General features: G+C 48.6%; 51 protein-coding genes and 1 tRNA gene (1 of these 52 only partly in view). 26 read left to right on the top strand and 26 right to left on the bottom strand.

The window, feature by feature from the left end; all coding sequences use genetic code 11:
• Together J1784_RS25440 and J1784_RS25435 are read right to left on the bottom strand one after the other, a co-directional pair.
• Nucleotides 1-370, bottom strand: partial view of a helix-turn-helix transcriptional regulator gene (locus J1784_RS25440; RefSeq protein WP_217151486.1) — the 5' portion only. 446 nt of this gene lie to the left of the window's left edge; 370 of the gene's 816 nt are visible here — the first part of the coding sequence; its start codon is at nucleotides 368-370; its stop codon lies off the left edge, out of view.
• Nucleotides 371-486: 116 nt separating this feature from the next.
• Nucleotides 487-1,455, bottom strand: a complete 969-nt coding sequence (locus tag J1784_RS25435) for a GGDEF domain-containing protein (RefSeq protein WP_217151485.1) — start codon at nucleotides 1,453-1,455, stop codon at nucleotides 487-489.
• Nucleotides 1,456-2,028: 573 nt separating this feature from the next.
• Here J1784_RS25435 and J1784_RS25430 point away from each other — a divergent pair.
• A complete protein-coding gene (locus J1784_RS25430) occupies nucleotides 2,029-3,390 on the top strand; it encodes an APC family permease (RefSeq protein ID WP_217151484.1) in 1,362 nt (453 codons plus the stop codon).
• A gap of 85 nt (nucleotides 3,391-3,475) precedes the next feature.
• Here J1784_RS25430 and J1784_RS25425 read toward each other — a convergent pair whose 3' ends face one another.
• Nucleotides 3,476-3,799 (bottom strand): AzlD domain-containing protein, encoded by a 324-nt coding sequence (locus tag J1784_RS25425; protein WP_217151483.1) that lies wholly within the window; start codon nucleotides 3,797-3,799, stop codon nucleotides 3,476-3,478.
• Nucleotides 3,796-4,464, bottom strand: a complete 669-nt coding sequence (locus J1784_RS25420; RefSeq protein ID WP_217151482.1) for an AzlC family ABC transporter permease — start codon at nucleotides 4,462-4,464, stop codon at nucleotides 3,796-3,798. Before J1784_RS25420 ends, J1784_RS25425 begins: the two co-directional genes overlap by 4 nt.
• 97 nt (nucleotides 4,465-4,561) lie before the next feature.
• On the opposite strand from J1784_RS25420, the gene J1784_RS25415 reads away from it, so the two are divergent.
• Entirely contained in the window at nucleotides 4,562-5,110 is a 549-nt protein-coding gene (locus J1784_RS25415) for a helix-turn-helix domain-containing protein (protein ID WP_217151481.1), read from the top strand.
• Here the strand turns inward: J1784_RS25415 and J1784_RS25410 are convergent.
• The 3 genes from J1784_RS25410 to J1784_RS25400 are packed head-to-tail and all read right to left on the bottom strand — an operon-like array spanning nucleotide 5,107 to nucleotide 10,219.
• Entirely contained in the window at nucleotides 5,107-6,072 is a 966-nt protein-coding gene (locus J1784_RS25410; RefSeq protein ID WP_217151480.1) for an acyltransferase, read from the bottom strand. The genes J1784_RS25415 and J1784_RS25410 overlap by 4 nt on opposite strands.
• A complete protein-coding gene (locus tag J1784_RS25405) occupies nucleotides 6,069-9,134 on the bottom strand; it encodes an efflux RND transporter permease subunit (protein ID WP_217151479.1) in 3,066 nt (1,021 codons plus the stop codon). The genes J1784_RS25410 and J1784_RS25405 overlap by 4 nt, the downstream gene beginning before the upstream one ends.
• Complete coding sequence (locus tag J1784_RS25400) at nucleotides 9,134-10,219, bottom strand: efflux RND transporter periplasmic adaptor subunit (RefSeq protein WP_420803998.1); 1,086 nt, start codon at nucleotides 10,217-10,219, stop codon at nucleotides 9,134-9,136. Before J1784_RS25400 ends, J1784_RS25405 begins: the two co-directional genes overlap by 1 nt.
• A gap of 293 nt (nucleotides 10,220-10,512) precedes the next feature.
• On the opposite strand from J1784_RS25400, the gene J1784_RS25395 reads away from it, so the two are divergent.
• From J1784_RS25395 to J1784_RS25315, 17 genes are all read left to right on the top strand, one after another.
• The gene (locus J1784_RS25395; RefSeq protein WP_217151477.1) at nucleotides 10,513-13,227 is read left to right on the top strand and encodes a cation-transporting P-type ATPase; all 2,715 of its coding nucleotides are present in this window, start codon (nucleotides 10,513-10,515) and stop codon (nucleotides 13,225-13,227) included.
• Between the two features lie 913 nt (nucleotides 13,228-14,140).
• Complete coding sequence (locus J1784_RS25390; RefSeq protein WP_217151476.1) at nucleotides 14,141-14,737, top strand: helix-turn-helix domain-containing protein; 597 nt, start codon at nucleotides 14,141-14,143, stop codon at nucleotides 14,735-14,737.
• A gap of 76 nt (nucleotides 14,738-14,813) precedes the next feature.
• On the top strand, nucleotides 14,814-15,494 hold the full coding sequence (locus J1784_RS25385) for an EAL domain-containing protein (RefSeq protein WP_217151475.1): 681 nt from the start codon (nucleotides 14,814-14,816) through the stop codon (nucleotides 15,492-15,494).
• Nucleotides 15,495-15,888: 394 nt separating this feature from the next.
• Entirely contained in the window at nucleotides 15,889-17,319 is a 1,431-nt protein-coding gene (wbaP, locus tag J1784_RS25380; protein WP_217151474.1) for an undecaprenyl-phosphate galactose phosphotransferase WbaP, read from the top strand.
• 257 nt (nucleotides 17,320-17,576) lie between these two features.
• Nucleotides 17,577-18,716: a polysaccharide export protein gene (locus tag J1784_RS25375; protein WP_217151640.1), complete on the top strand. Its 1,140-nt coding sequence runs from the start codon at nucleotides 17,577-17,579 to the stop codon at nucleotides 18,714-18,716.
• Nucleotides 18,716-19,150 carry an arsenate reductase/protein-tyrosine-phosphatase family protein gene (locus J1784_RS25370; RefSeq protein ID WP_274387351.1) on the top strand — a complete coding sequence of 145 codons (435 nt, stop codon included), beginning with the start codon at nucleotides 18,716-18,718 and terminating at the stop codon, nucleotides 19,148-19,150. The genes J1784_RS25375 and J1784_RS25370 overlap by 1 nt, the downstream gene beginning before the upstream one ends.
• Nucleotides 19,151-19,171: 21 nt before the next feature.
• Nucleotides 19,172-21,343 carry a polysaccharide biosynthesis tyrosine autokinase gene (locus tag J1784_RS25365; RefSeq protein WP_217151472.1) on the top strand — a complete coding sequence of 724 codons (2,172 nt, stop codon included), beginning with the start codon at nucleotides 19,172-19,174 and terminating at the stop codon, nucleotides 21,341-21,343.
• Between the two features lie 58 nt (nucleotides 21,344-21,401).
• Nucleotides 21,402-22,862, top strand: a complete 1,461-nt coding sequence (locus J1784_RS25360) for a lipopolysaccharide biosynthesis protein (protein WP_217151471.1) — start codon at nucleotides 21,402-21,404, stop codon at nucleotides 22,860-22,862.
• Nucleotides 22,862-24,001: a glycosyltransferase family 4 protein gene (locus J1784_RS25355; protein ID WP_217151470.1), complete on the top strand. Its 1,140-nt coding sequence runs from the start codon at nucleotides 22,862-22,864 to the stop codon at nucleotides 23,999-24,001. The genes J1784_RS25360 and J1784_RS25355 overlap by 1 nt, the downstream gene beginning before the upstream one ends.
• Nucleotides 23,998-25,098, top strand: coding sequence for a glycosyltransferase family 4 protein (locus J1784_RS25350; RefSeq protein ID WP_217151469.1), 1,101 nt, complete (start codon nucleotides 23,998-24,000; stop codon nucleotides 25,096-25,098). Before J1784_RS25355 ends, J1784_RS25350 begins: the two co-directional genes overlap by 4 nt.
• 15 nt (nucleotides 25,099-25,113) lie before the next feature.
• A complete protein-coding gene (locus J1784_RS25345) occupies nucleotides 25,114-26,295 on the top strand; it encodes an O-antigen ligase family protein (RefSeq protein WP_217151468.1) in 1,182 nt (393 codons plus the stop codon).
• A gap of 8 nt (nucleotides 26,296-26,303) precedes the next feature.
• Complete coding sequence (locus tag J1784_RS25340; RefSeq protein WP_217151467.1) at nucleotides 26,304-27,605, top strand: glycosyl hydrolase family 28-related protein; 1,302 nt, start codon at nucleotides 26,304-26,306, stop codon at nucleotides 27,603-27,605.
• 79 nt (nucleotides 27,606-27,684) lie between these two features.
• Nucleotides 27,685-28,635 (top strand): acyltransferase family protein, encoded by a 951-nt coding sequence (locus tag J1784_RS25335; RefSeq protein ID WP_217151466.1) that lies wholly within the window; start codon nucleotides 27,685-27,687, stop codon nucleotides 28,633-28,635.
• Between the two features lie 75 nt (nucleotides 28,636-28,710).
• Entirely contained in the window at nucleotides 28,711-30,132 is a 1,422-nt protein-coding gene (locus J1784_RS25330; RefSeq protein ID WP_217151465.1) for a mannose-1-phosphate guanylyltransferase/mannose-6-phosphate isomerase, read from the top strand.
• A 14-nt stretch (nucleotides 30,133-30,146) separates the two neighbouring features.
• Nucleotides 30,147-31,526, top strand: a complete 1,380-nt coding sequence (gene cpsG / locus J1784_RS25325) for a phosphomannomutase CpsG (protein WP_217151464.1) — start codon at nucleotides 30,147-30,149, stop codon at nucleotides 31,524-31,526.
• Nucleotides 31,527-31,609: 83 nt separating this feature from the next.
• Nucleotides 31,610-32,764, top strand: coding sequence for a glycosyltransferase family 4 protein (locus J1784_RS25320; RefSeq protein WP_217151463.1), 1,155 nt, complete (start codon nucleotides 31,610-31,612; stop codon nucleotides 32,762-32,764).
• 132 nt (nucleotides 32,765-32,896) lie between these two features.
• Nucleotides 32,897-33,967, top strand: coding sequence for a GDP-mannose 4,6-dehydratase (locus tag J1784_RS25315; protein WP_217151462.1), 1,071 nt, complete (start codon nucleotides 32,897-32,899; stop codon nucleotides 33,965-33,967).
• Between the two features lie 77 nt (nucleotides 33,968-34,044).
• On the opposite strand, the gene J1784_RS25310 is transcribed toward J1784_RS25315, so the two are convergent.
• The gene (locus tag J1784_RS25310; RefSeq protein ID WP_217151461.1) at nucleotides 34,045-34,377 is read right to left on the bottom strand and encodes a DUF1294 domain-containing protein; all 333 of its coding nucleotides are present in this window, start codon (nucleotides 34,375-34,377) and stop codon (nucleotides 34,045-34,047) included.
• A gap of 86 nt (nucleotides 34,378-34,463) precedes the next feature.
• Nucleotides 34,464-34,539: transfer RNA gene (locus J1784_RS25305), tRNA-Phe, on the bottom strand.
• Between the two features lie 684 nt (nucleotides 34,540-35,223).
• Here J1784_RS25305 and speF point away from each other — a divergent pair.
• The gene (gene speF / locus J1784_RS25300; RefSeq protein ID WP_217151460.1) at nucleotides 35,224-37,386 is read left to right on the top strand and encodes an ornithine decarboxylase SpeF; all 2,163 of its coding nucleotides are present in this window, start codon (nucleotides 35,224-35,226) and stop codon (nucleotides 37,384-37,386) included.
• A gap of 231 nt (nucleotides 37,387-37,617) precedes the next feature.
• Nucleotides 37,618-39,012, top strand: a complete 1,395-nt coding sequence (locus tag J1784_RS25295; protein WP_217151459.1) for a glycoside-pentoside-hexuronide (GPH):cation symporter — start codon at nucleotides 37,618-37,620, stop codon at nucleotides 39,010-39,012.
• Nucleotides 39,013-39,059: 47 nt separating this feature from the next.
• Here the strand turns inward: J1784_RS25295 and mltC are convergent, their stop codons facing one another.
• From mltC to mutY, 3 genes are all read right to left on the bottom strand, one after another.
• On the bottom strand, nucleotides 39,060-40,139 hold the full coding sequence (gene mltC, locus J1784_RS25290; RefSeq protein WP_217151458.1) for a membrane-bound lytic murein transglycosylase MltC: 1,080 nt from the start codon (nucleotides 40,137-40,139) through the stop codon (nucleotides 39,060-39,062).
• A 77-nt stretch (nucleotides 40,140-40,216) separates the two neighbouring features.
• A complete protein-coding gene (locus J1784_RS25285; RefSeq protein ID WP_104923222.1) occupies nucleotides 40,217-40,489 on the bottom strand; it encodes an oxidative damage protection protein in 273 nt (90 codons plus the stop codon).
• A gap of 9 nt (nucleotides 40,490-40,498) precedes the next feature.
• Entirely contained in the window at nucleotides 40,499-41,566 is a 1,068-nt protein-coding gene (gene mutY, locus J1784_RS25280; protein ID WP_217151457.1) for an A/G-specific adenine glycosylase, read from the bottom strand.
• A 223-nt stretch (nucleotides 41,567-41,789) separates the two neighbouring features.
• On the opposite strand from mutY, the gene trmB reads away from it, so the two are divergent.
• The 4 genes from trmB (at nucleotide 41,790) to J1784_RS25260 (ending at nucleotide 44,596) form a co-directional block, all read left to right on the top strand.
• Nucleotides 41,790-42,509, top strand: coding sequence for a tRNA (guanosine(46)-N7)-methyltransferase TrmB (trmB, locus tag J1784_RS25275; RefSeq protein ID WP_217151456.1), 720 nt, complete (start codon nucleotides 41,790-41,792; stop codon nucleotides 42,507-42,509).
• Nucleotides 42,509-42,835, top strand: a complete 327-nt coding sequence (locus J1784_RS25270) for a YggL family protein (RefSeq protein ID WP_217151455.1) — start codon at nucleotides 42,509-42,511, stop codon at nucleotides 42,833-42,835. Before trmB ends, J1784_RS25270 begins: the two co-directional genes overlap by 1 nt.
• Before the next feature lie 75 nt (nucleotides 42,836-42,910).
• Nucleotides 42,911-43,837: a glutaminase B gene (gene glsB, locus J1784_RS25265; protein ID WP_217151454.1), complete on the top strand. Its 927-nt coding sequence runs from the start codon at nucleotides 42,911-42,913 to the stop codon at nucleotides 43,835-43,837.
• A 24-nt stretch (nucleotides 43,838-43,861) separates the two neighbouring features.
• Nucleotides 43,862-44,596 (top strand): YggN family protein, encoded by a 735-nt coding sequence (locus tag J1784_RS25260; protein ID WP_217151453.1) that lies wholly within the window; start codon nucleotides 43,862-43,864, stop codon nucleotides 44,594-44,596.
• A gap of 59 nt (nucleotides 44,597-44,655) precedes the next feature.
• On the opposite strand, the gene hemW is transcribed toward J1784_RS25260, so the two are convergent.
• The 6 genes from hemW to J1784_RS25230 form a co-directional block, all read right to left on the bottom strand.
• A complete protein-coding gene (hemW, locus tag J1784_RS25255) occupies nucleotides 44,656-45,792 on the bottom strand; it encodes a radical SAM family heme chaperone HemW (RefSeq protein ID WP_217151452.1) in 1,137 nt (378 codons plus the stop codon).
• Nucleotides 45,785-46,393, bottom strand: a complete 609-nt coding sequence (locus J1784_RS25250) for an XTP/dITP diphosphatase (protein WP_217151451.1) — start codon at nucleotides 46,391-46,393, stop codon at nucleotides 45,785-45,787. The genes hemW and J1784_RS25250 overlap by 8 nt, the downstream gene beginning before the upstream one ends.
• Before the next feature lie 21 nt (nucleotides 46,394-46,414).
• Nucleotides 46,415-46,720, bottom strand: coding sequence for a DUF167 family protein YggU (yggU, locus tag J1784_RS25245; protein WP_217151450.1), 306 nt, complete (start codon nucleotides 46,718-46,720; stop codon nucleotides 46,415-46,417).
• Nucleotides 46,705-47,259 carry a YggT family protein gene (locus J1784_RS25240; RefSeq protein WP_013576832.1) on the bottom strand — a complete coding sequence of 185 codons (555 nt, stop codon included), beginning with the start codon at nucleotides 47,257-47,259 and terminating at the stop codon, nucleotides 46,705-46,707. Before J1784_RS25240 ends, yggU begins: the two co-directional genes overlap by 16 nt.
• Before the next feature lie 23 nt (nucleotides 47,260-47,282).
• Nucleotides 47,283-48,104, bottom strand: coding sequence for a pyrroline-5-carboxylate reductase (gene proC, locus J1784_RS25235; RefSeq protein WP_217151449.1), 822 nt, complete (start codon nucleotides 48,102-48,104; stop codon nucleotides 47,283-47,285).
• Between the two features lie 72 nt (nucleotides 48,105-48,176).
• Nucleotides 48,177-48,896 (bottom strand): YggS family pyridoxal phosphate-dependent enzyme, encoded by a 720-nt coding sequence (locus J1784_RS25230; RefSeq protein WP_217151448.1) that lies wholly within the window; start codon nucleotides 48,894-48,896, stop codon nucleotides 48,177-48,179.
• A 22-nt stretch (nucleotides 48,897-48,918) separates the two neighbouring features.
• Between J1784_RS25230 and J1784_RS25225 the strand changes: the two genes are divergently transcribed.
• Nucleotides 48,919-49,941, top strand: coding sequence for a type IV pilus twitching motility protein PilT (locus tag J1784_RS25225; RefSeq protein WP_217151447.1), 1,023 nt, complete (start codon nucleotides 48,919-48,921; stop codon nucleotides 49,939-49,941).
• On the opposite strand, the gene ruvX is transcribed toward J1784_RS25225, so the two are convergent.
• The 8 genes from ruvX to metK form a co-directional block, all read right to left on the bottom strand.
• Nucleotides 49,932-50,360 (bottom strand): Holliday junction resolvase RuvX, encoded by a 429-nt coding sequence (gene ruvX, locus J1784_RS25220; protein ID WP_013576828.1) that lies wholly within the window; start codon nucleotides 50,358-50,360, stop codon nucleotides 49,932-49,934. The two genes, J1784_RS25225 and ruvX, sit on opposite strands and share 10 nt — an antisense overlap.
• Complete coding sequence (locus tag J1784_RS25215; RefSeq protein ID WP_217151446.1) at nucleotides 50,360-50,923, bottom strand: YqgE/AlgH family protein; 564 nt, start codon at nucleotides 50,921-50,923, stop codon at nucleotides 50,360-50,362. The genes ruvX and J1784_RS25215 overlap by 1 nt, the downstream gene beginning before the upstream one ends.
• Before the next feature lie 129 nt (nucleotides 50,924-51,052).
• Nucleotides 51,053-52,003 (bottom strand): glutathione synthase, encoded by a 951-nt coding sequence (gshB, locus tag J1784_RS25210; RefSeq protein WP_152327742.1) that lies wholly within the window; start codon nucleotides 52,001-52,003, stop codon nucleotides 51,053-51,055.
• 11 nt (nucleotides 52,004-52,014) lie between these two features.
• Nucleotides 52,015-52,746, bottom strand: coding sequence for a 16S rRNA (uracil(1498)-N(3))-methyltransferase (gene rsmE, locus J1784_RS25205; protein ID WP_217151445.1), 732 nt, complete (start codon nucleotides 52,744-52,746; stop codon nucleotides 52,015-52,017).
• 101 nt (nucleotides 52,747-52,847) lie between these two features.
• Entirely contained in the window at nucleotides 52,848-53,561 is a 714-nt protein-coding gene (endA, locus tag J1784_RS25200) for a deoxyribonuclease I (protein WP_217151444.1), read from the bottom strand.
• A gap of 92 nt (nucleotides 53,562-53,653) precedes the next feature.
• Nucleotides 53,654-54,175 (bottom strand): SprT family zinc-dependent metalloprotease, encoded by a 522-nt coding sequence (locus J1784_RS25195; RefSeq protein WP_217151639.1) that lies wholly within the window; start codon nucleotides 54,173-54,175, stop codon nucleotides 53,654-53,656.
• Nucleotides 54,176-54,250: 75 nt separating this feature from the next.
• Nucleotides 54,251-55,645: a sugar porter family MFS transporter gene (locus J1784_RS25190; RefSeq protein ID WP_217151443.1), complete on the bottom strand. Its 1,395-nt coding sequence runs from the start codon at nucleotides 55,643-55,645 to the stop codon at nucleotides 54,251-54,253.
• Between the two features lie 403 nt (nucleotides 55,646-56,048).
• Nucleotides 56,049-57,203: a methionine adenosyltransferase gene (metK, locus tag J1784_RS25185; protein WP_217151442.1), complete on the bottom strand. Its 1,155-nt coding sequence runs from the start codon at nucleotides 57,201-57,203 to the stop codon at nucleotides 56,049-56,051.
• Between the last annotated feature and the right edge of the window lie 468 nt (nucleotides 57,204-57,671).

Genomic DNA, 57,671 nt, shown 5'->3' with positions numbered 1-57,671 from the left:
GACACAGCGCGGAAAACAGCGCCGGATTATTCAGCACGCCTTCTTTGAGCACCGGCGCGCAGTGGTCGGAACGCAGATTGTGATCGACCGAAACCTGACGCAGTAAAGATTGCGGAATATGCACGCTGAGGAATTCGACCTGATCGTCGCCAAACAGCGATGACTGAATCGTCGCCGGATTATAAATCGTGATTTCGCCGCCGCGCACAAGTTCGGTTTTGCCGTGCAGCCAGATTTCTTCCGTACCGGTCAGATTGGCACTGATGACATATTCGTCGTGAGTATGACGCGGAAATGAGGAATTACTCGCGGTCAAATGCGAGCACTCAATGTCGTTTGCCATCGTCCATTCAGAAATAGAAAGAGACACATTCCACCCCATAAATCATTGCTGCGCGAAAGAAAGCTCACATTACTTTTTTCTTATGCAAAATTTATAGCACAAACTTTAAACAATAAAAGCGAATGACTTTCATCATGGCGGGATCACGCCTGAAGACGAACGTCCTGAGTTCCCAGCATCACGCCATTTTTGCCATGATGTTTTATTGCATACATGGCGCGGTCGGCGAGCAGCAGCGCTTCGCTGAAATCATTGCCGCCGGTCACTTCGTCAATCCCGACAGACGCGCCGATTTGGGCGTTACCGTTATCGAGTTCAAACGGGATCATCGCGGCATTCAGACAGGCCTGTGCGACGCGTTTTACCAGCGGATGCATCAGCGGATACGGCATCAGCAAAACAAATTCATCACCGCCCAGTCGTCCGGGTATCACGCCCGGCGGGCAGGCTTCCTGAAAACGTCGGCTCAGGCGCATCAGTACTTCATCTCCGCTGCGGTGCCCGAGCGTGTCATTCACGTGCTTAAAATTATCCAGATCGATAAACGCGACGCATAAAGGTCCGGCATTTTTAAGCTGTGTGAACTGATGTTGCAGCGCATGGCGGTTAGCCAGACCTGTCAGCGGATCGTGATTCGCCAGCGTTGCCAGTTGCTGCTCGTAATTTTTTTCTTTGGTCATGTCGATGTGCGTACCGGTCACTTTCAGCGGGCGTCCGGCGTTGTCCCATTCAGTGACACGACCGCGATCGAGCACCCAGGTAATGGTGCCATTTTTCGCCTGCATCCGGTGCAAGGCCTCATAAAAGGGCGTTTTACCTTCCAGATGGTTGTAGAAAGCCGACAACACATCGTCTTTATCATCAGGATGTAAATGCTCACGCCAGACTTCAAAGCGCGCACTCAGCTCTTTCGGCTGATAGCCAAGCATCGATCCCCACCGGCGGTTAAATATCACCAGTTTTCCGCTCGGCACGTCGAGCTGCCACAGGCACAATCCGGTTCCATCCAGAGCGGCACTCAGCTTGTTTCGCGCATCATGTGCAATACGTTTCAGGCGGGCGTTATGCTTTTTCAGGTTCTGGAGTTGTTGTTTTAGTGAGGAATCAGACATTTCTTATTTTATGAGCAAATAATCTCCATTCTTCCCACTCAACCGGCGTTTGTAAACAGTCTGATCGAAAAAGGCTTCCGCGGGCGAATTTTTCGGATTTTGCCCATAAGTGTGATCGGCGGGAATTCTGCTGCATTTGAATCTATCGGGGAGAAGTCTGAATGTTACATAACAGGCCTTAAGGTTATATTTACGCGTCTGGTTTCGATTATTAATAACGGCAATTCATGTTTGTTTTACATGATGAAAACAATTTCTAACACTACCACGAACCCGCTTTGACAATACGTGCCAGTTTTTACTGGTTATTTTATTTAATCCCTGTGTTTATTCTTCCCCGCCTTGTCATTCCATTACTTAATAAGGCAAAATATGCGCCCCCGCAAATCGGGGAATAACCGCCATTTCTTCATTGGCGAAGGTACTCTTCGCACAAGAAAACATTCAAAACAGAGGCCGGGCTTAGTACCGGATAGATATTTACTTTCAGATACCGACAGTCTTGTCGCAAGGAAACATTAATGGTGCAGCACTCTCACTATGCCGCGTTTTCCAACATGGGAATAACACATCATGTCGGATAACGTCGTTACGGGTACCGCCTCCCGCGTGGAATTGCGTAAGAGTCTTACGCTGATTCCGGTTGTCATGATAGGCCTGGCCTATATGCAACCCATGACACTGTTCGATACGTTCGGTATTGTCTCCGGCCTGACTGACGGCCATGTGCCGACGGCATATGCGTTTGCGCTGATCGCCGTTCTGTTTACCGCGCTGAGCTACGGCAAGCTGGTGCGCCGCTATCCTTCTGCGGGCTCGGCTTATACTTACGCGCAAAAAGCGATTCATCCGGTAGTCGGCTTTATGGTCGGCTGGTCGTCGCTGCTCGATTACTTATTCGCGCCGATGATTAATATCCTGCTGGCCAAAATCTATTTTGAAGCGCTGGTGCCTTCGGTGCCCTCGTGGATATTTGTGGTGGTGCTGGTCGGATTTATGACGCTGTCGAATCTGCGCAGTATTAAAACCGTCGCCAACATTAATACGCTGGTGGTGGTCTTGCAGATTGTGCTGATTACGGTGATCACCGGCATGGTGATTTATGGTGTTGATCACGGCACCGGCTACGGTACGCTTGCCAGCACCAAACCTTTCTGGGGAGAGAATGCGCATACCGTGCCGATGATTACCGGCGCGACCATTCTGTGTTTCTCCTTTACCGGTTTTGACGGCATCAGCAATTTGTCGGAAGAAACAAAAAACGCAGAGCGCGTGATCCCGCGGGCGATATTCCTGACGGCTTTAATTGGCGGCGTGATATTCATTGCAGCGACGTATTTCCTGCAACTCTATTTCCCGGATATCTCCAGCTTTAAAGACCCCGATGCCTCACAGCCTGAAATCATGTTGCAGGTGGCGGGCAGGGCGTTCCAGTTTGGCGCGCTGATTTTCTCCAGTATCACGGTACTGGCATCCGGTATGGCGGCGCACGCTGGCGTTTCCCGTCTGATGTATGTGATGGGGCGCGACGGCGTATTCCCGAAACGCTTCTTCGGCTATATCCATCCGAAATGGCGTACACCGTCTTTCAACGTGCTGCTGGTTGGCGCTATTGCCCTGATGGCGATTAACTTCGACCTGGTCACCGCCACGGCGCTGATTAACTTCGGTGCGCTGGTGGCGTTTACGTTCGTGAACCTGTCGGTAATTTCGCAGTTCTGGATCCGCGAGAAGCGCAATAAAACCGTGCTGGATCACATCCAGTATCTGTTGCTGCCATTGTGCGGTGCGCTGACGGTCGGCGCGTTGTGGGTGAATCTGGAAGAAGGGTCGATGGTGCTGGGGCTTATCTGGGGCGCAATCGGCTTTATCTATCTGGCCTGCATGACCAAAAGTTTCCGCAATCCGGTACCGCAATACGAAGACGTGGCGTAAATGGCTCTGGCATTAAAAACGCGCCCGCTTTAAAAAACGCCCGCCTGAAAGAATGGCTCCTTCTCAGGAGCCATTTTTGTTTCTGCTAGTGAATACCCAGCCAGCGCATCAGCGCCGTAACGGCGGCCGCTGCGATAATAATCACAATCAGCGGCGCTTTACGCCACGCTAAGAACAGCGCTGCACCGACGCCAATAAGCCGCGCGTATCCGGCAAAATGCTGGCCTTCAAACAATGCTGATGTGGCTGCAACGGCCAGCAATAAGGTGGTGGCAGAATCGGAAAGCATCGTTTGTGTCGCCGGGGAGAAATTCAGGCGCGAACCCAGCCTGTAACCGGCTACGCGCATCAGGAATGTTCCGGCGGCCAGCACCGCAATACCGGCAATCATCAGGCTGTGTGAAGTCATTTACGGTTCCTCCATGCCAGCAAACCGAGCAGGGAAAACAGCACCGGCATTCCGGTCGGGACAAAAGGCACGGCGGCGACGGAGATCAGTGCGCCACAAGAGGCGGGAATGCGCGTCCGGCGGCTGCGCAGTGCCGGGAAAATCAGTGCCAGCAGAATGGCCGGAAACACTGCGTCGAGGCCAATGGCTTTGATATCCGGAATGAACTGACCGATGTATGCACCGACAATCACGCTGACCGGCCAGAACAGCGCGATGCCCGCGCCGCATAACCAGTAGGCAATTTTACGTTTTTCATGTGTGGGCTGAGAGATGCCAAACACCACGCTTTCGTCATTCATAATGTGGCAACCGAGCCAGCTCATGGCCTTGCTGCCGACCAGATCCTTCACCGCAATCCCGAACGGTAAATGACGCGCATTGACCAGTAAACCGGCGGCTGCCGCAGCAAAAGGGCTGCCTCCGCCACCGACGATGGCGATGAATAAAAACTCTGACGCACCGGCCAGAACCAGCACGGAAAGCATCAGCGGCACCCATAGCGGAAAGCCGCCCGCGACAGCCAGTGAACCATATGAAATGCCCACCAGACCGTCGGCCAGGCACACCAGGAAAATAGCTTTCACCACATCACTTCCCAGCGGTGAAAAGAAACGCGCAGACATAATTTAATCCCATAACGAACGAGTTCCCATTATAATGAACGTATCTGAATCGTTCTTCAAGTCGAACGATCGTTCGTTATATAAAACAGGCAGGAACATGTCGCAACCTATCAGCGTTATCTCTAAAGGTCTGGTTCGTGAACGTCAGCGGGCAGGGTTATCACTGGCAGAAGTGGCCCGCCGTGCGGGGATCGCTAAATCAACGCTGTCTCAGCTGGAAGCCGGAAATGGCAATCCGAGTCTGGAAACCCTGTGGGCGCTGTGCGTGGCGCTCAATATTCCTTTCGCGCGCCTGATGGAGCCGGAAGTAAACAAAATGCAGGTGATCCGCCGTGGCGAAGGGCCGACGGTCGTCGCTGAACTGGCGGATTATAAAGCTGTTTTACTGGCAACCTGTCCGCCAGCTTCCCGCCGTGATATTTATCTGCTGACCACACAACCGGGTGCGGATCGTGTATCCAGCCCGCATCCGCAGGGGTCGGTTGAGCACATTATTATCACGCAGGGGCGCGCGCTCGTCGGGCTGGTGGATTCGCCGGTCGAACTGAACGCCGGCGATTACATTTCCTATCCTGCGGATGTGGAACACATCTTCCGCGCGCTGGAACCGGACACCATGGCAGTGCTGGTGTCGGAGCAAAGCTAAAACGTAATCAGCTTTTTAGTGATGCTGTTTTTCAGCAGCAGCGTGGAAGAGAGCACCGAAAGCAGGAACGTCAGCAGGATGACGAACAGCTTGGCGGTCAGGGAATTGATCGGGATCCACTGGATTAATAAATTAAAAAAGGTGTAGTGGAGAATATAAACGCCGGTCATGGTTTTCCCCAGCGAACTGACCATTTCGCTGACCGGCAACCGTGTGGCATCCTGTTTGACGCCATTGGCTGCGATAATAATCAGTACCACCAGAATATAGACCTGCGATCCGGTCAGAATAAAGCTGTTGCGCTCAATGTTGAATATCGAGAAGAAAAAATGCTTTTCATAAAACCAGGTGAAAATATACACAAACGGAATGGCGATGGCGGCAATTTTAGCCACCCGCGGACGGCCATAGAGCGCAGAAACTACCGGATCATATAACAGCTGACCGGTCAGATAATAAAGTACCCAGGTCCAGATGCGAAACTGCGCAGGCGTGGAAAAGGTTTTATGTTCAGTGAAATAGATAGCCAGCAGGTCATAAGCAAACGAAAAAATCAGCAGGCCGGCAACCAGCGCTGCGAGAATGACCCGTCTTTTGGCCAGCCATTCCACTAACGGATGAAAGGTGTAAATAATGACCAGTGAAAAGATAAACCACGGCTGGATAAGATAACCTTTCTGGTAAGGCCCCCATAAATAATAAATCGAAAACCAGAAGATGAAAATGGTTAATATACTGCGAATTTTCTTCATCTGCCATTCTGTTGTGTGCTGGGAACCGGCATCCATATAACCGGTAACCACAAAAAACAGCGGCGTGGCAATGGCGGAAATAAAGGTCAGAAAAGCCAGAATACTGTCGTAGTTATAATTGTAATTGTCGTAAGTATTATAAACGGTAAAAAAAGTCACGGCGGTCAGGCAGCCGAGCGTTTTAATAATATTCAGTCCCGTGGTGTTCATTGTGTGCGTCGTTGTCCTTCACGATGGAAACAGTTGTAAATCACCGGCAGCGCGAGCAGCGTCAGCACGGTGGCAAATCCCAGGCCGAACATAATAACCACCGCCATGCTCTGGAAAAAGACATCCAGCAACAACGGCGCCAGCCCCAGCACGGTGGTGAATGCCGTCAGCAGGATAGGGCGCAGACGCGACGTGGCGGCGTAGATAATCGCCTCGGTCTGGTTTTTTTCTTTTTTCTGCTGACCGATTTCTTCGACCAGCACGATACCGTTTCGGATAAGCATCCCGCTCAGGCTGAGCAGGCCAATCAGCGCCATAAATCCAAACGGAATGCCGGTCAGCAGGAAGCCAAACGTCACGCCGATCAGCGCCAGTGGCACGGTAAGCCAGATGGCGATGGCGTTTTTCACCGAACTGAACATCAGTACCGTGATGATAAACATCATCAGGAAACCCATCGGCAACGTGGTGAATAAACCCTGTTGCGCTTCGGCGGAGTTTTCCGCGTCGCCGCCCCATTCTATGCTGTAGCCGTGCGGTACAGTCAGCGCCTCAACCTGCGGCCGGATGCGCGCTAACATGTCCCCGGAAGTTTCGCCGCTGGCCGGATCCGGATCGGTCTGCACGCTAAGCACCCGCGAGCGGTCGCGGCGCATGATCAGCGGATCTTCCCATTCGACTTTGAAATCACTGACCACATTACTCAGCGGAATAAATTGCTGGCGCGTCTGGCTCCAGACCATGATATTGGCCATATGATCGACATCCAGCCGTTCCGCGACAGGAGGGCGCAGAACCACCGGCATCAGCGTTGAACCGTCACGGAAAATACCGACGGTGCTGCCGCTGAAATTCATCTGCAAGGCGCTGTCGACGTCACCCCGGTCAACGCCCAGTTCGCGGCCAAGATAGGGTGAGAACACCGGGCGAACCATTTTGCTGCGATCCTGCCAGTCGTTGCGCACGCCATCGGACGCGCCATCATCAAGAATAATTTTATCGACCTGACTGGCGATCTGGCGAAGCGTATCGGGATCCGATCCTTTGATGCGCACTTCAATCGCGCTGCCGCCGGACGGACCAAACATGATGCGTTTCAGGCTGGCATTCACTTCAGGATAATGATCGCGAATATTCTGTTCGGTGCGGCGGGTCAGCGCGGCGATTTTCCGCTGATCGTCCATACGCACCATAATCTGCGCGTAGTTAGAATACTGTCGCTCGCCGTTGTAAGTCAGAATAAAGCGCATCCCGCCCTGACCGACGGTGGTCACGGTGTTTTCCACGCCTTCCTGATGATTGATCTCTTTTTCGATCTCTCCCGCAATTCGCGCGGTGTGATTGATGTCTGTGCCGTAAGGCATCCACAAATCGACGAAGAAAATTGGCGTATTAGACGACGGGAAAAAGTTCTGCCGGACATAACCGAATCCCCAGACTGACGCCACCAGCAACGTGGCCAGCACCCCCAGCGTGACGGTCTGGCGGACCAGCAGCGCCGACAGCACGCGCCGGTAAACGCGAAATATCCAGCCGCCGTAAGGATCCGCCTGTTCGTCCGGCTTTTTCTCTGCCACTTTCATGTTGGCAAAAGCCCATTTCACCAGCACCGGCGTCAGCGTCAGTGCGGTCACCCAGCTGAGCATCAGCGAAATCAGCAATACCTGGAACAGCGACTTACAGTATTCACCGGTCGAATCCTGCGAAAGGCCAATCGGCGCAAACGCCAGAATGGCAATCACCGTCGCACCCAGTAACGGCATGGCGGAGCGTTTAATGATATGCGAGATGGCGTTCATCAGCGGGTTTCCCTGCTGGCGGGAAATCAGCACGCCTTCCACAACCACAATTGCATTATCCACCAGCATACTGAGCGCAATAATCAGCGCGCCGAGCGAGATACGCTGCAGCTCGATGCCGAACAAATACATGATAAGCAGCGTACCGAGCACGTTCAGTGCCAGCGACACGGCAATAATAATCCCGCTGCGCAGCCCCATGAAAATCAGTAGAACGCCCACCACAATCGCCAGCGCCATCAGGAAGTTAATGATAAATCCGTCGACAGATTTCTTCACTTCAGCGGCCTGATCGTAAAACACTTTCAGCTGGATCCCGGCTGGTTTATCGGCGGACAGTTGCTGCATCCGGGCTTCAATCGCATGGCCGATGTTCATGACATTCACACCGGGAATATATGAGACACCGATAGTCAGCGCATCGCGGCCATTGGCGTGGTAGATATTGCCGGGGTGATCGCTCACCCCCTGCGACACCGTAGCGATATCACGCAGATAAATACTGTGCGTGGATCCGGCGGGGCTTATCAGCACATTATTCAGTTCATCAATATTCTGAAAGCCGCCGGTCGGATGCAGGCGGATAGACTCGCTGCCGACGGTCATGCTGCCCGCGTCGGACACCAGATTCTGCCGGTTCAGTACATCAGCCAGGCGCGGTAAGGTCACGCCATATGCCGCCATTTTGGCGCGGGAAATCTCGATATACACCTGTTCAGGCAGGACACCGCCGATAGCCACTTTGCCGACGCCGGGCACCAGTACCAGCTCCCTGCGTAACTGTTCAGCGTATTTACGCAGTTCCGGATTAGTAAAGTTGTCGCCATAAATCGAGAAAAAATAGCCGTAAACATCCCCGAAATCATCGTTTACAAACGGCGGGCTGACACCGGGGGGAAATTGCAGCGTGGCGTCGTTGACGCGACGACGCAGTTCATCCCAGATTTGCGGCAGTTCGGAGGAGTGATAGCGGGAATCGATATTGACGGTGATTTGCGATAAACCGACGGCAGAAATCGAGGAAATATTATCGACGTAAGGCAGGCGTTGCAGGGCATTTTCCAGCGGCAGCGTGACTTCCTCCTCAACCTGCTGGGAAGATGCGCCCGGATACTGCACTGACACCACGGCAGTTTTAATGGTAAACGCCGGATCTTCCAGTCGTCCGATATTGAACAACGCAATCAGGCCACCCACGCCGAGCAGCAGGATCACCAGCCAGACACGTGTCGGATTATTGATAAAGCTGTCGTTAATTCTCATCACAGACCCCGTTCCCGGACCCAGATGCGAACCGGCTGCTGAGCGTGCAATTCGCTCACGCCCGCCGCGACCACTCTGTCACCTTTTTGCAGACCAGCTTTAATTTCAATACCCTGCGAGGTCAGTTCGCCGACGGTCACTTTGCGGTCTTCGACATGTAATGAGTTGTCTTCTCCAACAATCACCCAGACATGTGCGTCATTACGCTGACTGCTGTCCGGGTTAAATACCGCTTCGACCGGAATCACCAGCGTATCCACGGGCGTTGCCGTCGCAAGATTGGCCGGATTGATGGTCACTGTGCCGCTCAAACCGGCGACGGCGGGTAAGTTTTCAGGACGCGGCATGGTCAGCGTGACCTGCCAGGTGAGCGAGTTGGCCTCGCTGCTGGCGGTATGTTCTTTATAGGTGGCGGTAAATTCCCGCTCAGGAAGATTATTGATGCGCACCCGCGGCTGATAGCTGGCATTACGCATATCAAGGCTGGTAAACAGGTTTTCCGGGACGCTGAAAATGACATCTAATAAGTCGGAACGGCTGATGGTTGCGACCGGCTGACCGGCGGCGACCACCTGATGATTACGCACGGAAAGTCTGGCGATCACCCCGCTGAACGGTGCTGTCAGGTTCAAATCATTCAGTTCTTCCTGTGCGATTTTCAGCGCAGCTCTGGCCGAATCCCGGCTGGCTTTATGCACTTCGAGTTCCGCCTGCGACACCACGTTACGCCGTGCCAGCGTCTGATAACGTTCGAACTGACGGTGAGCCAGCGTGGCTGCGCTCTGGCGATCGTTCAGGCGCTGACGCGCATCGTTATTAGTCAGACGGGCGAGGATTTGCCCCTGTTTGACCGCTTCGCCTTCACGCACTTCCAGAGTCTGCAACTGGCCTGCGCGTTTAAACGCAATCTCGGTATTATCGCCCGCCAGAATGCGTGCAGGAAAAACGCGGGTACTCAGCGGACTGGCCGCTTCAGCGGTGGCGATTTTAACCTGACGTGGCGGAACGGGGGCGTCTGCAGTTTTCTGATCACAGGCGCTTAAAAGGAACAGGAGGATCAGAGCGGGAGAAAAGCGGATATTCAAAATACTTCCCCTCATGCAAATCACATGCGAAAAATTAATTTCCGGCAGAATAGTGAGGCCTTTAAATACGCAGGCTCCGCTATTTTCTGCTATGACGTATTTTTAGTGAGACTATTAAGCTACTTATTGTTTTTGTTTATTTAATTGTTTTTTTAAAGCAAGGAATTAACACTATTTAAGTCGGTATATTATAGTTTTTACAGCTTTACGCATCTTGCCAGAAAACATCACGACAATTCATTCATTACCCGCTTCATTCATGAACCATTTCAGGGGTCAAGGAGTCAGGCATTATGAATAATCCAGCGCCACTTTCTGTGAATAAAACCACCACAGAAAAACTGTGGTATCAGCAAACAGTAGAAGAAAGTTTGGCAGGGTTGCAGTCAGGGCCAGCCGGGCTTTCCGCCGAAGACGCACAAAATAAATTAAAACATTACGGACCGAATGTACTTCCGCAAAAAGAAGGTAAGTCTTTATTTATTAAGTTTATCTCTCACTTCAAAGACATCCTTATCTATATATTACTCGCCGCCGCCGTCGTTACCGCAATAATGGGGCATTGGGTAGACACGCTGGTGATATTAGGCGTGGCGGTGATCAACGCTTTAATAGGTTTTATTCAGGAAAATAATGCCGAGAAATCATTGAAAAGTATCCAGAATATGCTTTCCAGTGAAGCGCTGGTATTACGCAGCGGACAACAGGTCACCGTAGCCACCGATGAAATCGTGCCGGGTGATATTGTGCTGCTGCGCCCCGGAGACAAAATCCCTGCCGATTTACGTCTGATAGACGTGCATAACCTGAGGGTTGAAGAAGCTATTCTGACCGGTGAATCCACCGTAGTATCAAAAAAAACCGATTCGCTGGAAGGTGAGAAGTCGATCGGCGACCGCAAAAATCTGGCGTTTTCAGGTACCACCGTCAGTTCCGGTACCGCCAGCGGCGTGGTGTTTGCCACCGGGGGTCAGACCGAACTTGGCCATATCAATGAGATGTTGTCCTCGATTGAAGACAACAAAACGCCGCTGCTGGTGCAGATAGATAAACTGGGTAAATCCATTTTCGTCATCATTCTGTTCATGATGGTGGCGCTGCTGATTTTCGGTTATCTGCTGCGCGATATCCCGTTTGGCGAACTGCTGCTGTCGGTGATAAGCCTGGCGGTGGCTGCGGTGCCGGAAGGCTTACCGGCCATCATCTCGATTATTCTTTCGCTCGGCGTGCAGGCGATGGCGCGTTCAAAAGCCATTATCCGCAAGCTGCCGACGGTTGAAACGCTGGGCGCGATGTCAGTGATTTGTTCGGATAAAACCGGCACGCTGACCATGAACGAAATGACGGTTAAAGCGGTGATTCTGGCGGATAACGTCTGGACGGTGGAAGGCAACAGTTACGAGCCGATGGGCAGTTTTTCCATTGCCGGTTCGGCTTCGCCACTGCCTGCTGATTCCTCTCCGCTGCTGACTCAGTTTCTGCGCACCGTCGACATCTGTAACGACAGTACTCTGAAACAGGACGCTCAGGGACACTGGGGAATTACCGGCGGCCCGACCGAAGGCGCGCTGAAAGTGCTGGCAGCCAAGGCACATTTGCCGGAACTCGCGTTTAATCTCAGCAGTAAAATTCCGTTTGATTCGCTCTACAAATACATGGCGGTCGCGGGCGAGAAAAACGGTGAATCGCAGATCATGCTGACCGGCGCGCCGGATGTGCTGCTCAAACTTTGTCAGTTCCAGCAGACGCCGGAAGGGGCGGTGCCGCTGGATCATGCGTACTGGGAATCCGCGATCACGCAATATGCCAGCGAAGGGTTACGTATGGTGGCCGCCGCCTGGAAGCCTGTCGATCAACCGGTAGCCTCGTTAGATCACCCCGAACTCGGCCACGGCATGGTGCTGATCGGTATTGCGGGCATGATGGATCCGCCGCGTCCTGAAGCGATTGTGGCGATCGGTGAATGTCAGCAGGCGGGGATCCGCGTCAAGATGATCACCGGCGACCATCAGGAAACCGCGATGGCCATCGGTAAAATGCTCGGCATCGGTAATAGTGAGAATTCCATTACCGGCTATGAGCTGGAACATATGGATGACGCGCAACTGAGAACCGCGGCAGTACAGTTCGACATTTTCGCCCGAACCAGCCCGGAACATAAACTGCGTCTGGTGAAAGCGCTACAGGAGACCGGTGAAATTGTCGGAATGACAGGCGATGGCGTGAATGATGCGCCTGCGCTGAAACAGGCCAACGTCGGGATTGCGATGGGCATTAAAGGCACCGAGGTGACGAAAGAATCCGCCGATATGATCCTGGTCGATGATAACTTTGCCACTATCGCCAATGCAGTAAGGGAAGGGCGACGGGTTTACGACAACCTGAAAAAAACCATCCTGTTTATCATGCCGACCAACCTGGCGCAGGGGTTGCTGATTATTATTGCCATTCTGATGGGGAATCTGCTGCCGCTTACGCCGGTGCAAATTCTGTGGATGAACATGGCGACGTCTGCCACGCTGTCCTTCGGACTGGCGTTCGAGGAAGCTGAAAGTCGCGTGATGCGCCGTCCGCCGCGCAATGTCAGCGCACACGTCATGGATAAATACGCCATCTGGCGCGTGGCGTTTGTCGGGCTGCTGATTTCCATCAGCGCCTTTATGCTTGAAGCCTGGCTACAGCCGCGCGGTTATGAACCGGAATTCATCCGTACCGTACTGTTGCAGACGCTGGTCACCGCGCAGTGGGTGTATATGATTAACTGCCGCGATTCGGATAACTTCTCCCTTAACCGTGGCTTGCTGCAAAACAAAGGTATCTGGATTGTCACCGTGGTGCTGTTCGCGCTACAGGCGATCATTATCTATGTTCCGCTGATGAATACGCTGTTCGGTACGCGACCGCTGCCGTTCATCTACTGGATTATCGGTCTGCTGATCGGTATTGCGCTGTTCGTGATTGTCGAGATAGAAAAGGTACTGACCCGCAGCTGGCGTAAAGCAGGCTAACAGACCGCACTGTAATCAGACATCAGACGCTACAACCAAACCAGCCGCAAGGCTGGTTTTTTATTGGCCATATACGCGGTGTATTTTCTTAAGCTCTGGCTGAATACAAAACCTTCTGTTTTATATTCCCCGGCTATCTGAAAGCAAACCCGCCGTATAGAGGGGCGTTTCCACTTTTCCTACAGCGTGGCAACACAGAGCGGAAATTCGTTTAAGAATACTCCAGATACTGTCATCTGATAAAAATCAGATATTTTCCAATATTTGTCTGAAATTAAAGCAATTAGCCTGTTTATTCCGCTGTTAGGAAAATTCTCAGGTAAATTTAAATGAATTAAAAATGTTAATTTGGTGGCATAAATGTGTGAGAAAAACCAATAATTTAGATTTCATAAGCTATTTTTCAGAAAACCACCCAATAATGGAATATTAAGTTTAGTTTCTGTAAAAAATAAAAACTAAATTCACCCATAAAATAGGTGAATGTCCTGTTTAAACACAAACATAAAGGTTAAAGCAGCGTCGATAAATCCGCATAAATGCGAATTATTATTAATAAGAAAATTCTTAGATCCTTAGGATTATTCAGGAGCAAGCCGTCGTATAGCTCACACTTTCGCGGGTAATCAGGAATGTTTGTAGGAATGCGCCTAGAGATGAGGCATGAAATAAACGATAAGAATGTGTAAATCGATCGGTGAAACCTATTATTGATTGTGATTATGAGCGAGAAAAACGATTTGAAGAGTTTCCGCTGCGTATTATTCTACTTACGGATGCTGAAAAGATTTAAATATGATTTAGAGCGAATGTTAACATTCGTTTTTCTTATATCGTTCTGAGAGTGCTTTATTCTTCCCCGGTTTACGGGGCAGGATTCAGTGTTTTTAAAACCTCACAATTAGGCGGCCCAATGCCTCGGGTAATAATTTGGAGTGAGTGCCAGTACACAAAACTGGCGTTGAAAGAAATAATCTCCAAGAAGCTACCTTACGTTAATGATGTCATCTCTTATGACCAGGGCGATGAGGTGAGTTTGTATGCAAAGGATTATCTGATCATTGATCCATCAGGTGGCGGGTTCCACAGATGCTATGAGTTTCTGCGAGAAAACGTGAATATATTGGACCCGATAAGGATCCTGATTATGTCATCTGCGGTCGATATGTTGATGCTGGAGCTTCTGCTTAAGAAAGAATTTAAGTTTCTTAAAAAGAAAAATGAACTGCCTGAAGTGGTGACGTCGGTGGAGCAGTTAATCCAGCTCCAGGGCATAACGATTAACAAGGAATCCTTCAATTATAATATCACCAAGATGGAAGAAAAAGTTTTAGTGATGATGATGTCAGGTCTGTCCGTGACCAGCATATCAAATATTCTGAAACTGAGTGTGAAGACAGTAAGTGTCCATAAGTGCAATTCTTTAAGAAAAATAGGCGTTGACGCCAACAGCAGTTCAGCCCTTTTTTTTCTGCACAAGCATGCAGTAGGGCGCCGCATTAATAGCTAAAATATCATTATTTCTTAATTAAAATTAGATGAATTTATGCGCTGTTTTTTGTGTGATGCAATGTCTGGGGAAGCAGATGAATCCATTAAAAGCGGGGGGGACAGATTATATCTATCAGCCTATTATTTCTTTTTCCGGGGTCATTCTCGGCTTTGAGTTAGTCACCGGAGTGAGTGAAAATCGATCTGATTCAGAATGTTATGAGTCATCGCTTACCCCCGATGAGAAAGTGAAGGCATTTTATGAGCAGGTAACACTGGCGGGTATGAACGAAAACATATTTATCGATAATGATTTTTTATTATCGATAAATATCGACTATGACATCGCTGTTCATATTGTCGATAACCCGTCTATGCATAAGGTGCTCAAACGGTATAGCCACATAAGGTTAGAGATTGATGACAATTTCCCGGAATTCAGAACCGGGCAGGAACGTCCTGTACTTCAGGCTTTGTCAGAATGTTGCCCGCTGTGGCTGGACAATTTCGGAGCAGGATTCACCAGTTTGTCTCTGATAATGAATGAAAAGTTTGAATATATAAAAATTAGCAAGACCTTTTTTTGGCAACACCAGGGAACCATTTCGCTCAGAAAAATTATAGAACACCTCAGGCCTTATTGTGACGGTGTCATCATTAATGGCGTGGAGAACTCACAGCACATTGAGTATTTAAGTGGCAGTAATATCCTGGCTATGCAAGGGGCATTGTGGGTGCCATATAGTCAGGGAGAATTTATTCAGTCATTTTTTTGAAAAGTAAAAAGTTATAAAATGAGAAAGCATATTCTTATTTGTTGATGATGGTTTTATTTATAAGTTAACACGCAGTAATCACCATAAATATTCAGGTGAGGGTTAACTGCGTTAGAGATTATTCGATGTGAAATTTTGGCAAATTGGTGGCCGTAAACCAGGGGCGGTAGCGTAGCCAAAATTTGATGATTCATTGCAATTATAGAAATTATTTTTCTGATTATTTTAATTAATACGTCCTTATCATGCGGTAAAACGTGCAATGCGTTTTATTTATTATTATCACATCCGGTGTCTGACTCACGCGCCTGCAGAATTATTATTTATCATCAAAGAATTCCTTCAGGCAAACGCGTGAGGGAGGATTATTATCGTTAATTGTTGTGAGGTGCATATGCCATTTCTCACCAGGAATCTTTGGTCTAGTTTATTACTCGCTTTGTCCGATTTCCTTAGCTTCACGCTTTCTCTGTATCTGGCTAAATGGATACTCGGGGAAGTCATCACGCACTTTGAACAACGGATCCCCGATGCCCAGACTTCAGGCTGGATTGCCCTGCACGGCTTGTTAGCCATTTGTTGTGTAGGGTGGTTTCACCTGCGTTTGCGGCATTATTACTACCGCAAAACCTTCTGGTTTGAGCTGAAAGAAATCCTGCGCACACTGCTTATCTTTGCGCTAATCGAAATAGCAGTTATCGCTTTTGCGAAGTGGTATTTCTCCCGCTACCTTTGGGTACTGACCTGGACTCTGGTGCTTGTTCTGGTACCGGTGGCGAGAATGATGACCAAACGTGCGCTTGATTCTCTGGGGATGTGGGAACGTGACGCTATCATTATTGGCAGCGGAAATAATGCGCGGGAAGGCTACAACGCCATTAAAAGCGACAGGAATCTGGGATTGCGTGTCATCAAATTTATTTCCAGCGAACGTGATGATAAGCCCGGAGATACCATAGAAGGTGTGCCGGTCATGCCTTCGGATGAGCACTGGGTACGTGCAAACGTTGATAAGAAGACCCAGTTTATTGTGGCCGTTGAGTCTCATCAGAGTGGGATCCGCAACGCCTGGCTTCGCGTGTTTATGATTAACGGCTACCGTTCTGTTTCGGTTATCCCGAGCCTTCGCGGCATGCCGCTGGACAACACCGATATGTCATTCATTTTCAGCCAGGAAGTGATGATTTTCCGGGTACATCAGAATCTGGCGAAATGGTCTTCACGCGCTGCCAAACGGATGTTCGATATTGCAGGTTCACTGGCAATCATAGTGCTGCTCGCGCCTTTGCTTCTCTATATCAGCCGTAAGGTGAGAAAAGACGGTGGCCCGGCGATATATGGTCATGAACGTATTGGCCAAAACGGTAAGCCATTCAAATGTCTTAAGTTCCGTTCGATGGTGATTAATTCGAAGGAAGTGCTGGAAGATTTACTTGAGAATAATGCCGAGGCGCGACAGGAATGGGATCTGACGTTCAAACTGAAATATGACCCGCGCATTACTGCCATCGGTAATTTTCTGCGCAGAACAAGTCTGGATGAATTACCGCAACTCTTTAACGTACTGAAAGGCGAAATGAGTCTGGTAGGCCCGCGTCCTATTATTACCGCTGAGCTGGACCGCTATTACGATGAAGTTGAATATTACCTGCTCAGTAAACCGGGAATGACCGGGCTTTGGCAGGTGAGCGGGCGCAGTGAAGTGGATTACTCCACGCGTGTTTATCTTGATGCCTGGTACGTAAAAAACTGGTCAATGTGGAATGACATTGCCATTTTATTTAAAACCGTCGGCGTTGTGCTTAAAAAAGAGGGCGCTTATTAGTTCGTGAAAATAAATCACTTGAAAAAGTCGTGATTGTATAAAGCATCAGTTCCCCTTCATATAAATAACACACCATTTTCATTAATTCTTTTTCCTGCAACCTGAGTTTCGGTGAAAGCCGAAATTTTTGTTGCAGATAAAGTCATTGTATTTATTGGAATTGTCTTCACACAGGAATGATAGTTTCCGGCTGCCGGATTGCAGGTTTTTCCTGTCCATTGGCAGATATTTAACTGAACTACAGATGATATTAAATGATGAAAAAAAGCTTTTTGAATATTTCTGTAATGATAGCCACACTTGGGATGCTAAGTGGATGTACGGTAATTCCGGGGCAGAGTTTACACACCACCGGAAAGGCAATCGTAGAACAGCCAGATAATAATTATAATATTGATAAACTTGTTAATATTTTTCCGCTGACCCCTTCTCTGGTGGACAGCTTAAGGTCGCCAGCTGTTATTGCCCGACCTAATCCGGAGTTAGATGAGCAGTTAAAAAAATATGAATATCACATAGGCGTCGGGGATGTCCTTATGGTGACCGTCTGGGATCACCCTGAGCTGACTACACCCGCAGGCCAGTACCGAAGTGCCAGCGATACCGGCAACTGGGTAAATTCTGACGGAACGATTTTCTATCCTTATATCGGAAAATTAAAAGTGACCGGAGAGACGGTCACCCAGGTCCGTCAGGAAATCAGTACCCGGCTGGCGACGTATATCGAAAGCCCGCAGGTTGATGTCAGCATCGCGGCATTCCGTTCGCAAAAGATCTACACCACCGGCGAAGTCATAAAATCTGGCCAGCAACCCATTACTAACATTCCTCTAACGGTGATAGATGCGATCAATGCGGCTGGCGGATTAGCGCCGGATGCCGACTGGCGTAACGTGGTGCTCAACCACAATGGCCACGATACGCAAATCTCACTGCATGCCCTGATGCAAAAAGGTGACCTGACGCAGAACCGGTTATTGTATCCCGGTGACATTCTGTTCGTGCCGCGTAACGACGATCTGAAAGTGTTTGTGATGGGGGAAGTCACTAAGCAAAGCACCCTGAAGATGGATCGCAGCGGAATGACGCTGGCAGAGGCGCTGGGCAATTCAGACGGTATTGCTCAGAGCACGGCGGATGCTTCCGGAATATTTGTAATCCGTCCTCTTAAGGGTAACAACAAAGGTAAAATTGCGAACATCTATCAGCTGAATGCGAAAGATGCCTCTTCAATGGTGATAAGCACAGAATTCCAGCTGCAACCTTACGACATTGTTTATGTCACCACGGCACCGATTGTTCGCTGGAACCGTGTGATTTCGCAGATTGTCCCGACCATTACCGGCGTGCATGACATGATCGAAGCGGGTCGCTTCGTCCGACAATGGAATCCCTGATGTTTGATTCTATTTTGGTCGTTTGCACCGGCAATATTTGCCGTTCACCTATTGCGGAAAGGCTATTAAGGGGTTTGCTCCCGGACAAGAGAATAGATTCAGCGGGAATGGCCGCGTTAGTAGATAACCCGGCAGATCCCGCAGCTGTGCAGATAGCGAAAAAGCACGAGCTCATTCTCGATGACCATCGCGGCAGACAATTCACCGCCTCCCTTGGCCGCCAGTACGACCTCATTCTGGTTATGGAAAAATCGCATCAGGAACAGATCAGCCGGGTTTCTCCCGAAGCACGGGGAAAGATCATGCTCCTGGGGCACTGGGACGGGGCCAGAGAAATTCCGGATCCTTATCGTAAAAGTCAGGAAGCCTTTGAGGCTATATATCGTTTAATTGACCAGGCTTGCCAGTCCTGGTTGCAAAAACTGAACGGATAACTCCATCTGGGAAACCAACGCATGTCACCCGTCATTTCAAAAACACCCGCTTCACCCGATTCAGATGAAATAGATGTAGGGCGCCTATTTGGTGAGCTTATTGATCACCGAAAAATGATTATTTGTATTACCACCGTATTCACGGTGCTGGCTGTGATTTATGTTCTTTTCGCTACGCCAATTTATCAGGCGGATGCTCTAATTCAGGTTGAACAGAAGCAGGGCAATGCCATCCTTGAAAGCCTGAGTCAGGTACTTCCCGATTCTCAGCCACAATCTGCTCCGGAAATCGCACTGTTGCAGTCACGCATGGTCCTCGGCAAAACAGTCGATGACCTGAATCTGCAGGCCGTGGTTAAGCAGAAGTATTTCCCGATTTTTGGGCGTGGATGGGCAAGGTTAACCGGAGAAGCACCGGGTACGTTGTCAATCGGTCACTTATATTTACCCGTCAGTGACAGTAACGTTCCGAAAATAACCCTCGAAGTTATAGATAAAAATAACTATCTGGTCAAAGGGGACGACTTTGAAATAAAGGGTGTGGTCGGAAATCTGCTTAATGACAAGGGCATTTCGTTACTCGTAAAGGATATACAGGCCGCGGCAGGTACCCAATTTAACGTCTACTATCTGAGCCGGCTACGGGCAATAAATGATCTGCTCGATACGTTTAATGTTAGTGACCAGGGGAAAGATACTGGGATCCTGAATCTTTCAATAAATGGGGATCATCAGGAACATATCTCGGCGATATTGAACAGTATCAGCCAGAATTATCTTGATCAAAATATCGCTCGTCAGGCTGCTCAGAATGCGAAAAGTCTCGAATTTCTTGAACGCCAGTTACCGCAGGTTCGCACAGATCTCAATACCGCCGAAGACAATCTGAATACGTATCGCCGCCAGAAAGATTCCGTCGATTTGTCACTTGAGGCCAAGTCGGTGCTGGATCAGATAGTCAATGTCGAAAGCCAGTTAAACGAGCTGACATTCCGTGAGGCGGAGATTTCGCAGCTTTATACGAAAGACCATCCGACGTATAAAGCACTGCTGGAAAAACGTCAGACATTGCTCAAAGAGCGGGACCGGTTGAACAAAAGCGTCTCTGCAATGCCTGCAACGCAGCAGGAAGTTGCCAGACTCAGCCGCGACGCTGAATCTAATCGCGCTATTTACATGCAACTGTTGAATCGCCAGCAGGAACTCAGCATCGCTAAATCGAGTGCAATTGGTAATGTGCGCATCATCGATACTGCGGTCACGGAACCCAAAGCAGTCAAGCCTAAAAAAGTGCTGATTGTATTAATTGGTCTTATATTAGGGGGGCTGATTTCAATCAGTATCGTGTTGTTACGTGTATTCCTGAGGAAAGGTATAGATTCACCTGAACAGCTCGAAGAAAGAGGAATTAATGTTTATGCGAGTATTCCCCTGTCGGAATGGCTGAGCAGAAAAAATAAGTCAGGTAGAATCAGACCCAATAAAGCAAAAAGAAAAGACAAGCAAACAAGTTTTCTTGTGGTTGAAAATTCTGCGGACCTCGCTATTGAAGCAATACGCAGTCTGCGCACGAGTCTTCATTTCGCCATGATGGAAGCTAAAAATAATGTACTGATGATTTCAGGGCCAAGCCAGAACGCCGGCAAAACCTTCGTCAGTAGTAACCTGGCCGCAGTCCTTGCACAGACAAATAAAAAGATACTTTTGATTGATGCAGATATGCGAAGAGGCCATGTTCATAAAATATTGAAAGCAGGCGTGGAGAATGGTCTTTCAGACATCTTGTCCGGGAGATCAAACCATCAATCTGCAACGGTAAATATACCTGCTGTCGGTATAGATTTTATTTCACGAGGAGAGATAGCGCCTAATCCGGCTGAGTTACTGATGCATAAGAGATTCGAAATGTTGATCAACTGGGCATCGGAAAATTATGATCTGGTTATTATTGATACGCCGCCAATTCTTGCTGTCACCGATGCTGCAATCATCGGCAGATATGTCGGTACCACATTGCTGGTAGCTCGCTTTGAAATGAATACGGTGAAAGAAGTCGAAGTGAGCATAAGAAGGTTTGAGCAGAGTGGTGTTAAGGTTAAAGGTTGTATTATTAACAGCGTGATTAAAAAGGCCAGTAGCTATTATGGGTATGGTTACAGTGGCTACGGCTATGCTTATTCGGACGATAAATAGCACTCATGTTAAAAGTAACAAGCCTGCCCGCAGGTTTTGTCGGATTTAAAAGACGAATATGATAACTAAATCAATAAAAGAGCGCACTATTTCAGGGCTAATCTGGAATGCCATTGAAAGGTTTATGGTACAGGGCGGACAATTCGTTATCCGCATTATGATAGCAAGGATGATTACTCCTGCAGAGTACGGCCTGGTAGGTATGGTGGCAGTATTTCTGGTGCTTTCTGATGTGATAATTAACGGAGGTTTCTCACAGGCATTAATTCAAAAAAAAGACCGCACAGACTTAGATTACTCAACTGTTTTTTATATAAACTTTGTATTGGGTTTGATGATATATGTGGTTCTTTATTTCTTAGCCCCACAAATATCAGAGTTTTATAATGACAACAGACTTATCGAAGTCATCAGGTTGATATCAATCAGCATTGTCATTAAATCACTTAGCGTTGTTCAGATAGCAAAGTTAAGCATAGAATTAAATTTCAAGCTAAAAACATTAGTTAATTTTTGGGCGGTACTGATTAGTGGCATATTTGCTATTTATCTGGCTTATATGAAATATGGTGTATTTGCACTAGTTTATCAGGCAATAAGCTATTCAGCTATCGTTACCGTCCTGATGTTTATTGTTTCCAAATGGCGGCCTAAACTGGAGTTTTCATTGGCCCGAACCAAAGAGCTGTTCAATTTTGGATCAAAGGTGTTTTTAGCAGGGCTCACCGGCGTGTTATCAGATAACTCATATTCAATCCTTATCGGTCGCCTCTTTACGAGCATGGAAGTCGGGTATTATTCGCAAGGCCGGAACTTGCCTGACTTACTGTCTGTAAACCTGTTCAACATTTTGCAAGGTGTTTTGTTTCCGGTAATGGCTGCTGCACAGGATGACAGGGAACGGTTGCTGAAAATATATAAAAAGAGCCTGGATATGACCGCCTTCATCGTTCTTCCTTGTATGGTTGGACTCGTGGTGATTGCGGAGCCCTTTGTCAGATTATTCCTTACTGATAAGTGGCTACCTTCCGTTTTCATTATCCAGTGGCTGGCTCTGTCTCGTATGATTATTCCTCTTGGTGCGATAAATGCAAATCTTCTAAATGCAGTCGGTCGATCTGACCTGTATCTGAAGATTGACCTGATAAAACTCCCTTTGACGATAATTGGTCTGTTTATGTCCGCTCCATTTGGATTGAAGTACATGGTTATAAGTAACTTTGTGATTTCTATATTTTACTTTTTTATTAACGCTTACTATCCAGGAAAATTGTTTGGGTATGGTGCGATAAAGCAGCTGAAAGATATGTCTTTAATATTCATTGCGACACTATTGATGTTTTTATCGACCTACTTTTTCAGTGTCGATGGCGGATTCATTGACATTATATTGAAGGTTATTTTGGGTGTCATAGTTTACATGCTGTGTTGCGCTATGCTCAAAGTTAATGCTCTTTGGGAAGTTCTGAATTATGCCAAAGGGAAGATGAATAAGAACAGACAGATAGGTGGTGCATAATGCGGAAGGTATTAATTCTCACCAATGAATTTTATCCCTTCAAAGGTGGTATTGGTCGGTATTGTGAAGAGTTAATTAATGTCATTAAACATGATAATCAGGTAACTCTGATTGCCCCTGAATATAATGATAAGCTCAGGTATAGTGACATCAGCAAAAATGTGGCATTAAATCTTTTTTCCGGTGGACAGTTTAAATATTGGCATTTGCCAAAATTAATAAAAAAAGTAATATCTATAAATTTTGATGAATATGACTATATTTTGGTCGCAGACTGGCCATTTTGGGTTGCCATACAATTCGTTAATAGATTTATTCTGCATAAAAAAATAAAATTTAATCTTATGCTACATGGAAGTGAAGTCCTTAATCTAAAGAATGGTAAGGCTTCTGTGTTTGCAAGGGTATTAAATTTATTTACTGGTGTGGAAACTATTTTTACTAACAGTAATTATACGAAAGGTATTTTGCTGGAAAACCATCACGTTCCAAAAGAGATCCCGGTGGTTGTTACTTATCTTGGTGTTTCTCAAGATTTGAAGTTAAGCAATGAAACATATCTTAATAATACTAATTCAGGGCAGTTCAATATACTTACTGTTGGAAGATTAGACGACAGAAAAGGGTATGATCATGTTATTAAATCATTAGGATTACTTCCTCCAAATATCAGAAAAAAAATTCTCTATACCATCGTGGGTAATGGTAGTGATGAGTTTATAGAGAATTTGAAAGCACTGGCTAATCAGAATGACGTCAGACTCATGATTCGGTCTGGCGTTGGTGATGAAGAACTTAAGAAAATCTATCAGCAAAACAATATATTTGTGCTTGCTGCAAAGCATAGTAATAAAAAAATTGAAGGTTTCGGATTGGTATTTCTGGAGGCCGCAATCTACGGTATACCTTCTGTTGCAACAGATGTGGGCGCAATCAGTGAAGTTGTAATAAATAACCGTAACGGCCTCGTAGTAAAAGAAGATATTCAGGAGATATCTCAGGCAATCATGAAGCTCTACACGGACAGAGAGTTGCTCAGTGAATTAAGCAATAACTGTATTTCTGATGTGAAGAAATTCACCTGGTCCAAGCTTGCAGATCTCACTTTGAATGATATAAAAAAGGGAGAAACACAATGAAAAAAGAAAAAGTTCTGTACGTTGATACCTGCCATGATGTCGCCGGTGGACAAAGAAGTCTGATTGCATTGTTAGAAAAAATTAGTGATAAAGTGGATTTTAATATCCTGATTGACAAAGAAAACAGCAAATACAAAAGGGAATTACTGAACTCAGGGATCAACGAAAGTCATATTCATTATATTGATAGCAAGCCATTTAACTCACGAGTTCTGGGGGGGATCAATCTGATGTTTCGAACTTTAATGAGAAGTAAATACTATTCCATAGTACATTGTAATACATTTTATGATGGGCTGTTTGCAATGCCGTCATTCCGACTAAGAGGACGTAAAACAGTTTTTCGCGCACGATGCGGTATTGAGTTATCGAATCACGGTTTCGTTGACAACGTCATATACCGGCTTTCAACGGTGATACTGGCGAACTCTGAATATGTCAAAAGTACGTTTAAACGAGTGTCGGATTCTCTATCTAAAATAAGTGTTATCTATAACCCACTCGACTTAAAATTTCTTGACAGAGCAAACGTGGAGTCTGTTCAGCATAATGAGAAGTATGTTATTGCGGTAATTGGAGCAATAACTGAAGTTAAGAATCAAATGGAAGTCTTGCATGCTCTTTATCTGATGAATGACACTTCAGTGAAGTTAAAATTTATTGGGGAACCAAGAAGCACTGAAAAAGATCAAGAATATTATAAGCAGATACAAGAATTCACCCAAGAACATAATCTGCACGAGCAGGTGGAATTTACAGGGTTTGTTTCTGATGTCCGCGAGAAGCTGCATGACGTAAATCTGGTATGTGTGCCATCAGACAGAGAACCATTAGGGAGAGTGATTTTCGAAACTCAGCTCTATGAAATCCCTGTGTTAGCTTCCGATTCAGGCGGTAATGCCGAACTGGTCGAAAATAATATCACAGGATATTTGTATGAGCTGGGCAACGTCGAACAACTTGCGGAAAAGCTTCAACTGGTCAAAACAGATCATTCACGCATAAAGACTAACGCTAAAGATTTCATCGTCAAGAGATTTTCCCCGGAACGTACTTACCTTGCTGAATTGAGTTTATACACGGACATATTGAAATAAGAATGAAGGTGTTTAATGCAATCTGTCAATAAGGATAGTATCGCAATTCAATGTTCATGCCTTGCTATGGCAATAATTACATTAATACCTTTTGGACGAGGGAATATATCCGGCCTTGAAATTTCTTTTCCATTTTCAATGCTTTCATTGTTTTTTTTCTTATTAATAAAAAGGAAAAAAAACAAACATTCTTTCTATATTATATTGTTTATTTCATTTTGGTCAGTTTGGGTGTTGTCAGGAATCACCTACAGTTATCTGTATTACCCTGGTTCAACAGACCACATTCCGGCCTTTTTGAGGTATTTCAGAATGCTGGAGATGTATATCCCCGGTGTTCTGATACTGGCATTTAGCCGGGGAATCAATGAGCGACAACAGAAGGGGATTACATTATTTTTTATCGTCCTCTTCGTTCTTGTCACCCTTGAAACATCAGTTGGATTCTTTGTGCAAAGCCAGGCACTGACAGCCACTCAGATGTATAAATACCCTGGAATGGGTTACGTGTTCAGGGCCGGAGGAGTGGCAAAAGATTCCAGTGCTTACAGTAATCTTATCCTTCTTCTGGGGCTTACGGCATTTATTGAACTAAAAACAGCAGGCAGAAACACGCTTCTCTTTATCATTATTTTTATTTGCTTTCTTATCAATATTTATCTTTCAATGTCCAGAAGTCTGCTGGTTGCTGTTCTGGTTTATTTTATTTTTACGCTTGGTATTGAGCGGAAAATTAAACCCCTGACATTGATATTAATCGCTGCATTTATCATTTCATTACTTATTTTTGGAATGAATAACGAGTATTTTTCATCTTTCTGGGGGCGATTGTCGGGTGCTAATCAGCAAGATATCAGTTCCGGCAGATTTACAACCTGGACATTGCTGCTTGGACTTGTTGGTGATAACCCTCTGCTTGGAGTAGGTTATCGCTTATCGACAGAGAAGTACGGACTTATTCCAGATAACATGTTTCTTTCACTATCGGTTGAGACCGGAGTTGTCGGTCTCGTATTGTATCTTTCGTTTCTGTTATCGCTGTGTGCATTTGTTTATAAGAATAATAGGGGAAAGTTCCCGCTGATTATTGCTTATATCATCTCTGGTATATTCATCGATATATCAACTTTTTGGGTAAGCGTTCCTTTATTTTTATTTACTATGAGTATCTATAAAAAGAGAGGTGTTCGTGATTAAGGTGAACAATGCGCAATCATGATAAATTTTTTAAAGAATGTATAAATGAACAGAGGCGTTCTTTTTTAAAGTATTCTTCTGTCAGATTTGCATGCTCGTATCTCATTCTTAATAATGCTTATGGTATCACTTCGGTGGCAGCCAAAATTCATGAACTTAGTGTGTTAGACTATGGTGCTAAAGGCGATGGTGTCAATGATGATTCTTTTGCCTTTCAGCGGGCATGTGATGTTGCGGCTAAGCTCGGCGGGGCCAGGATCCATTTACCAGACCCTGATAATTATTACAGACTGCTGTTTCCTGTTTATTTGTCAGATAACACAGAGGTCTTTGGTCAGGGAGAAAGCACCAGGGTCATATTTGAGGATCCTTTGTTTGTAAAGGGCCGGGGTGGTTTTGTTATTGGTTCCAGTCAGGAGGCCAACAGAGAATACGCCAGACAACGATATTTGCATAAACAGAATGTAACCACTATTAATCCTGATTTTAAAAACCCAGAACAACGCCAATATCTTCGGGATAATCCAAAGTTCTTACAGGCTGAAAATTCTGTCATCCATGATTTATATATTGAGGCTAAGTTCACCCAGCAATATATAAATAACTGGGGCGGTTACGGAGTTAATTTTGTAAACGCCCGAAACTGTCATGCTTATAACATTTGGGGACGAGGCTGGACTCAGTTGATCGGAATGGGGTCTGATGTGCCGCCAGAAACGCCGTCGAATCATAACTGCTCTGCTCGAAACCTGCATGTTATCAGTCCAGATCTTAAAAGAACTTATTACGCCATTGGGTTTATTGCGAACTCGACCAGCTGCGCCATTGAAAATGCACAACAGTATAGCCCCATGACCTCAGGTAGTTTAAACGGGAGCGGAATTGCAACTAACTTATGTGAAGACTGTGTCATTAAAAACATCCGAATACTGGACTTAGGGAAAACAGTTACATCTGAAGGAATTCTTATAAATAACTCTTCGGGTTGCAGAGTGGAAAACATACTTATCGGAAATGCCAGAACAGCGGTCTCGGTATTTTATAACGATGCGAACACTCTTAACCCTGAGAAGCCTAATTACTTCAATAATATTGAAGGCGTTAATTGTGATGTTGTGTTAGCTGTTTACTCTAAGTTTAATATCATCAGGTCCGTCTCAGGTGTTAACAGTAAATTCAATATCTTATTGAAAAATAGTAATGCGACAAATAATCATATTTATTCCTCGCCGGACGGAGTTACAGCATCAAAGAACCTTTCCCAGCATCTTCTCTCTGTCCATAAATTCATAGAGTCGCAGTTACGATAGTTATAGAAATAATTATCTATTACGGTAGCAATGATTTTGGTAATTAATTATGAGCTCAAGTAGCAACGAAAGAAATCAAATGGCAGATATTTTCAGGCTGGTATTTATTTTAATGGTAATCGCAATTCATGCCGGTGTTTTCTTTGGGAATCCACTATTAAGTTTTTATACTGTTGATGGTTTTTTTAGAGTGGCTGTTCCTATTTTCTTTATTATAAATGGTTTCTACTTTCAAAAAAATGTTACAGATTCTTTTAAATTTCGAAAGTGGCTGACTAGAGTTGTTTTATTATTTGTATCCTGGCAGGTGATCTATCTCCCGTTATATCTTCCTCTGCATGATATTAATTCTAACCATCTGGCTGTATTTTTCTCAGAGCTGATATTTGGTTATCATCATCTTTGGTACATTGCAGCTATGGCGTCGGGTGGCGTTGGATTGTATTTCTTAAGAAATCAAAGTCGCATTATATTTATATGCGTCGGACTTTTTTTTGCAGGAGCATTACTGCAATACAGCAGGGTGTTTATTAAACCTGATAGTTTGTATTATAAAGTGTTTTCCCAGTATTGGATTTTCAGAAATGGGTTGTTCTTCGGTTTTCCTATGATGTACATAGGATCGTACCTTGCCAGACATAATATTATCCAAAAAATTAGTGTTGATAAGATAAATCTGCTATTTATCTTAGGGGGTATTTTATTAACAGCCGAACTAACATTTGTTTATATTTGTGTTTTTAAAGGTGACTCATACCATATTGATTTTATCTTGTCATTGTTGCTTCTTTGTCCTGTCATATTTATCTTGCTAATGAAAGATACTAGAGTTTATTTTAAAGGTTTTAACACTAAAAATTTAGCGCTGATCTGTAGTGCTATGTATTTTACTCATCCTTACGTTATTAACTTCCTGACTGCCTCTGAGAGTCTTCCTAATAATGAAGTTTTTATGCTTACCATAGTTATCACTTTCTTTTTATCTCTCCTGTTGTTTTTATTTAGAAAGTGGTTGTATTTTCTCTTCTGATTAATTGTGAAAATATAAAATAATAATATTTCGCTATTAACTACATAAATACTTTCTCATTGATGCGGGGTAATCATGATCCTTCCAGTTATTATGGCCGGTGGTACCGGTAGTCGTTTGTGGCCAATGTCACGTGAGCTTTATCCAAAACAATTTCTTCGTCTGCATGGCGATAATTCAATGCTGCAGGAAACAGTTACCCGTTTAAATGGGCTGGATGTTTCTTCGCCGCTGGTTATTTGTAATGAAGAGCATCGTTTTCTTGTCGCTGAACAATTACGGCAAATAAACCAACTTTCGGACAATATTATTCTTGAGCCTGTCGGGCGTAATACCGCGCCTGCGATTACGCTCGCTGCGCTCAGTGCCATCGGCAATGATAATGACCCACTATTACTCGTGTTGGCGGCCGACCATGTGATCGAGTCCCCTGCAGCTTTCCATCATGCAGTACAGAATGCCATTCCTTTCGCAGAGCAGGGGAAGCTGGTGACTTTCGGCATTGTGCCGACTGGTCCTGAAACAGGGTACGGCTATATACAGCGGGGGACGGAATTCGCCAGTGATGCCGACCCGGTTTTTCGGGTGCAACGTTTTGTTGAGAAACCTGATCTTTCTACCGCATTGCAATATCTGGAAAGCGGTGAGTATTACTGGAACAGTGGCATGTTTTTGTTCCGCGCTAAGCGTTTTCTGGAAGAGATGGCGAAATTCAGGCCAGACATTCTCGAAGCCTGTCTTAACGCCATTGAAACCGCGCAGTCAGATGAGCAGCAGGATTTCATTCGCGTAGATAAAGACTCATTTATTTCATGTCCGGATGAATCTGTTGATTACGCGGTCATGGAAAAAACCACTGATGCCATCGTGGTTCCTTTGGACGCAGGCTGGAATGATGTGGGTTCCTGGTCTGCGCTTTGGGAAGTGAATGATAAAAATGACGAGGGTAATTCCGTTAATGGTGACGTCTTTACCCACAATGCGACGAATTGTTATATCAACACTGATGAGAAATTAGTGGCCGCGATTGGTGTGGATAATCTGGTGATTGTTAATACGAAAGATGCCGTATTAGTGATTGATAAAAATCAGGTACAAGATGTTAAAAAAGTCGTCGAGTATTTAAAAAATAATAAGCGCCGGGAATATCGTTTACATCGCGAATCATATCGCCCCTGGGGACGTAACGATAATATAGTGACCGCGCCCCGTTATCATATTAACCGGATAACCGTAAAACCCGGAGGACAGTTCTCATTACAAATGCATCATCACCGGACTGAACACTGGATCATTCTTTCAGGTACCGCCAGGATTATTCTTGAAGATAAAAATTATCTTCTTACCGAAAATGAATCCACGTTTATTCCTGTTGGTGCTCAGCACAGATTAGAAAATCCGGGGAAAATTCCCCTGGAGATTTTAGAAATCCAGTCCGGCTCTTATCTGGAAGATGACGATATTATTCGCATAAAAGATCACTATGGTCGTTGTTAATTTTGGGGTGGAATATGTCAGATGAATTGACGTGCTTTAAAGCTTACGATATTCGCGGTGAATTAGGTATGGAATTAAATGAAGATATTGCCTACAGAATTGGTCGCGCTTATGGCGAATATTTAAAGCCAAATAAAATGGTATTAGGTGGCGATGTTCGTTTAACCAGTGAAGTATTAAAACTAGCACTGGCGAAAGGTTTGCAGGATGCAGGTACCGATGTCGTCGATATCGGCGTGACCGGCACGGAAGAAATCTATTTTGCGACTTCTTATCTGGCTCTTGATGGCGGTATTGAAGTGACGGCCAGCCATAATCCGATGAATTATAATGGCATGAAACTGGTTCGGGAGAACTCGCGCCCCATTAGTGGCGATACAGGTTTACGCGATATCCAGGCGCTGGCGGAAGCCAATAATTTTCCAGCGGTAGATCCGGCTAAACGTGGCGGCTATGAAAAAGCCTCTGTGCTGGATGAGTATGTGGATAAGCTGCTAAGTTATGTCAATTTAGCGAACTTCACCCGGCCGTTAAAACTGGTGTTCAACTCCGGTAACGGAGCAGCCGGCCACGTTGTCGACGCCATTGAACAGCGGTTTATTGCCGCCGGAGCGCCGGTAGAATTTATCAAAGTTCACCATGACGCAGATGGCACATTCCCTAACGGTATTCCTAATCCGTTGTTGCCGGAATGCCGACAGGACACCACCGACGCCATCATTAAGCACAACGCAGATATGGGCATCGCGTTTGACGGTGATTTTGACCGGTGTTTTCTCTTTGATGATGCCGGAAATTTTATCGAAGGTTATTACATTGTGGGCCTGCTGGCTGATGCTTTCCTCGAAAAACATCCCAGCTCACGTATTATCCATGACCCGCGCCTGAGCTGGAATACCATTGATATCGTCACCGGTGCGGGCGGTGTGCCGGTGATGTCGAAAACGGGTCATGCTTTTATCAAAGAACGTATGCGCCAGGAAGATGCGGTTTATGGCGGCGAGATGAGCGCCCATCATTACTTCCGCGATTTCTATTACTGTGACAGCGGAATGATCCCCTGGTTGCTGGTCGCTGAATTATTACATGTTAAAGACAAATCCTTGCGGCAACTGATTAATGACCGGATCACTGCTTATCCTGCTTCCGGCGAAATAAACAGTTACCTGCAACAACCCAATGAATCTATTGCCCGCGTGTTAGCCATATATGAAACTGAAGCGATTAAAGTAGATCACACTGACGGAATAAGTCTTGAGTTTGATGAATGGCGTTTTAATCTTCGCAGCTCTAATACTGAACCGGTGGTCCGCCTGAATGTTGAATCCCGCGCTAATACAAAACTTATGCAGGAACAAACCAGGAGAATTCTTTCTATACTTCGCAGTATGTAATTATTAAAGCAATTTATTAAAGTGAGTGATAATAACTCGCTGTGGGTTTGTATTGCTCACTTTTCATTTATAAGGTTTAGATTATGTCACATGATGTGAGTGTGGGGATTGTTGCTGACTGGCTGGTGACATTTGCAGGGTCCGAAAAAGTTATTGCTGAATTTATTAAGTTATATCCGCAGGCTGATCTTTACTCAGTTGTCGATTTTCTTTCTGATGAATCCCGAAAGAAATTTTATGGCAAAGAAGCAACGACATCTTTTATACAGCGGTTACCTTTTGCGAAAAACAAATACCAACAATATTTGCCTTTAATGCCGCTGGCGATCGAACAACTTGATGTTACAGGGCATGACATTGTGCTTTCCAGCAGCCATGCGGTGGCCAAAGGTGTGCTGACCGGCCCCGATCAATTGCACATCAGCTATGTGCATTCTCCGATCCGTTATGCGTGGGATTTTCAGCATCAGTACCTGCGTGAAGCAGGACTGAATAAAGGGCTCAAAGGCAAACTGGCCCGCTGGTTCCTGCATAAAATCAGGATCTGGGATTACCGCACTGCGAATGGTGTCGATCACTTTATTGCTAATTCGCAGTTTATTGCGCGGCGGATTAAGAAAGTCTATGGGCGCGATGCTGATGTCATTTACCCGCCCGTTGATGTTGAACGCTTCACGTTGCAGGAAAACAAAGAGGACTTTTATTTTACTGCCTCTCGGATGGTTCCCTATAAGCGTATCGATCTGGTTGTTGAGGCATTTAGCCAGATGCCGGATAAGAAGCTGGTGGTTATCGGTGACGGCTCTGAAATGAGCAAGATCAAAGCCAAATCGGGCAGTAATATCCAAATACTGGGCTATCAGCCTGACGATGTGATGCAAGATTATATGCGGCGCGCGAAAGCTTTTGTATTTGCAGCGGAAGAAGATTTTGGGATCACGCCGGTCGAAGCGCAAGCCAGCGGTACGCCGGTGATTGCCTTTGGCAAGGGAGGGGCTCTGGAAACGATCAGACCTTACGGTGAAAAGAATGCGACCGGATTATTTTTCGGGGAACAGACGGCGGAATCAATTATTAAAGCTGTGCGTCACTTTGATACCATTCAGGATTCTATTCTTCCGCTGGATTGTCGCGAAAACGCGTTAAAGTTCTCTGCGCAACGTTTTCATAATGAACTGGATGAGTATATCAAAAATAAATGGCATAATTTTAATGAACATAAGCGCGTCGTTTATTAATATCATCATTATTTCTTACTTTTCTGTCGTTGTTTTTCTACTCTGCGATTCATCTTACTCAACATAACCTTGCAATTATAATCGTGCATCTGTCCGGATGCGTTTTTTTAAATTGTAATCGAAGGGTTTACTATGTCTAAGGTCGCTCTTATTACCAATATCTCCGGGCAAGACGGATCTTATCTGGCTGAGCTTTTGCTTAAAAAAGGATATACCGTCCACGGTATTATCCCGCACAACCCGGTTCTTAATAATAAATCTGTCAGTGATGATTTGCATGCCGGTCATCCTGAATTTCATATTCATCATTTTGACCACACTGAAATTTCCAATCCGGGCAGATTGCTGGCCTTAATTCGCCCGGATGAAATTTATAATCTGGATATCACCAGCGGGACAGTAACTCACGCCACTTTACCCGGTGCTGGCATCAGTGCCCTGAGGATGCTGGAAGCCATTCGTTCGCAAGGACTGGAGCATACAACCCGTTATTACCATGCGTCATCTTCCGCGTTGTACGGGCTGGTTAATGGGATGTCGATCAACGATATGGTCACACTCAATGTGCCTTCTGCGAATAGGGTCGCGCAAATCAGTGATTTCTGGACTGCGGTTAATTATCGGGAAACCTTCGGCATGTTTGCCTGCAATGGCATTCTTTTTAATCATGAGTCACCGCGCCGGAGTGAGAGTTTTGTGACACGTAAAATCACGCGTGGTCTGGCCAATATTACTCAGGGACTGGAGAAATGCCTTTATCTGGGCAATCTCAATGCGTTACGTGACTGGGGTCATGCCAGAGATTACGTCAAAATGCAGTGGCTGATGTTGCAGCAGGAGAAGCCCGAAGATTTTGTTATCGCAACCGGCATACAGTTTACGGTTCGTCAGTTCGTGACATTTGCTGCCCTTGAACTCGGGATCAAGCTTCGGTTTGTCGGTAAAGGTATAGAGGAGAAAGGGGTAATCGCCGCCATTATCAGCCCTGTTGCGGCCGCGCTGAAAGTCGGGGACGTGATTGTCGAAGTCGATCCGCGTTATATCCGGCCGGCAGAAGTCAGTAAGGCCTCAGTTAATCCGTCGAAAGCGCGACGTCAGTTAGGCTGGGCACCTGAAACCTCGTTACAGGATCTGGTGATTGAAATGGTGCAGGCTGATCTGGCTTTCGCCAAAAAAGCAGCACGTCTGAAACTGTACGGATAACGGCGATCGCCTGTTCTGGATAAATACTAAAAGCCGGAGAATGTTAGCGCATTCCCCGGCTTTTTTTCGTCGGTCATTTACCGCCCGAACATCATCCAGACGCCCAGCAAAACAGCGGCAACATTGGCGGCGATGCTGAACATAAACCAGGTTCGGAAAGGTTGTTTCTGCGTTTTATGCCGGAAAAGTTGTTGGCCGACCAGAGCGCCGATCCAGCCACCGAGCAGCCCGAACAGCAGCAGCGTGTTTTCCGGTATCCGCCGCCAGCCTCTGCGGGCGGCAAGCTTATCGGCACCATACATCAGCAATGTCAGCAGGTTGAGCAGATGCAAACCGATCCAGACAGGATATGGCGAGATGAGACTGACAAAGACAGCTAAAACCAGCAGGACGTAACACACAGAATTCATTGAAGATCCCGCGTAACCAGAGAGGATATTAAGTGGCCATATGGCAGAAAGCAAAAAACCAGCCGTTAGGCTGGTTTCTTTAAATATGGTGCCCGGACTCGGAATCGAACCAAGGACACAGGGATTTTCAATCCCTTGCTCTACCGACTGAGCTATCCGGGCAACGGGGCGCATTAAACCGTATCGGGCCTGTGTCGTCAACGGTTTTTTGTGACAACGGGGGTGTTCGTCACCTGAATGATGCTTTTTACGACAATTTGTCGATTTAACTGTCAGAATCTGCGGGTTGCATGAAAATTGCAGTAAAAATCGAGTGCCTGACGGTGTCGTATTTTGTAAGAAAATCGCGCAATTTACAGGGTTGAACAGGGGTCTAAAAGATGCCATTATTGCGCCGATTTATTAAACAACTCTGTTCCCGTTTTCACGCGACAGCTCAAGAGGGTTGCGGCATGGCTGGTTTATCACATCGCGCTTTTTATAAGTGCAGAAAAAATCTGATGATGATCTCCGGGTGCTGTAAACACCACGATTTCAGCTTTTCTCCTTTTGCAGTCTCTTTCATGCGGTAAGGCTACCGTTTGTCCGCTGTTAGGCATTATTAAAAACAGAGAGTCATCCACAGGGCATTTCTCTGCTTTTACTGTTGTCTATCAGACGTGGCCGGGCCTGAAACTCGATTTGTTACCACTTTGCCGCACCGGCATTGTCCTGTCGCATTCGATAACTCGCTTCAGCTAACGTCAATTGCCGGGCCGGACTCTGCGCGAAACCTTTATGACGTAAGATCCAGCTCATTGCTGTGCCACCTGGCACACCCTCTTACTTAACAGTTTGAGAGTCTGAATGAAACACTTAAAACTTGCAGCAAGCGCGTCCGTCGCCCCTTATCTCCAGACAGCTCGTTTGGTCGTTGACCTGCGTCGCGCCGATTACGCGGACGTCGCGGCCATTATCATTTCTGTGGGCGAGCTGAACCACGGCAGGCTGGCGGAGATTGAAGCGCTGGGATTTGGCATTCCCGCGTTTGTTGCAGTGCAGGGAACGGAGCAGGTTTCGCCGGAATTTTTACCGGTGCTGAAAGGCGTGATTACGTTGTCGGATGCCAATCAGGCGTTTTATGCGGCCCAGATTGAATTTGCCGCACAGGCTTATGAAGAAGCCCTGTTCCCGCCGTTTTTCGACACGCTGAAAAAGTATGTTGAGATGGAGAACGCCACGTTTGCCTGTCCGGGGCATCAGGGCGGCGAATTCTTCCGTCGCCATCCGGCCGGGCGTCAGTTTTATGATTTCTTTGGCCCGAATATTTTCCGCTCCGACATGTGTAATGCGGACGTCAAACTGGGCGATTTACTGATCCACGAAGGCTCGGCGAAAGACGCTCAAAAATATGCAGCCAAAGTCTTCAGCGCAGATAAAACCTATTTCGTGCTCAATGGCACGTCTGCGGCCAATAAAGTCGTCACTAACGCGCTGCTGACCCGCGACGATCTGGTGTTGTTCGACCGTAACAATCACAAATCAAACCACCACGGCGCGCTTTTACAGGCAGGCGCGACGCCGGTGTATCTCGAGACAGCACGCAATCCGTTCGGGTTTATCGGCGGCATCGATGCGGCCTGTTTTGATGAAGCTTATCTGCGCAAACAAATCAAAGAAGTGGCGCCGGATCGCGTTGAAGAGAAACGTCCGTTCCGTCTGGCGATTATCCAGCTCGGTACCTACGACGGCACGGTGTACAACGCCCGTCAGGTGGTCGATAAAATCGGTCATCTGTGCGATTACATCCTGTTTGATTCCGCATGGGTTGGTTATGAGCAATTCATCCCGATGATGAAAGAGTGTTCGCCGCTGCTGCTGGAGCTTAACGAAAACGATCCGGGCATCATCGTTACGCAGTCGGTTCATAAGCAGCAGGCCGGATTCTCTCAGACTTCGCAGATCCACAAAAAAGACAATCACATCAAAGGCCAGAAGCGGCATTGCAGCCATAAAAAGCTCAACAATGCGTTTATGATGCACGCCTCGACCAGCCCGTTTTATCCGCTGTTTGCCGCGCTGGATGTAAATGCGCGCATCCATGCCGGTGGCAGCGGAAAACATATGTGGATGGAATGTGTGAAGCTCGGCATCGAAACCCGCAAAATGCTGCTGGATCAATGCTCGATGATTCTGCCATTTGTGCCGCCAGTGGTCGAAGGTAAGCGCTGGCAGGATCATGAAACCAATGAGATGGCTAACGATGTGCGCTTCTTCGATTTTGTGCCGGGAGAGCGCTGGCACGCATTCGACGGTTATGCCGAAAAACAGTATTTCGTGGATCCGTGCAAGCTGTTGCTGACCACGCCGGGTATTGATGCCTCCAGCGGTAAATACACTGAGTTCGGGATCCCGGCGACTATTCTGGCTAACTATCTGCGCGAGAACGGCATCGTGCCGGAGAAATGCGATCTGAACTCGATCCTGTTCCTGCTGACGCCTGCCGAAACACCGGCAAAAATGCAGCTGCTGGTGGAAGAGCTGGTGCGTTTTGAGCAGTACATCGAAGAAGACGCGCCGCTCAGCGAAGTGCTGCCGACGGTATATCGTAAAAACGAAGAGCGTTATCGCAATTACACCATCCGCCAGCTGTGTCAGGAAATGCATAATCTTTACGTCAGTTTCGATGTGAAAGAGCTGCAAAAAGAGATGTTCCGCGAAAAGAGCTTCCCGAAAGTGGTGATGAATCCACAGGATGCGCATAACGAGTTTATCCGCGACAACATCGAGCTGGTGGCGATTGGTGATGCAGAAGGGCGTATCGCTGCTGAAGGCGCGCTGCCATATCCTCCGGGCGTGCTGTGCGTGGTGCCTGGCGAGTTGTGGGGCGGGGCGGTTCAGCGCTACTTTATGGCGCTGGAAGAGGGGATCAACCTGTTACCGGGCTTCTCGCCGGAATTACAGGGCGTGTATATCGAGAAGAAACCTGTCGGCTGGAAACGCGTGATGGGGTATGTTCTCGCGCAATAGTCCACCTTAAAACCCATCTGCGGATGGGTTTTTATTTCGTTATCTGCTGGTAATAAACGCACGTCAGGATATGTGATGCAGGTCGAAAATAATCCTCTTATTCAGCCAGAGTATAGATACCTGCGTCACAGTTGATTAAAAGCATAAAACGTAAATGAGAAATCACAATACTCAGAGTGATTTTCTGGAATTATAACTAATGCAGAATTCCATCTTAATAAAGGTGACTGCATGTCAGCATTAACTGAAAGGATCAGTGCGAAAGAAAAACTGGGTTTTGGATTAGGTGATGCGGCAAGTCACATTGTTTTTGATTCATCTGTCGCTATTCTTGCTTATTTCTATACGAATATTTATGGCTTACCTCCGGCTGTCATGGGAACACTGTTCTTAGTGGTCAGGGTGCTTGATGCGATCACGGATCCTATTATGGGCGCGATTGCCGATCAGACCAAAAGTCGCTGGGGAAGATTTCGCCCCTGGTTACTGATTATTTGCATTCCGTTTGCCGTCAGTTGTGTACTGGTTTATTCAACACCGGACTTTGAACAGACCGGTAAAATTGTCTATGCGGTATTCGCCTATATATTTATGACCTTAATGTACACGGCGATTAATATCCCTTACTGCTCATTAGGCGCGGCGATTACGGCCGATCCGCAGGATAATCTTTCCCTCCAATCCTGGCGCTTTGCTATTGCGCCGATCGGTGGCGCAATGGGCACCGCGCTTATCCTGCCGTTAGCGGATTTCATCTCACCGGGCGACAGGGCGACCGGCATGCAGTGGGCGATGGGCATCTTCGGTGTGATTGGTTGTGTGATGTTCTTTGTGTGTTTTCTGACGACGCGGGAACGTATTACGCCGGTGAAAGAAGAGAACATGAATATTGTTCGCGATGTCCGGGTTCTTTTGCAAAATGACCAGTGGCGGATCCTCTCCGTTTATAATCTTGCCATGTTGTGCGGTGTCGTCGTGCGCGGCAGTTTGCTGGTGTATTTTGTGCAGTATGTTCTTCATCAGGGAAGTGGCATTATTTCCATTTTCATGATGGCCACCACCGTTGCCGCCGTTATCGGGAGTTTATTTGCCAAAAAACTGGGCTCGTGGATGTGTAAAATACGCGCGTCGATTTGGGTGAATATATTAAGCGCTTTCGCAGGGTTACTTTTCTTTGTGCTGCCAACCGATTATTGGATCCCCGCCTTTATTGTCCATATCGCGCTTAATTTATTACAGGGAATAAACGCACCATTACAATGGTCAATGATTACGGATGCCAATAATTATGGCGAATGGAAAACCCAGCGCCGTATTACCGGGATGAACATTGCGGCCAATATCTTTGTGATTAAGCTTGGTGTGGCGATTGGTGGCGCGCTGACTGGCTGGGGGCTGGCATGGTTTGGTTATCAGGCGGGCGTAGAACAACAATCGGCGGAGGCTGTGCGCGGCGTCCTGATTTTATTCACCGTCTTACCGGCAATTTTCTATCTGATTACAGCGTTCTCAATTCGTTATTATCAGCTGACGGAAGAGCGGATGAATCACATTGTCAGTGATTTGGGCGAAGGTAAGTTCCAGACACAAACTCTCCAGACTCAGAGTGTACAGATCCACAGTTAAGGTGTTCGTACCGGCTCCTCACGCCTGAAGAGCCGGTACGATAAACGTTAATCGACGCGGCGGTAGCTGCGCTGAGTATTGTTCACTTTGTAAAGATAACGGCGTGATTCTGCCGACGGATGTTTCGTCGTTAGTGTGGTGTAAACATCACCCGGCGCCATATTGTTGATGATGTTAAACGCCTGCGTTTTGTTCTGTGAGAACACGCGCAGAACGCTGCCGGCACCGCCGTTATACGCCGTAATCACTGCGTAGCGACGTGAGGTCGGGTTATTGATATTCCCCAGATACACGTTTTGCAGCATCGCCAGATAAGCTGTACCGGTATTAATGTTATTTTGTGGATCAAAGAGATAGCTTCGGCTTGGTTTACCCCATTTGCCCTCAGATTTGAACACATCCACACCTGCGGTGTGCTGCACAACCTGCATCAGGCCCAGCGCATCGGCATTACTCACCGCATACGGGTTAAAGGCTGATTCGGTTTGCATTATCGCGAGTATCAGTGACTGATCGACGCCATATTTGGCGGACGCTTCACGGATCATCGGCAGATATTTATGCGCACGTTGGTTCAGGTGGTTTGGCACCATCTGGATGGTGACGGAATAAATGATATGCATACCGGACTGACGGCGCATCAGCTTGTTCTGCACCAGATAGTCGGCAAAGCTATTGGCGCGCCCGACCCAGCGGATTGGTTGTCCGGTATTGTCGAGCACCTGACCGTATAACATCGGCTCGCGGCTGATCTGGATATCGTTGGCGTCGGAATAGAGGTCAACGTTGCCCGGATCATCACCCACCAGCAATGTGCTGACGATCGCCTGACGCAGGCTGGCTGCCGGATCCGTACCAGAAATGGTTTCGATAGTAATCGTACCCGCATCAAAGTTGATGTGGCTGCGGGTGTAATACTGATCGCTATATTTCACATAGTCTTTCGGACCCGCGATCAGCACTTCGTTCATACCCCAGATGTTTTCGATGTTGTGGGCAAACTGCCCCATCAAAATATCGAATCCGTTGGTATCTTTGACATAAGCTTCGTTGAACTGGTCTTTCTTACTGCCGGAGCAGGAGATCAACATGGGCGCGATAACCAGCAAAGCGAGAATTTTCTTCATCTTAAAAGCCATTTCTGATGAAAGAAGCAGACGCTTTTCAGCACCTGCCTTAATATTTTAATCATTGTTATTAATGATTATTTTGACGGTGGGGTATAGCCTTCGATATGAACATCCTGACCTTCGAACAGGAAGTTGACCATTTCCTGTTCCAGCAATTTGCGGTCTTCCGGATTCATCATGCTGAGTTTCTTTTCGTTGATCAGCATAGTTTGCTTGGTCATCCACTGAGACCAGGCTTCTTTCGAAATCTCATTAAAGATACGTTTGCCAATCTCGCCAGGGTACAGCTGGAAGTCTTGCCCTTCAGCATCACGCTTGAGAAAAGTACAAAAAATCGTTCTGCTCATGCTAATTCCTTATCGATCGTTCTTTTGGGTCGGTTCTTTGGCCAGTTGCGTCAAAAGACGCTCAACCGGCGCGGCCAGCCCGACGGATTGTGGTTGCGCTAAGTTATACCAGAGACCCGCACCTTCATCCATGCAACCCGCAGAAGAACGCAGATTTAACCACATCGGAACAATATCCAGATGGAAATGGCTGAAAGTGTGACGAAAAGCGGTCTGCTGCTGCAACTGATTTTGCATAACACCGTATTTTTGCAACCCGAGAGCCAGCTCATCTTCGGTGGTAAATTGCGGGAAGCAGAACAGCCCGCCCCACAGGCCCACCGGCGGACGCTGTTCCAGCCAGACTTTGTCTTCCTGCTGGATCATCAGCATAAAAGCGGTCTTTTCCGGCAGGGTTTTCTTAGGCTTTTTACCGGGATATTTCGCCCAGCTGTGATGCGCATAAGCTTCGCAGCCTGATTTCACCGGGCACAGTTCGCATTTTGGCTTGCTGCGGGTGCACACCATCGCGCCCAGATCCATCATTGCCTGATTAAACTGTGCAACGCCTTCGGCAGGGGTGACGTCTTCACTTATCGTCCACAGCTTATTTTCAGTTTTCTTCTCGCCCGGCCAGCCTTCAACGGCATAGCAGCGGGCCAGAACGCGCTTCACATTCCCGTCTAAAATAGGGTAGTGCTGATTAAGTGCCAGTGACAAAACTGCTCCGGCAGTGGAACGGCCAATGCCCGGCAGGGCGAGGATTTCATCAAAGGTGGTAGGAAACACACCGCTGTGCTGGCTGGCGATGGTCTGTGCCGCTTTATGCAGATTACGCGCCCGGGCGTAATAACCCAGTCCTGTCCACAGATGCAGAACTTCATCGAGTGGCGCGGCGGCGAGATCAGACACCGTCGGAAAACGTTGCATAAAGCGTTCAAAATACGGAATAACAGTCGCTACCTGCGTTTGCTGCAACATCACTTCTGAAAGCCAGACTTTATAAGGTGTTTTTGCAATTTGCCACGGCAGCGTTTTGCGGCCATAACGCTGATACCAGTCGAGCACCAGAGGTGAGAAACGTTGGGCTTCCATCATGGGTGAATTACAGTCCGGCAGGGTTAAAAGACGGGGCTGATCACATCACAGTTCCCGTCTGGCTGTAAACCGGAACTTTCCGCACTGTATTGACGGATTTCCTGCCCGCAAGCCTTGCTAATCGGGAGTAAGTTTGGATAATGCGCCTTTCCTTATATTTAGTGACCAAAACACAGGCATCCGCGCGCGGGTACCGCGTCTTGCCAATCGGAGTGGAAACACCATGAAAAACGACGTCATTTCACCGGAGTTCGACGAGAACGGTCGCGCGATGCGCCGTATCCGTAGTTTTGTCCGCCGTCAGGGCCGTCTGACCAAAGGTCAGCAATTTGCGCTGGACAACTTCTGGCCGGTGATGGGCGTGGAGTTTCAGGCGGAACCTCTGGCGATTGATGCCTTATTTGGTCGCTCAGCACCGGTTGTGCTGGAAATCGGTTTCGGCATGGGCACGTCACTTGTCACCATGGCGAAACAGAATCCTGATCAGAACTTTATCGGGATTGAAGTCCACTCGCCGGGTGTCGGCGCATGTCTGGCGACCGCGCATGAAGAGGGCGTCAGCAATCTGCGCGTGATGTGTCACGATGCGGTCGAAGTGCTGGAAAAAATGATTCCGGATGGCTCGCTCGACATGGTGCAGCTATTCTTTCCTGACCCGTGGCACAAAGCGCGTCATAATAAGCGCCGCATCGTGCAGCCGGAGTTCGTTGAGAAGCTGCGCAAAAAGCTGAAAGTGGGCGGTGTGTTCCACATGGCAACCGACTGGGAGCCGTATGCGGAGCACATGCTCGAAGTGATGACCAGTTTAGAAAGCTGGGCGAATTTGTCGCAGGAAGGTAATTATGTTCCGCGTCCTGAATCGCGCCCGGTGACCAAGTTCGAAATGCGTGGCCAGCGTTTAGGCCACGGCGTATGGGATCTGATGTTTGAGAGGAAGCAATAATGGCTACAAATCGCAGTCGTCGTTTACGTAAGAAGTTACACATTGCCGAGTTCCAGGAACTGGGCTTCTCTGTAAAATGGCGTTTCCCGGAAGGTACCGCGGTAGAAACCATTGATGAATCCCTGGATAAATTCATCGACGGTGTGATCGAGCCAAATAAACTGGCTTTCGATGGCAGTGGCTATCTGCAATGGGAAGGTCTGGTTTGCCGTCAGGACATCGGTCACTGCACTGATGAACAGCGCGAGCAGGTCAAAAAATGGTTAGAAGACCATAAAATGGAAGACGTAGAAGTTTCAGAACTGTTCGATATCTGGTGGGATTGATTCCACCAGTCAGATAAATTCTGAATCTTTAAAAGGTGCCTTTCCGGCACCTTTGTTGCATCTGGAGGCAGGACGTTGGGTACCGAACTCGATAACAGTTTGCTGGAAGATATTCTTTCGCAGGTCAGGCCGCTGATTGGCCGCGGCAACGTTGCCGATTACATTCCTGCACTGGCCGAAGTCAGCCCCGAACATTTAGGGATCGCCGTGTGTACCACGAAAGGGGAGATCTTTCGTGCCGGTGATGCCGATATGCGTTTTTCAATCCAGTCAATTTCCAAAGTGCTCAGCCTGACGCTGGCGCTGACCCGTTATCAGGAAAGTGAAATCTGGCAGCGTGTCGGCAAAGAACCTTCCGGCCAGCCTTTCAATTCGCTGGTACAGCTTGAACTTGAACAGGGAAAACCACGCAATCCGTTTATCAATCCGGGTGCGCTGGTGGTCTGCGATCTGCTGCAAACGCGCCTGACCGCACCGAAGCAGAGAATGCTGGAAATTGTGCGTCAGCTGGCCGGATCAGCCGATCTCAACTACGATCGGCACGTCGCCCGTTCTGAATTTGAGCATTCTGACCGCAACGCGGCGATTGCATATCTGATGAAGTCTTTCGGAAATTTCGACAACGATGTCATCACGGTTCTGCATACTTATTTTCACTACTGCGCACTGCGCATGAGCTGTGAAGAACTGGCGCGGACGTTTGTTTATCTTGCTAATAAAGGCCAACCGTTGGGCAGTGAAAAACCGCTCATTGATGCCCGTCAGGCGCGACAGATTAATGCGATGATGGTCACCAGCGGCATGTACGACGGCGCGGGTGAATTTGCTTATCGCGTGGGAATGCCGGGCAAATCCGGTGTGGGGGGCGGCATTATTGCTGTCGTTCCCGGGGAGATGTGTATTGCGGTATGGTCACCGGAACTTGATGCGGCAGGGAACTCTTTGGCAGGTATTGCTGCCTTAGAATTACTGGCGCAACGTATTGGCCGATCAATTTTTTGAGTTTGCTGTCTTAAGGGAGAGTACATGTTAGTAAAAAGCGGAGTGGTAAATACCGGGCTGGCTGCATTGCTGGCGCTGACCGCGTGGAGCGCGCAGGCTGATTATCAATGTGCGGTGCAACCTAAAGACGATGTTGTTATCAAGCCGCAGACCGTGCAGGTTGTGGGCAAAAACGGTGACTTACTGATCACCCCTAACGGTAACGTGACTCTTAACGGAAAAGACATGACCCTGAGCGCCAGACAGCGTCAGGAAGCGATCGATTACCAGGCCGGTTTACGCCGTGACCTGCCATGGATTGATCAGGGTGCGACGGCGCATCTCGAAAAAGGCCGTGTGGCAGTTGACCGTGTGATCGTTGAGAAACTTGGTACTGACAGTAACGTGCGTAACCGTCTGGTCACGCTCGACAAGCAGCTGAAAGAGCAGATGAATCTCATCATTGAACATCGCACCGACGGGCTGACCTTCCACTATAAAGCGGTGGATCAGGTTAAACAGAATGGTCAGAAGCTGATGGAACAAACCATGGGCGGCGTGATGCAGGACAGTATCAATGAAATGGGCCTTAAGCAGGCGGCCAGCGGCGGCAATCCGTTGCAGGCAATGATGGGTAATCTGGGCGGGCTGCAACAGGCTGTTCAGGAAGAGTGGAACAAACAGGAAAAAGAGTTCAAAGCCTTTGGCGATGACGTTTGTAAGCGGGTAACGAATCTGGATACTCAGCACAAAGCCTTGTTGACGGATTTGAAACAGTAATCTGCCAAGTCACAGACACAAAAAAACCGCGATTACGCGGTTTTTTTGTTTTCTAATCCTTACTCCGCCAAAAACAGCTCCAGCAGTGAGTTCAGGAACAGTTTTCCTTTGCTGGTGATCTTCCAGTGGGTGTCGGTTTCTACCAGATATTCTTTGGCGATAGCTTCGTTTAATTGCGCGCGGATCACCGATTCATCCAGTCCGGTATACAGGCCAAATTCTTCACGCGGCGCGGCTTCCAGCAGGCGGAAACGGTTCATAAAGAATTCAAACGGCAAATCTTCAGTCTCGACCGGATACTGTTTATCCATGTAACGCCCCTGCATGTAACCGCGCGGGTGCTTGGTTTTCACGGTACGCAGAATCTGCCCGTCGGGCTGCGTCAGTTTGCCATGCGCGCCACAACCGATGCCGAGATAATCCCCGAAGCGCCAGTAGTTCAGGTTGTGCTGACACTGATAGCCCGGTTTGGCATAAGCAGAGGTTTCATATTGCTGATAACCGGCGGCGGTCAGCAGCTGATCGCCTTGCTCGAAAATATCCCACAGCGCATCGTCGTCTGGCAGTTTTGGCGGGCGCGAGGCATACATCGTATTCGGTTCGATCGTCAGCTGATACCATGACAAATGCGGTGGATTCAGCGCGATGGCCTGACGTAAATCATCCAGCGCTTCTTCAAGCGTCTGATCCGGCAGGCCGTGCATCAGATCCAGATTGAAACTGCGCAGATTCAGACCGGTCGCCAGATGCGCTGCGCGTTTCGCTTCGTCAGGGCCGTGGATACGTCCCAGACGCTCCAGTTTCTGCGCTTCGAAACTCTGTACCCCGATGGAGATACGATTCACTCCGGCGCGCTGATAGCCGCTGAAGCGGTCTGCTTCGACGGTACCCGGATTGGCTTCCATGGTAATTTCAGCGTCAGCATCGACCGGCAAGCGCGCGCGGACGCCGTCGAGCAGATCCTGCATCGCTTCGCTGCTCAGCAGGCTTGGGGTTCCGCCGCCGATAAAAATTGTCCCTACGCTGCGCCCGCCCACCAGATGCAGGTCTGCATCTAAATCGGCCAGCAAATGCGCAACATAATCGTCATGCGGTACTTCACCCTTTAACGCGTGCGAGTTGAAATCGCAGTAAGGGCATTTTTGCACGCACCACGGAATATGAATGTAGAGACTCAGCGGCGGTAACTTACGCATTCTTCTGTACAGCCTCTTTCATCGCAGCAAACAACAGCTTCAGTGCCTGGCCACGATGTGAAACCGCACTTTTTTCTTCGCGGGTCAGTTCTGCGGCGGTTTTACCCAGCTCAGGAACATAGAAAATCGGATCATAACCAAAGCCGCCTGCGCCTGCTTCGGCAAAAGTAATTTCGCCAGCCCAGCTGCCGTGGCAGACAAGTGGCGTCGGGTCTTCTGCGTGGCGCATATACACCAGTACGCAGTGGAACTGTGCGGTGCGCTGACTCTGCGGTACGTCTTTTAATGCCACAAGCAGTTTATCCAGATTCTGCTGATCGCTGGCATCAACGCCTGCGTAGCGTGCGGAGTAAATCCCCGGTGCGCCGCCGAGAAAATCAACCGCCAGACCGGAGTCATCGGCAACAGCAGGCAAACCGGTGATAGCCGCCGCGTGGCGGGCTTTCAGGATGGCGTTCTCAATGAACGTCAGGCCGGTTTCTTCGGCGGATTCGACGCCGAGTTCGGTTTGTGCGACCACGTCCAGCCCGAAATCGGCCAGAAGATGTGCGAGTTCACGCACTTTACCGGCGTTGCCGGTAGCTAATACGACTTTCTGCATGGGAGAGTCCTGACTTAAACGTTATTCAGCGAGCAGTACCGCGACCTCAGTCGGGATATTTTGCGGATGGGTAATGCGGACTTGTTTATGGCGGCCCAGCTCGCCCTTTTCAATGCTTATCTGACTTTTGGCGACTTTAAACTGTTTTGAGAGAAATTTCACCAGATGTGTGTTGGCCTGTCCGTCTACTGGCGGGGCAGTGATGGCGACTTTCAGTTCGTCGCCATGCAAACCCACCAGGCTGTCACGGCTGGCTTTGGGCTGGATGACCAGCCGCAAAACCAGCGCGTCTGACTGCCAGAACGCAGGGCTTAAAGCTGGAACCACAACGCACCCAGCAGATCCATACCGAGATAATTGAGCATATACAGGATAAGGATCACGACCATTGCCGAGAAATCGATGCCGCCCATTGCCGGAAGAATACGACGGATTGGCGCCATCAGTGGCTCAGTCAGCTGCATCAGCAGATAATCCATCGGCCCGCGTCCCTGGCTCACCCAGCTCATCAGGGAGCGGATAATGACCAGCCAGAACACCAGATAACCGGCGGCTTTGACCAGCCCTATCAGGCCAATCAGCAGGCTGCTCAGACCAAAGAAGATAGCACCGCTTTGGATAAGCAACAGCAGCGGGAATTTGATGGTGCAAAGAATGAACGCCAGCAACAGGCTTGCGCTGTCAATCGGACCCAGCGGCGGAATAATCCGGCGAAGTGGTCCGATAATCGGCTGAGTAATCTTCACTACAAACTGTGAAAACGGATTATAAAAATCTGTACGTGCCCATTGCATCCAGATGCGCAGCAGTAAAACCATCACGTAGAGATCAATCAGTGTTTTGACCAGAAAAGTCAGCGTTAACATGCGTTACCTTTTAATATTTTTAATTAGAACAGTTTTTCCATTTCCTGCGCGCGGGTAATGGCGGCCTGCATGGCCTCGGAGACAATCTCCGGTAATTGACGATCCGTAAACACTTTCAGTGCTTCAAACGTCGTGCCGCCTTTGGACGTCACATTCTCACGAAGTTGTGACAATGGCGTGTCCGGGCTGGCAGCAACCAGTGCGCTGGCTCCGCTGGCGGCTTGTTCGACCAGCATCCGCGCAGTTTCTGCGCTGAATCCCAGACGCTGCGCTTCGGCCTGCATCGCTTCCATAAACAGGAAGAAATACGCCGGTGCGCTGCCTGCGGCGGCAATTACGTGGTTGATACCTTCTTCGGTATCGACCCAGCAAATTTTGCCGACGGCGGTCATCAGTTCGCCGCTGTAATCACGGTCAGCCTGTGAAACCTGTTGCGGCGCATATAAACCGCTCATCCCCTGTCCAACCAGCGAAGGCGTATTAGGCATAATCCGCACCACGTTCAGGTTTTCACCCAGCAGCTCGCAGAAACGCGCCACGCTGACGCCTGCGGCAATCGACAGTACCAGCTTATCGCTGAAATCCACGTCTTTTTGCAGTGCTTTACATACATCCGCCATCATTTGCGGTTTTACAGACAAGACAACGACATCCGCCACTTTCGCGCAGCCGCTGTTATCGCTGTTGCTCTGTACGCCATATTTTGCGGCCAGCGCATCGCGATGGGTGGTGGAAGGGGCACAAACGCTGATCATATTGGCCGGATAACCACTTTCAACCAAGCCGGAAATGATGGCGCCTGCCATGTTACCTGCACCGATAAAACAAATTTTGCGATGTTGCATTCATGCTCCTTGCTTTTAATGGGGGCTGAATTGAGCCAATCAATAGTAAAGCAGTAAACCAGCAGTGAGCTGTTACTGTTTTGCGCTGTAATCGCGGGCACCGAAAATGGCGGTGCCGATACGAACCATCGTGCTGCCGGCAGCAATCGCGGCGGGCATATCATCGGTCATGCCCATCGATAAAGTATCGGCTTGCGGGCAAATCTTTTGTAACTCTTTCAGGGCCTCGCGCATCTTTCCAAACACTTCCAGCTGGCGCGTATAGTCAGTTTCAGCAGCCGGAATGGCCATCAGACCACGCAGGGTCAGGTTAGGCATCGCCATAATCTGCGTCGCCAGTTCTGCCACATCTCCCACCGCAATGCCGGATTTACTGGCTTCGTCGCTGATATTCACCTGGACAAGCACCTGTAACGGCGCTAAATCCGCCGGACGCTGCTCGTTCAGTCGCTGGGCGATTTTCAGACGGTCGATGGTATGGCACCAGTCGAAGTTCTCCGCCACCAGACGACTTTTATTCGACTGCAACGGCCCGATGAAATGCCAGGTCAGCGCAGGCTGGTGTCCGGCAAAGTGGGCAATCTTATCCACGCCTTCCTGCACATAGTTTTCGCCGAACGCTAACTGCCCGGCGGCAATTGCTTCTTCGACAGCGCTCGCAGGTTTAGTTTTACTCACTGCAAGCAATGTAATTTCTTCTGAAGGCCTGCCGCAAAGGTGTGCAGCGGCTGCGATTTTCTCGCGGACATTGTGTAAGTTCTGCTCAATAGCGTTTTGCTGACTAAGGCTCATAGGGACTCAGGAGGATTTCAACATGGATATTGATGGATTAGTGGGACGTAGTGTAAAGCAAAATGCCTCTGATCTGCACCTTTGTACCGGCTATCGGCCTGTGCTGCGCATCGCAGGGGAATTATGTCCCTGTGAAGACCTGCCGGTGATAGACGCATCGCAGATGCAAAAACTCATCAGTCAGTGGCTGAATGTCGCGGAACAGACAAGTTTACAACTGGCCGGGCAATTCGATAAAGCGCTGACGCTGGCGCAAGGAGTACGGATGCGTCTGAACGTGTTTCAGCAACTGCATGGTTTGTCGGCAGCGCTAAGAGCGGTGCCCGCCCGTTGTCCTGAACTGGCAACGTTGCTGGCGCCGGATATCTTGCAGCAAATCATTATGCGGGAAGACGGCCTGATCCTGGTGACCGGCGCAACGGGCAGCGGAAAGTCCACTACGCTGGCGGCAATGATTGATTACCTCAACCGCCGCACGACGCGGCACATTATTACGCTGGAAGACCCGATTGAGCTTATCCACATCAGCAGAGGGTGCCTTATTCAGCAGCGCGAACTGGGGCTGCATACCCGTTCATTCAGTGAAGCGGTGCGGGGAGCATTGCGTGAGGATCCGGACGTGTTACTGCTGGGCGAACTGCGCGACACCGAAAGCATCCGGCTGGCGCTGACGGCGGCAGAAACCGGACATCTGGTACTGGCGACGCTGCATACGCGCAATGCGACGCAGGCCATCGACCGGCTGGTTGATGTCTTTCCGGCGGAGGAAAAAGCCTTTGTGCGGGCACAGCTTGCGGGCAGTCTGCGGGCTGTCGTCGCGCAAAAACTGGCGGTAACCCAGGAAAAGGACGGTAATAAATCGGGAAGGGTGGCGCTTTTCGAAGTGCTGACGTCAACGCCAGCGGTATGCAATATGATCCGCGAAGGTAAAACCCATCAGCTGGCTGACATTCTGCAAACCGGCGCGCAGGCCGGAATGCAGACATTTGCCCAAAGTCGTCAGCAGCGGCAAAGTGCCGGGCTGCTGACCGAAAATCAGGACTGACTCCATTGTTTCTCGAACCAGCTTTCCAGGATGATCACCGCAGAAGCGGCATCTACGCTGCCTTTGTCGAGGGCGCGAAAGCCGCCACGATCAAACAAATCAGCGCGGGCTTCAACGGTGCTCAGACGTTCGTCATGCAGCTCAACCTGAACGCCAAAACGGCCATGCAGGCGATTGGCAAATTTGCGCGCGCGGGCAGTCAGGGGTTGTTCTGTGCCGTCCATATTCAGTGGCAGACCCACAACGACCAGATCCGGCAGCCATTCTTTCAGCAGTTTTTCGATTTTCTGCCAGTCCGGCGTGCCGTCCTGCGCTTTAAACGATGTCAGCGGGCGGGCTGTGCCGGTAACTTCCTGTCCGATGGCCAGACCGATACTTTTAGTGCCGAAGTCAAAAGCAAAAACCGTACGGTTAGCCATTATGCATGCCCTGCATGCGTGGCAAGCTGGCTGACATCGACGCCGATCATTTTCGCGGCTTCACGCCAGCGATCGGCAATCGGGGTGCGGAATAAAATGTCGCTGCTGGCTTCAATGGTCAGCCAGGAATTTTCCAGTAACTCTTTTTCCAGCTGGCCTTGTTCCCATGCAGCGTAACCGAGCGCCACCAGCACATCTTTCGGCTGGTCGGGCGTGCCCAGAGTTTCCAGCACGTCTTTCGAGGTGGTGATCATGGTGCTGTCCGAGATACGGATACTGGAACCAAAACCTTCGCGCGGCGTATGCAGAATAAAACCACGGTCATCAGCCAGCGGGCCACCGGAAAAGACCGGCCGGTCGAGGCTGATGTTCAGGTCGCGGGGCTCGGGCGTGATGTCCAGCTTGTCGAGGACGTTTTCAACGGTGAAATCTTCGACCAGTTTGTTAATCACCAGACCCATTGCGCCGTCTTCATTATGTTCGCAGATATAGACGACCGAACGTTTGAACTGGGGTTCATCCAGGCCAGGCATCGCAATAAGAAAGTGATGTTGTAGATTCATGGTATGTAGGATGTTTAACCTCAGAAATTGAAATACAGCGGAGAGGGCAGTGTAGTACGTCATCCGCAGCAAAAAAAGTGGGTTATCCAGCATTGCTGAACAACCCATCAGATTATGCGGTCAGTCAGTTCAGCGGGCAGCCAGACGTTTTTCGATAGCATCCATCAGCATGCCGGTGATGGAAATCGGGAATGCAGCTTCGATTTCACGCGCACAGGTCGGGCTGGTGACGTTAATTTCAGTCAGGCGGTCACCGATAATATCCAGGCCGACAAAAATCAGGCCTTTCTGCTTAAGGATTGGCGCGACAGTCCGGGCAATCGCCCAGTCACTTTCGCTCAGCGGACGTGCTTCACCACGACCACCGGCAGCCAAATTACCACGGGTTTCTCCCTGCGCCGGAATACGTGCCAGACAGTAAGGCACTGGTTCGCCGTCGACCACCAGAACGCGTTTGTCACCGTCTTTGATGGCTGGCAGATAATTTTGCGCCATACAGAAACGGCTGCCGTGTTCGGTCAGGGTTTCAATCACCACAGAAACGTTCGCGTCTTCCGGTTTCAGACGGAAAATCGACGCGCCACCCATGCCGTCGAGCGGCTTGAGGATCACGTCAGTGTGTTCTTTGTGGAACGCTTTCAGCTGTGCCGCATTGCGCGTGACCAGCGTATCTGGCGTCAGTTCAGGGAACCACGCGGTGAACAGCTTTTCGTTACAGTCACGCAGGCTCTGCGGCTTGTTAACGATCAGCGTGCCTTTTTCTTCGGCACGTTCAAGAATGTAAGTGGCGTAAATGAATTCGGTATCGAACGGAGGATCCTTACGCATCAGGATGACATCCAGTTCCTGCAGGGCGATATCCTGCTCAGTACCGAACTCATACCAGCCGTCATAATCCTGCTTCACGCTGAGTTTTTTAGTGGTCGCACGGCCTTCGCCGCCGCGCAGATACAGGGAATTCATTTCCATGTAGTGCAGCTCGTAGCCACGACTCTGCGCTTCCAGCAACATAGCGAAACTGGTGTCTTTTTTAATGTTGATGGAAGAAATCGGGTCCATCACGATGCCAAGCTTGATCATTTGGTCTCCTCTTAACCCAGATCGCCGAAACGAACCTGTAAGGCCGTTATCGCGGTGAGTGCTGTGGTTTCTGTACGCAGAACACGGGGTCCCAGCAGGATATCAGTAAATCCGTAGCCGGAGGTCATTGCAATTTCGTCAGCGGATAAACCGCCTTCCGGGCCGATCAGTAAGCGGACATGGCTCACCGGTAGCGGCAGGGTATTAATACTGTGGCTGGCGCGCGGATGCAGGTTCAGCTTCAGGCTGTCATCCTGTTCGGCGCACCAGGCTTCCAGCTGCATCGCCGGGCGAATTTCAGGGATACGGTTACGTCCGCACTGTTCGCAGGCTGCGATGGCAATTTTCTGCCATTGCTGCAATTTTTTCTCCAGACGTTCGCCGTCAAGTTTGACGCCACAACGCTCGGAGAACAGCGGGGTAATGGAGTTCACGCCCAGTTCTATAGATTTCTGGATGGTGAACTCCATCTTCTCGCCGCGTGAAATTACCTGGCCGAGATGCAGATTCAGCGGAGATTCGTTGTCTGACAGCACACCTTCGTTCAGGCTGACACGCACACTTTTCTTATCAATCTGGGTGATGCTGGCTTCAAAAACCTGATTGCTGCCATCAAATAACTGTATTGCCTGACCGGGTTGCATCCGCAGAACGCGTCCGACATGGTTGGCGGCATCTTCGCTCAGCGCAATCTCGCTGTGAGCGGTCAGGGTTTCCGGATGATAAATGCGGGGTATGCGCATGTGAGGCTGCTGTCCTTAAAGTCTTTTCTGGAGGGCTATTTTGGCGTGATTAGCCCGCGTTGTCGCGAGCTAATGTGCCCTGATGACGTGTTAATACTAAGTTAGCTTTTTCGTTGTGCGCAAGCCTGCTGAACGTAAGGATTATGATTGCCCTGTACGCTGGCGATGCGGTTGTCGCGTTCACATTCCCATGAAGTGACCGGATACTGGCGATCCCAGGCAGTAAACAATTGGGTTTGCTGGCGGGACAGATTCAGTTTGTACTGGTCGCGCATGTAGAAATAGGTGCGCGCGATGGCGCCCCGGACGCGGGTTGGCGGCTCAGCGGCTTTGGCTTTGAAGTCGACTTTCATTTCACAGCGGCCATATTGCCCTTCGCCACCGTTCCACTGACTATACATAAAGTTATTACGGTCGCCGTTCACTTCACCGATGGCCGGTTCAAGGTTATGCAGGTCAGTTTCTACCTGACGATAATCGGCGTTTTTCGCACAATTTTTTCGACCGCCGTCCTGCCAGCACTGCATCTGATGACCGAACTGCCACGCGGGAACCACATGCTCCCACTCAATTCGGCTGGCGCGCTGTTCGCTTTTACGTACCTGATAGCCGCAGGATTGCAGATCCGGCGTCCCCTTTTTCCCCTGCCAGCTGATGTCACAGCCGCAGTAAAATGTAGGCGCACCCTGATTAATTTTGACGGCGGCGGCTTTGGCCTGACTAAAATTATTGATGGCGTGGCCAGACTGGCTGTAGGCACTCAGCGGTACCAGCGCACAGATAAACAGAAAAGATAAGAACGTTTTACGAAACATGTTTCTGAAAGCCCTGAGACTAAAAGGCCGGAAGGGTAACGGATACCTCGGGCTGTGACAATCAGACTTTACCGCGATTAGTGATTGAAAAATCAACAGTTAGTGGTGCCTTTAGCGTTGAAGCGTAAGAGCTCGCCGCAATGGCGACAGCGATATTCTGACTCTTTTCGCATCACTTTATTATGACGACGCACGGTGAGCTGATGGTCGCGGCAGGCGCATAAATACGGATAGGTTTTGCTTTGCACCGAAGCGACTTCGAACTTATGCGTTCTGCTTGCGGAAACCCCCAGCACGTGTTCCATCATCCAGCGCCACTCTTTGCCATGCGGCGCAGGCGCACGGCCAAAGCGCCGGTATACCAGCAAATGTGCCAGTTCGTGGGGAACCACTTCATCGATAAACGGCTGCTGATTTTCCATCAGTAAAACCGGATTCAGTCGAATTTGCCAGTGTTGCAGGTACGCGCTTCCCGCGCTGGTGCCGCGTTGCTGATAGGTGATTTCCGGCTCGCTGTAATCGGTGCCGAAAAACTGATTGGCCATCAGAAGTTTTTCCCGCAGACAGCGCATAACGGCTTGCTGAAGGGCGATGGGGAGACGTGAGGTTTTCATCTGGCGAAGGATAAATCTGGCGGGAGGGAGATGCAATATGGAATTCCTCCCCTTTGCAGGGGAGGAAGGAATAACTTACTTACCGATGTCGCGCAGGGCTTCGCCTTTCATCAGGTTGCGTTCGATGTGTTCCAGAGAAACGTTTTTGGTCTCAGGGATCAGCGCAATGGTGATGAAGATGAAGACCACGTTCAGCGCGGCGTACACCCAGAAGGTATTGGCGTTGCCGAGGCTGTCGAGCATGGTCAGGAAGGTCGCGCCGACGATCATGTTGGCAATCCAGTTGGTCGCGGTGGACACGGTGATACCAAAATCGCGGCCTTTCAGCGGCTGAATTTCAGAACACAGAACCCAGATCAACGGACCGGCACTCATCGCAAAACCAACGATAAACATCAGCAGCATGGCGATGGAGAAGTATTTCGCCGCATCGGATTCAACACCGATGTGCAGCATTGTACCCAGCACGCCCATGCCAACAGCCATCACCAGGAAGCCCAGTTTCAGCGTTGGCTTACGACCCCAGCGGTCAACCAGACCGATGGCAATGAAGGTCGCGAGAACGTTGACCAGACCAACAATCACCGTGCCCCACATCTGCTGAGAAGTGCTGGCGAAACCGGCAATGCCGAAGATTTTCGGTGCGTAGTACATGATGACGTTCATACCGGTGAACTGCTGCATTACCTGCAACAGAATGCCGAGGTATACCGCACGGCGGAAGTTTTTGTTGTTAACAAACAAACCCCAGCCGCTTTGTTTTACTTTCAGGCTTTCACGGATTTCATCCAGTTCGCGTTTTGCCTGCTCGCTGGAATCACGCAGTTTTTCCAGAACGCGGCGCGCTTTACCGTCATCGCCACGGGCCGCCAGCCAGCGCGGGCTGTCCGGCAGGAAGAAGACGCCAATCAGTAACAGCAACGCAGGAATGGTGATGATACCCAGCATCCAGCGCCATGCGCCGGTGTAGCTGAATGCGGTATCAGACAGATACGCCGCCAGAATACCAATGGTGATCATCAGCTGGTACATGGAAATCATGCTGCCGCGGATTTTTTCCGGTGCGATTTCTGACAGGTAAATCGGCGCAGTGTAAGACGCGATACCGACCGCCAGACCCAGCAGAACGCGAGCAACAATCAGGATTTCTGCATTAGGCGCAAAGGCGGAGCACAGGGAACCAATGACGAACAAGATAGCGCCGATCATCAGGCTATACTTACGTCCAAGGCGGAAATTCAGCCAGCCACTGCCCACAGCACCGACAGCAGCACCAAACATCATAGAACTAACAACCCACTCCTGTTGGTGGTTGGTAATTTGAAAGTCATGGCTGATAAATGGCAGGGCACCAGCGATGACGCCGATATCTAAGCCGAACAGCAGTCCGGCCAGTGCAGCGAGAAAACAGACAAAGAAAGTGACGCTTTTGTTAGAGCGTTTTCCTTTGGTCGATGTTGAGTTGTTCATCCGGTCTCCAAAATAATGCAATCGTTTTGAGTTTGTAATAATGCTTAGGCTGTTATGTTATTTACCCTGCGCACAGCTTAACGTGAACCCGGTCACAGTGTTGTAATCGTTTACACTTATAGGTGCGATTGGGATCGTTGTTCGGTAAGGGATTCAAAGAGATATGCAGCAGGGAGGGGGCTTTCATGCAGAGTAATAGCCCATAAATTGATTTATATCAATCAAAATTATGTGACACATTTTTAATCATTGAAATAATGTATTAATTTATAACAAGTTATTATCTGTAACCGTTTTCATTATCCACCAAAATTCAGACTCCCTCCCTATAAATCTCGCAAAAACAGGCAATAAAAAACCCCGCCGCACAGGCAGGGTTTTTGTGCAGAACAGTCTGAAAATATTATTTGAGGCCTGCTGCCTCGCGCAACTGAGCCGCTTTGTCGGTTTTTTCCCAAGGGAAATGTTCGCGACCAAAGTGACCGTATGCAGCAGTTTCTTTGTAGATCGGGTGCAGTAAGTCCATCATCTGGATCAGGCCGTATGGACGCAGGTCGAAGAACTCGCGAACCAGCAGGGTCAGTTGTTCGTTAGACACTTTACCTGTACCGAAGGTTTCCACCATGATGGAAGTCGGTTCTGCCACGCCGATTGCGTAAGATACCTGAATTTCACAACGGTCAGCCAGACCTGCAGCCACGATGTTTTTCGCAACATAACGTGCAGCATAAGCCGCTGAACGGTCAACTTTAGACGGATCTTTACCAGAGAACGCACCGCCACCGTGACGTGCCATGCCGCCGTAGGTATCCACGATGATTTTACGACCGGTCAGACCGCAGTCACCCATCGGGCCACCGATAACGAAACGGCCAGTCGGGTTGATGTGGTATTTAGTCCCGGCGTTCAGCCATTCTGCTGGCAATACAGGTTTGATGATTTCTTCCATCACCGCTTCCTGCAAATCTTTCAGCGCAATGTCTTCAGAATGCTGGGTGGACAATACCACTGCGTCGATGCCGACGATTTTGCCTTCGTCATACTGGAAAGTGACCTGGCTTTTTGCATCCGGACGCAACCACGGCAGCGTACCTGATTTGCGAACTTCAGCCTGACGCTGCACCAGACGGTGTGCGTAAGTTACCGGCGCTGGCATCAGCACGTCGGTTTCGTTGGTGGCATAACCAAACATCAGACCCTGGTCGCCTGCGCCTTGTTCCAGCGGATCAGTACGGTCAACGCCCTGATTGATGTCCGGCGATTGCTTGCCGATAGCGCTCAGAACTGCGCAGGAATTGGCATCAAAACCCATGTCAGAATGGATATAGCCAATTTCACGAACAGTCTGACGCGTGATTTCTTCAACGTCGACCCATGCGCTGGTGGTGATTTCACCGCCAACCAGGACCATGCCGGTTTTGACATAAGTTTCACATGCAACACGTGCTTTTGGGTCTTGCTCTAAGATTGCGTCCAGGACTGCATCAGAAATCTGGTCAGCAATTTTATCTGGATGTCCTTCCGAAACGGATTCGGACGTGAAGAGGTGTTTAGCCATTATGTTCTTTACCTTACATACGACGGGTTAGATATCACTGCATAGCACTGGGGAGACTGGCAGATGAGGAGCTGAGCTCGCCATTGTCGCAATGCGTCCTGCATGTCCCCATTAGGCAAAGCCTTGAAGCAGTTTGCGCGTTAACCACCCAAGCGTGCGGACGGATTAACATCTGGACGGCTATTTTAGGATAGCAGACGATGCAATTGCCAGTCATTTTTGTGATGGATATGGCGTTATTGTGCGGGATTGCAGTGATATTCACGTCCGGAAACTATTTGCACTGCATTTTCATTTTGCAATTACAGCGGGTTGCCGGTATAAACGGCGCGCGCTATGCACATTTCTGTAGTTCCTGCAGAAGCAGCGTATTCCAGTAATTACTGTTTTCTCAGCTCGAATGCCCGCGGGTGATGCGTGGCACGTGTGGAGGTGGTTAGTTTAATGACCCACTTTTTACCGTTTGTA

The sequence above is a fragment of the Rahnella ecdela genome, assembly GCF_019049625.1.
GTDB lineage: Bacteria > Pseudomonadota > Gammaproteobacteria > Enterobacterales > Enterobacteriaceae > Rahnella > Rahnella ecdela.
This window is presented reverse-complemented; position numbering and strand designations above follow the sequence as displayed.

What these genes read in the sequence shown, in the direction of transcription:
- J1784_RS25435 (WP_217151485.1), bottom strand. Translation starts at nt 1,455, where the DNA reads ATGTCTGATTCCTCACTAAAACAACAACTCCAGAACCTGAAAAAGCAT.
- J1784_RS25430 (WP_217151484.1), top strand. Translation starts at nt 2,029, where the DNA reads ATGTCGGATAACGTCGTTACGGGTACCGCCTCCCGCGTGGAATTGCGT.
- J1784_RS25425 (WP_217151483.1), bottom strand. Translation starts at nt 3,799, where the DNA reads ATGACTTCACACAGCCTGATGATTGCCGGTATTGCGGTGCTGGCCGCC.
- J1784_RS25420 (WP_217151482.1), bottom strand. Translation starts at nt 4,464, where the DNA reads ATGTCTGCGCGTTTCTTTTCACCGCTGGGAAGTGATGTGGTGAAAGCT.
- J1784_RS25415 (WP_217151481.1), top strand. Translation starts at nt 4,562, where the DNA reads ATGTCGCAACCTATCAGCGTTATCTCTAAAGGTCTGGTTCGTGAACGT.
- J1784_RS25410 (WP_217151480.1), bottom strand. Translation starts at nt 6,072, where the DNA reads ATGAACACCACGGGACTGAATATTATTAAAACGCTCGGCTGCCTGACC.
- J1784_RS25405 (WP_217151479.1), bottom strand. Translation starts at nt 9,134, where the DNA reads ATGAGAATTAACGACAGCTTTATCAATAATCCGACACGTGTCTGGCTG.
- J1784_RS25395 (WP_217151477.1), top strand. Translation starts at nt 10,513, where the DNA reads ATGAATAATCCAGCGCCACTTTCTGTGAATAAAACCACCACAGAAAAA.
- J1784_RS25390 (WP_217151476.1), top strand. Translation starts at nt 14,141, where the DNA reads ATGCCTCGGGTAATAATTTGGAGTGAGTGCCAGTACACAAAACTGGCG.
- J1784_RS25385 (WP_217151475.1), top strand. Translation starts at nt 14,814, where the DNA reads ATGAATCCATTAAAAGCGGGGGGGACAGATTATATCTATCAGCCTATT.
- wbaP (WP_217151474.1), top strand. Translation starts at nt 15,889, where the DNA reads ATGCCATTTCTCACCAGGAATCTTTGGTCTAGTTTATTACTCGCTTTG.
- J1784_RS25375 (WP_217151640.1), top strand. Translation starts at nt 17,577, where the DNA reads ATGAAAAAAAGCTTTTTGAATATTTCTGTAATGATAGCCACACTTGGG.
- J1784_RS25370 (WP_274387351.1), top strand. Translation starts at nt 18,716, where the DNA reads ATGTTTGATTCTATTTTGGTCGTTTGCACCGGCAATATTTGCCGTTCA.
- J1784_RS25365 (WP_217151472.1), top strand. Translation starts at nt 19,172, where the DNA reads ATGTCACCCGTCATTTCAAAAACACCCGCTTCACCCGATTCAGATGAA.
- J1784_RS25360 (WP_217151471.1), top strand. Translation starts at nt 21,402, where the DNA reads ATGATAACTAAATCAATAAAAGAGCGCACTATTTCAGGGCTAATCTGG.
- J1784_RS25355 (WP_217151470.1), top strand. Translation starts at nt 22,862, where the DNA reads ATGCGGAAGGTATTAATTCTCACCAATGAATTTTATCCCTTCAAAGGT.
- J1784_RS25350 (WP_217151469.1), top strand. Translation starts at nt 23,998, where the DNA reads ATGAAAAAAGAAAAAGTTCTGTACGTTGATACCTGCCATGATGTCGCC.
- J1784_RS25345 (WP_217151468.1), top strand. Translation starts at nt 25,114, where the DNA reads ATGCAATCTGTCAATAAGGATAGTATCGCAATTCAATGTTCATGCCTT.
- J1784_RS25340 (WP_217151467.1), top strand. Translation starts at nt 26,304, where the DNA reads ATGCGCAATCATGATAAATTTTTTAAAGAATGTATAAATGAACAGAGG.
- J1784_RS25335 (WP_217151466.1), top strand. Translation starts at nt 27,685, where the DNA reads ATGGCAGATATTTTCAGGCTGGTATTTATTTTAATGGTAATCGCAATT.
- J1784_RS25330 (WP_217151465.1), top strand. Translation starts at nt 28,711, where the DNA reads ATGATCCTTCCAGTTATTATGGCCGGTGGTACCGGTAGTCGTTTGTGG.
- cpsG (WP_217151464.1), top strand. Translation starts at nt 30,147, where the DNA reads ATGTCAGATGAATTGACGTGCTTTAAAGCTTACGATATTCGCGGTGAA.
- J1784_RS25320 (WP_217151463.1), top strand. Translation starts at nt 31,610, where the DNA reads ATGTCACATGATGTGAGTGTGGGGATTGTTGCTGACTGGCTGGTGACA.
- J1784_RS25315 (WP_217151462.1), top strand. Translation starts at nt 32,897, where the DNA reads ATGTCTAAGGTCGCTCTTATTACCAATATCTCCGGGCAAGACGGATCT.
- J1784_RS25310 (WP_217151461.1), bottom strand. Translation starts at nt 34,377, where the DNA reads ATGAATTCTGTGTGTTACGTCCTGCTGGTTTTAGCTGTCTTTGTCAGT.
- speF (WP_217151460.1), top strand. Translation starts at nt 35,224, where the DNA reads ATGAAACACTTAAAACTTGCAGCAAGCGCGTCCGTCGCCCCTTATCTC.
- J1784_RS25295 (WP_217151459.1), top strand. Translation starts at nt 37,618, where the DNA reads ATGTCAGCATTAACTGAAAGGATCAGTGCGAAAGAAAAACTGGGTTTT.
- mltC (WP_217151458.1), bottom strand. Translation starts at nt 40,139, where the DNA reads ATGAAGAAAATTCTCGCTTTGCTGGTTATCGCGCCCATGTTGATCTCC.
- J1784_RS25285 (WP_104923222.1), bottom strand. Translation starts at nt 40,489, where the DNA reads ATGAGCAGAACGATTTTTTGTACTTTTCTCAAGCGTGATGCTGAAGGG.
- mutY (WP_217151457.1), bottom strand. Translation starts at nt 41,566, where the DNA reads ATGATGGAAGCCCAACGTTTCTCACCTCTGGTGCTCGACTGGTATCAG.
- trmB (WP_217151456.1), top strand. Translation starts at nt 41,790, where the DNA reads ATGAAAAACGACGTCATTTCACCGGAGTTCGACGAGAACGGTCGCGCG.
- J1784_RS25270 (WP_217151455.1), top strand. Translation starts at nt 42,509, where the DNA reads ATGGCTACAAATCGCAGTCGTCGTTTACGTAAGAAGTTACACATTGCC.
- J1784_RS25260 (WP_217151453.1), top strand. Translation starts at nt 43,862, where the DNA reads ATGTTAGTAAAAAGCGGAGTGGTAAATACCGGGCTGGCTGCATTGCTG.
- hemW (WP_217151452.1), bottom strand. Translation starts at nt 45,792, where the DNA reads ATGCGTAAGTTACCGCCGCTGAGTCTCTACATTCATATTCCGTGGTGC.
- J1784_RS25250 (WP_217151451.1), bottom strand. Translation starts at nt 46,393, where the DNA reads ATGCAGAAAGTCGTATTAGCTACCGGCAACGCCGGTAAAGTGCGTGAA.
- J1784_RS25240 (WP_013576832.1), bottom strand. Translation starts at nt 47,259, where the DNA reads ATGTTAACGCTGACTTTTCTGGTCAAAACACTGATTGATCTCTACGTG.
- proC (WP_217151449.1), bottom strand. Translation starts at nt 48,104, where the DNA reads ATGCAACATCGCAAAATTTGTTTTATCGGTGCAGGTAACATGGCAGGC.
- J1784_RS25230 (WP_217151448.1), bottom strand. Translation starts at nt 48,896, where the DNA reads ATGAGCCTTAGTCAGCAAAACGCTATTGAGCAGAACTTACACAATGTC.
- J1784_RS25225 (WP_217151447.1), top strand. Translation starts at nt 48,919, where the DNA reads ATGGATATTGATGGATTAGTGGGACGTAGTGTAAAGCAAAATGCCTCT.
- ruvX (WP_013576828.1), bottom strand. Translation starts at nt 50,360, where the DNA reads ATGGCTAACCGTACGGTTTTTGCTTTTGACTTCGGCACTAAAAGTATC.
- J1784_RS25215 (WP_217151446.1), bottom strand. Translation starts at nt 50,923, where the DNA reads ATGAATCTACAACATCACTTTCTTATTGCGATGCCTGGCCTGGATGAA.
- gshB (WP_152327742.1), bottom strand. Translation starts at nt 52,003, where the DNA reads ATGATCAAGCTTGGCATCGTGATGGACCCGATTTCTTCCATCAACATT.
- rsmE (WP_217151445.1), bottom strand. Translation starts at nt 52,746, where the DNA reads ATGCGCATACCCCGCATTTATCATCCGGAAACCCTGACCGCTCACAGC.
- endA (WP_217151444.1), bottom strand. Translation starts at nt 53,561, where the DNA reads ATGTTTCGTAAAACGTTCTTATCTTTTCTGTTTATCTGTGCGCTGGTA.
- J1784_RS25195 (WP_217151639.1), bottom strand. Translation starts at nt 54,175, where the DNA reads ATGAAAACCTCACGTCTCCCCATCGCCCTTCAGCAAGCCGTTATGCGC.
- J1784_RS25190 (WP_217151443.1), bottom strand. Translation starts at nt 55,645, where the DNA reads ATGAACAACTCAACATCGACCAAAGGAAAACGCTCTAACAAAAGCGTC.
- metK (WP_217151442.1), bottom strand. Translation starts at nt 57,203, where the DNA reads ATGGCTAAACACCTCTTCACGTCCGAATCCGTTTCGGAAGGACATCCA.